This is a genomic window from Bacillus cereus group sp. BfR-BA-01430, from assembly GCF_022663115.1.
GTDB lineage: Bacteria > Bacillota > Bacilli > Bacillales > Bacillaceae_G > Bacillus_A > Bacillus_A cereus_BD.
Map to the genome: position 1 here is coordinate 1 of NZ_JAKUEW010000019.1, position 50279 is coordinate 50279.

Consider the following 50279-nt stretch of genomic DNA (forward strand, 5'->3'; position numbering starts at 1 on the left):
GGAAGTTGCTGAAGAAATAAAAAGAGTAATAAACAAAGTTGGAAAACAAAAAATCATAGAACAAATCGAAAAATCAAAGAAATACAATGCAGAACATTTACCGGAAATGCCGCCAATTGAAGATGTTGATACGGATTGGATGTCGGATGAAATCAGCGATGTAACTCATTAATTAAGACAAAATCCTTATTTGAAATCGCTATGTAAAAAGCATAATTCAAATGAACTATGCTTAGGAAATGTCCGCTATCACTGAGTCAGTTCGAAAATCATCAATGATAGATAATGAATGTTCGTTCGTTAATTCAAGATGATTAGTGAAGAAAAAGTGCATTGAGTCGAAAATGGTATCACATTTCAATTCTGTAGCTTTTTCTTCTTGATCTAGACTCATTAACCAATTTTTATGCATTTGTACGAAATGGCTAGTAGATTGTTTCATAAATACACTCCTAATATAATAATGTAACAGTTTATATTGTTTTTACGATAAATGCAATGAAAGTAAATAAAATCGTTATCTGAGAGAAAGGAGGAATGGATATGAAATACTTTGAGTTTAATAAGCATGAATATTATGCGTTAATTGCGGTAAATGGCGATGTGGATAAAGCGATTGAAATATATGTAGAAAATGTCGCTGGTGATAGTGCGGAACAAGTTAAAGAAGAAGCTGTTCCAGTAGAGTTAACGCGTGAACAAGCGTTATCAACATATTTGGTTAGTCTTGCTAGACCTACCATAGACACTCCAATAAATAAATTACACGCGGAATTTTGTGATTGTGAGGATAGCGTTTTATTAATAGATGGATCACTAGTATGACTAAAGTTGAAGTAATAGGCAGAGCTAAGTTTGAAAACTTAACCAAATAATCCTTTTGTATAAGAAAATAGTAATAACGATAGAAAGAGGGAAAATCATGGGATATGCAAATAGAGGGATGGCATTTGAGCATCTATTAAACATTACAAATCGAATGTATAAATCAGCAATGGTGGCAATAATTAATAAACGTCCTACACCTGTAAAAGTATTAAAAACAAATAAGCTAGGACAAATAACGAAAAGCTGCTGGCAAGATAAATCTACAGTAGATTATGACGGTGTATACAAAGGTAGAGCAATCTACTTTGAAGCAAAGTCTACTAAGGAAACAAGTAGATTCCCATTAGATAATATTCATAGGCACCAAATTGATTTTTTAAGGGATACGCAAGAGAGAGGGGCTATTTGCTTCTTTTTAATAGAATTCAGAACAGACCAGGTTATTTATTTTACTCCTATCGAATTGGTAGCAGAATACTATGAAGCTATGCTATATGATAATGGCCGCAAATCTATCCCACGAGAAGAATTCGAAAAAAGAGCATATGTAGTGAAACGAACAGATCGAGCACTAGTTGATTATCTGCAACAAGTAGAAAAATTAGAATGGCCAATATGTGGTTAATGGGGGAAATCGGAAAATGGATAAGAAGGAAATCCGTATAAAGATTTTAAACCTACAGGACGAGCATTGCGCAAATTGTAAACAGCATGCAAATACAAAATATTGCTTAACAGTTTGTGAGATAGGGAAACGAATTAACAAGCTAGGAACTCATATAGGTGGTACATATGCAGCGGATGCTCCAAAGAGAAGAACAAAAGAAGATTGGGATAAATTATGTGTAGTGGCTTTATCGATGAGAGAAGAAGGATTAACATATGCAGAAATTGCAAGAAAAATAGGCGTTAACAGTGGTGGGTATGTAATTGAGCAACTACAGAAAAGAAATTTAAAATAAAAAATTTCACATACCATATTATAAGGATAAACATAAAAAATGAAGTTAATAGTCCGGATTCAGAGGGCGTTGATTGTATATAGGAATGTAATCTTTCCTATTTATAATTCAGCGTCCTCTTTTTTATTTAAAAGGAGGAAATAGACCATGAAAATGAAAGAATTAATGAAAGAATACAGAGAAACATTGAAACAATTAGAGAAAGCGAAAGAGGTTGCTGCGGAAGCAGATGTAAAAGTAATTAAAGAAATGATTAGTGATATAGAATATGCCTTGGAATGGATGCGTACAGCAAAGCAACCAGGGGCGAAGAGGGGCATTGAACGTAGAGCGGCATATGAGCGTGAAAAGGCGTGTGACCCGCTATTAATGCAAAGATATTTCCGTAGTACACCGACAAAATATGAATGGGATAAAGAAGAAAAAGAAAGTGTAATTTCTGAATGGGAGCGAATCATGTTAGATGATGCGTTATCTACATTATCGGAGTCAGAGAGGGAAATGTATATCATGTTTAAAGGATATTGTTTTTCGATGGGAGAAATTTCTATAATGATGAATAAATCGAAGTCTACTGTTCAAACGGTATTACGAAGAGCAGACGAAAAAATAGGGAAACAAATTAAAGAAAGTCTCTTCTGCATGGTTGGCTGAGGCTTTTTATCTTAAAAACGCTATTTTTTGTCATACGAATGCCCACTATATATGAAAGGCTTCCGAAACTTTATCTTGTTGGTTACTGATGGAGTAAACCCAGTTGCTTCGTGGATCGACAGTTGTTTTTTTAATACTAGAAGGAAATAAGATATAACAAATCTCGTTGTTCTCTTGATTTTCTAGTATATGTGTACACTCTTTAATTCTCATTAATTTAATGGTCTAAACGGGAGAGCTTCTGCTCTTCTTTGAGCTGATACTTGCCTACCTATAAAGTGTCGGTTCAAAGAGGTGCAGAATTTCAACCTCTTTTTGATTAAAAAAAAGGACGCTTCAAGCGTCCTTTTAGGGTGTGTGTGTATTATCATTGAAACCTAATGTTTCTTTTAAAGATTCAGTGAGTAATTTTGATTGGTTGATGTTTTTATTTACAGCTTCTTTGTCTAGCCATTCTGGGATAGTTAGTGTTTTCTTTTTTAATTTAACATTATCGGTCATTCTATATGGCGGCATTCTGACATCGACTAATAAAACATATTCATTATCGTTTAAATCTGTTAAATCTGTTATATGGGTTGGCGAAGGGATAGGGTCGTTATCTTCTTCCATTATTGTTAGAAAACCACCTAATACATCTCTAGCCATTTTTAAGGCTTCTTCTTGATTTTTGCCACTTGTCATACATCCAGGTAAATCAGGGAAAGTTACAAGTACGCTATCGCTATCAAATCTAAAGATAGCAGGATATACGTAATAGTCTTTTTCATTCTTTGACATAATATCGAATCCTTTCTTGTTTTTTGGTGTATAATGTTTGTTATAGTTCATTTGAAACAAGGAGGGCTATTTCAGCCCTGCTTGTTTCAAGATTTCTTGTGTAAGTCCAACGCCTAAATCTTTACGGGGATGTGGGACTGGAATCTTCTTCCCTGTTACTGGATGTTTGAAATGATGGTGACTGCCACGTACACTATGTAATTCATATCCAGCTTTTTTTAAGCGTTTGAACATTTCTTTTGAACTATAACTTGTCATTTGTTCACCTCCTTTTCTATAAATATTATAACACGTATCACGACACGTGTAAATAGGAGATGAACAGTTTCTTTGTATTTTTTTATAAAAATGCTAAGAAACTACACAAAAGGTACTCATTCTAATAGTTGGGATGAGTACCTTTTATTTTGCAAGAAAAGGACGGTTATAAGAATGTTGAATCAAGTATTTAATATGGACTGTTTAGAAGGAATGAAAATGATTGAGGATAAATCCATTGATTTAATCCTTTGCGATTTGCCTTACGGAACTACTGCATGTAAATGGGACGAAATTATTCCATTTGGTCCATTGTGGGAACAATATGAGCGCATCATAAAAGACAACGGGGCTATTCTTTTAACAGCAAGTCAGCCATTTACAACAAAATTAATTGCATCTAACATGAAGTTATTTCGATATGAATGGATTTGGAAGAAAGGAAACCATACGACTGGTTTTCCAAATGCAAACAGAATGCCATTGAAAAATCATGAAAATGTATTAGTGTTTTATAAAAAGTTACCTAAATATTATCCGCAAGATTTAATAAAGCTAGAGAAACCAATTTATCGTAAAAGTACCTCTAGAAAGTTAAAGATTTTCGGAAAAAGAAATAACGAATCGTTGAACAAAGTACATGTGACTAAGTATACGAATTATCCTAAGTCAGTAATTGATTTTCCGAGGGATAGTAAAACATTTCATCCAACGCAAAAACCAGTTGCTCTTTTTGAATATCTTATTAAGACATACACAAAAGAAGGAGATGTTGTACTAGATAATTGTATGGGTAGCTTTACAACTGCTATAGCATGTATTAACACTAATCGTAATTACATTGGATTCGAACTTGATAAAGAGTATTGGAAAAAAGGTAATGAACGAGTAAAAGAACATATGCAGAAGTTAAAGCATCCATAACGGGTGCTTTTTTCTTTGTTATATAAAAATTACACATTAAACATACAAGTAAAGTGTTATGCGGTGACGGAATAGGTAGACGTTTACTAATCGGGCTACTATAAAAAGGCGGACCCGACCATGTTAGGTGCAAATCCTAACCCGCATATTTGAACAAAATGGAAATTTGGGTAGGAGGATGAATGATGAAGAAAGAAATGAAAGTAGAAGTAACTGAGGATTTTAGTATATATGACCACACAGGTAAGGTATTACTTCAGGAATTCCGTGAAGGTGAGCAATATGATGTTAAGTTAAATGATGATACATGGGAATTTATTTGTGGTGAAACAGTAGCAGCTGAATATGACCAATTCGGAAAATTAATTGTACATGACTGTTTTAAAGTAATTCAATGATTAAACCAATAGCAATTATCGCAGGCGCCGCCGCAATCTGGGTGGCGTCTTGGTTGTTGTTAAAGAAAGATAAGGGGTGAGGGGAATGTATTTGATAGATTTCATAATTGGATGTTGTGCAGGGGCTGTATTCGGGATTGGATTATGCGCTGTGCAAGAAAAGATGCAAGAACGAGGCATCGATAGAGCGGTACAGAAAGAAATAGAGGAACCTGATTCTTTATAAGAACAGGTTCCTAATGTCCGCTAATGCTTGTTGCGTGATTTTGTTCCATTGCTACACATACCCCGAAATGGAGCGATTGAAAGCAACGAGGAATGATGAGGAAGATTTCTAACAAAACAAACTCAACACAAACCAAATATTGTAAAACTAAAGTGAAAAAGTATATAATGTAACACATCATATATTTTGTTACATTATATTTTAGAAGATAAATGCCGTTATATCAACGTTTTTGTCTATTTGTAAAAATAACTACCATATTTTATGTAACATATTGTATAATAAAGATACATATAATGTAACATAACGTATGGAGGGGTAAGGAATGAAGTTTGTGCAACCAATTCGAGATAAGAAAAAATTGGAAGAAGTGAAAGAGGTTTTACGTCGTCAATCTTATCGTGATTTGTTTTTATTTGAAATGGGAATCAATACAGGTCTAAGAATTAGTGACTTATTGAAGTTACATGTAAAGGATGTGAAAGAACGAACTCACATTGTTATTAAAGAGCAGAAGACTGGAAAAGAGAAACGTTTCATTATCAATACAGCGTTAAGAGAAAAAATAAATGAGTATGTAAGAGGAATGAACGAAACGGATTGTTTATTCGCTTCTAAAAAGACAGGAAAGCCTATCACGAGAATTCAAGCTTATCGAATCATGAATGCTGCTGCTGAAAAAGTAGGGCTTGATGAAATTGGAACGCATACTCTTAGAAAAACATTTGGATATCATTATTACCAAAAGACAAAAGATGTAGTAATGCTACAAACAATCTTTAATCATTCTGCTCCGTCTATTACATTACGTTATATAGGAATACAGCAGGATGAAATTGATAAATCGTTAGAAGATTTCAGTTTATAAATAAGAAAAACAAAAAGTGGCGAATCTGCTGCTTTTTTATTTTGTAAAGCAATTAGCATGGGGTGAGTGATAAATGCAGATGAGATTAAAGTAAATGGATAAGGAGGCAGGTGTTATGTAATATGGCAAGACAACGCAGTCCGAATCGCGATAAAGCGTACCAGATATTTAAAGAACATAATGGTGAGATTACTAATCGTAAAATTGCTGAATTATTATCTACATCCGAACGAACTGTTAATGAAAAAACGGTAGGAGGATGGAAAACGAAAGATAAATGGATGCAACAATTGAAAGGAGTACTCCATAAAAACGAACGGAGTACTCCAAAGAAAAATACGGAGTACTCCAAAAAGAAACCAGGAGCCCCAAAAGGTAATAAGAATGCTGTAAACAATCGTGGTGGAGCTAAAAAGGGCAATAAAAATGCCGTTGGTAATTCCGGAGGTGCTGCTCCATTGCGTAATGGTAATGCTGTTACCCATGGGCTATACAGAAAATATTTACCGCAAGAAATATATGATTTAAAAAAAGAATTAGAAGAAGCAGTAAGCAACGATCCATTATCAATCTTATGGGAAAGTATAATGCTGCACCATGCTCAAATCATTCATGCTCAACGTATTATGTTTGTTAGAGATAACGAAGATATGACAAAGGAACTGCGGAAAAAGAAACTTACCGAAAGTGGTTTTGAAGAAGAGTGGGAAATCCAGTTTGCTTGGGATAAGCAGGCTAGTTTCTTAAATGCTCAATCGAAAGCAATGACAACACTTGTTGGCCTTATAGAAAAATATGATAAGTTAGCCAATACAGAAGAACAAAAATTGCGTATTGAGAAACTTAAGAAAGAAATCGCTTCGATTAAAGTTGATAGCGATACGAGCCAACACACAGAAGATTGGAAAGAATCGCTTATGCAGATAGCTGAGCGCAGACGCAAGCTAAAGGAAGCTGAACAAAATGAGTAATACAGCTTTTAGCGAATTTATGGAGATTATCGATGTTTATTGGGATGATCCAGTGGCTTTCGCAGAGGATATGCTAGGTTTTTATCCTGATGAGTGGCAAAAGAACGTACTCATGGACTTAGCGAAACACCCTAAAGTTACAGTTCGCTCAGGTCAAGGTGTCGGTAAGACGGGCCTTGAATCTGTTGTAGTGCTTTGGTTTCTATGTTGTAGACCTAATCCGAAAGTTATTTGTACTGCTCCTACGAAAGAACAGTTATTCACCGTTTTGTGGGCTGAGATAGCTAAATGGTTAGAAAGAAGCAAGGTAAAGAACCTGCTTAAATGGACTAAAACAAGAGTTTATATGATTGGTAGCGAAGAACGTTGGTTCGCTACTGCTAGAACAGCTACTAAGCCGGAGAATATGCAAGGTTTTCACGAAGACTATATGTTATTTGTATGTGATGAAGCTTCTGGTATTGCTGACCCAATCATGGAAGCTATTCTCGGTACATTATCAGGTGAAGAAAATAAATTACTTTTATGCGGCAACCCAACTCGAACAAGTGGGGTTTTTTATGATTCTCATAATAAAGACCGCGATATGTATAAAGCGCATAAGGTTTCTAGTATGGATTCGCCACGTACAAGTAAAGATAACATCGAAATGCTGAAACGAAAATATAACGAAGATAGCGATGTATATCGGGTACGTGTATTAGGTGAGTTCCCTAAAGCTGAGGCAGATGCGTTTATCCCACTGGAATACGCAGAGCAAGCAGCTGCTACAAAGTTATCAGTAGACAGAAGAGAACGCATTTTACATCTTGGCGTGGACGTTGCTCGTTTTGGTGATGATGAGACAGTTATTGCTGTTCGTATTGGAACAGTGGTCACTGAATTAAAACGATATAGTAAGCAAGGGACAACGCAAACCGCAGGGCGCGTATTAGAAGCTGCAAGGAATTATATGAAGATGTATTCTTTTATTAAAGAAGTACACATAAAAGTCGATGCTGATGGTGTTGGTGGTGGTGTAGTTGATAGATTAGATGAGGTTGTTTATGAAGAAGGGTTAGATTATATCAAGGTAATGCCAATACACAACGGTTCTTCTGCTCAAGATATTAGTTATGAAAATATGAGTACAGAGTTATGGGCGGGTGTACGAGAAATATTAGAAGAAAACTTTTCTGCTTATATGAGGGGGGAGCCTTCTAAAGTAAGTATTCCAAATGACGAAAAGCTTGTTTCACAATTAACAACTCGTAAGTACCGTATTACATCAAAAGGAAAGATTGCCCTTGAAAAGAAAGATGATATGAAGAAACGCGGACTACAATCACCTGACCGCGCAGATGCAATAGTACTGGCGTTTGCGAATGTTGAAACTGCGATCGAATCATTTGAACGTGTATTCTAGGAGGTGCGTTATGTTTGAACGATTGAAGCAATGGTTCCGCACCCTTTTTAAAAGAAAAGGAGGTGTGATTGTGACGGAGCAGTACACTGCTGAATTAAAAAAAGATAAGTGGAAACAGCTAAGTGAAATCTTAAAAGAACACGATTCAATCCTTAAACAAGTAGAACACAAACAAAAGATATACGATGGTGAATTTGAAATAAAAACAAGACAGCCGAAAAGGGAAGATGATCCGAACCATCGCATTGTTGTGAACTATTCTAAACTAATCTGCAATATGCCATCTTCTTATATGTTAGGTAAGCCGGTAAGTATAGATATTCCTGATACGATAACAGATAAGGGAGTAAGTAAGGCGATATTGGAGGAATTTAGAGAACGATTAGAGCAAGTAACAGAAGATAATGAGGACCATGCGGTAGATTTCCTCAATACTAAACGTGGATTGATTGCTGGAGGAGCGACAGTCCTTTTTTATTTTGATGAGATGGGACAAATACGTTATAAATCTTATCCATTAAATGAATGTTTTCCTATTTTTAATCATAGAGGAGACATGTTAGCTGCTATTCATCGTTATACAGATACAGTGAATGATGAAAAAGTGGAGTACATTGAAATTTATGATAGTGCAGAAGTTACTTATTTAGTAAGAAAAGACGATTCATTTGCACTAGATGGGCGGTATAGAGAAAATCCTAAGCCGCACTATATTCCAATTGTACCTGCAGCTTACTTTCAAAACGGAGAATTCGCCCAACCAAAAGGCGGAAAGATTTATTATGGTCCAAGTAATCTATCAGACGATATAATTACACAATTAGAAGAGTTATCTAGGCTTGTATCGGATAATTCAAACCGACTTGATGTGTTTTGCGACCCGTATTTAGCATTTATTGGGGCGATGCCTGATAAAGATAAAATGTTAGATATGAGAAAGAGCAGAGGTATTGGGATAAAGGGAAAACCGGGCGATAAAGTAGATGTTAAGTATTTGATTGCTGATATGCCAAATGATCCTGTTGAATGGCAAGCAAAGCAGATTATTGATTCGCTTTTCGAAACTTCTCAGCTACCAAAAATATATAGTGAAAAAGCAATCAGCGATTTATCTGGAGTTGCTATAGATCAATTATATGCGCCTCTTGATTTGCAAGTAAATGAAAAGGAAATTTACCTATCTCGTTATATTCGTAGGAAATTGATGATTATCACAATGATGTTAAATGCACAAAAACTACTCGCGAGTAAAGTTGAGAATCCAGCAGAAGTATTAAAAGAGATGATGCTACCAGGAAACGAATGGCCAAAAGATTTATATAGCTATCGTTGGATCTGGTGGGAAGTTCATCGTAACAAACCTCAAAACGTAAAAGAGTTAATTGAAATCTTAACTAAGCAAGACGGAGAATTATCTAAATTCACTCGTCTGCAACACAATCCTTTTGTAGAAAACATACAAGAAGAACAAAAACGTTTAAAACAAGAGGAAGCAGAGAAAAAAGAAGTGGATCTAAATGATATCGATGGACATCTCGCAAAGCGTGATAAGCGTATGCAGCAGAGTGAAAAGACGGATGATGAGTTATGAATCAAGAACAAATAAAGAAACTTCAAGAAATGGCAATAACTCAGCAGAAGAGACTTATTAAATTCAAAGATCAGCGTATTCGTGTACTCCTCGAAGTGTATGCTGAGTTTCTGCAAGATATACACAAGGAGTTAGCTTATCTATATACAAAAACAAGTCTTGATTCTCCTGCCGATACGTGGGATTGGGATGAAATAAGACGTGGCAAGGATTTAGAAGCGATTCTACTGCAAATGGAAGATAGCATTAATCGTATTGGCCAAAAAGCAATTGCTACTACTTCTACATCCATTCAAACTGTAGCGAAAGTGGATTATGCGTTTACTTCATATATAATAGCAGGTCAAATTGAAGGATACATTGTAGTACCACCTGTCATTCCAGAAAGAGCAATTAAAAAGCTCTTGAATAAAGATTGGGGACATGGTCATTTTTCCAAAAATCTATGGGGAAAAACAAAGGATTTCCAATACAATTTGAGGACTACGCTTATTAATTCTATGCAGCGTGGCGAAGGATTTCGTAAAACTGCTGCTAAACTTCAAAAGAAGATTGGCCAAGAAGCATATAAGAGCGAAAGGCTTGTCAGAACTGAAATTATATCAGCTAGTAATGCAGCTAAAAAGGAATACATGTATGACTTTGAAGAACGCTGTAATGAATTGAATACGAGCTTGCTCAATGGTGTAAGGGTACTCGAGACATTAGATAATCGAACGTGCCCTATTTGTCGTGCCATCGATGGTAAAGAATTCACGGTGGAAGAATCGAAGGATATTGCAGAAGTAGCTCATCCTAATTGTCGTAGAATATTTGTACCAATTATACGAGGTTTCGACAATTCTAATCGCCAACGTGCAGCTAGAAATCTTGAAACAGGTAAAACATATCGTACTGATGCAAAGACATTTGAAGAATATGCGAAAGAGCAAAATGTAAGTTCTGCTGCTGATTATAGTAAGCAGTATAGAAAAGAGAAGAAACAGGAGAGTGAAGAGTGATGAAATCATTATATAAATTACGTTTAAACTTACAATACTTTTCGGACCCGAATCCACCAGCTGATCCACCACAAGACCCGCCGCCAAACGATCCACCTAATGATCCGCCGGTGACATATACGCAAGAACAATTAGATGCACAGCTTGCTGATGCTAAAAAAGCGGCAGAAACGCAAACGAAAGCGGATTTATATAAAAAAATAGGTGTTGAGTCATTAAAAGACTTGCAGGATAAATTAAGTGCTGCGAAAACGAAAGAAGAAGCAGATGCAACATTACGTTCTAATAACGAAACACTTACGGCTGAAAACAGCAATTTAAAAACACAACTGGCATTTGTAAAAGCTGCATTTAAGCACAATCCGCACGATGCGGACCTTCTTTTTACTGCGGTTGAGCCGTTGCTACAAAAAGACCCTGACACTGGCGAAATTACGAACATGAAGGAAGCTATTGAGCAAGTGAAAACAGAAAAACCTTTTTTATTTGTGAACGAAGAGTCAAATGGATCTGGTCAAGGAGGTGGTTCACAAAGACCAGGAAGTACTGCTCCAGGGGGCGGAAATCCACCAGCTTCTCAAACAGACTATGATAAAGGCGCAGAGTTAGCCAAAAAACGTAGTCAGTCATATCAAAAATAAGGAGTGAAATAAATTGAATCTATATACACGTAAAGAAACAGTGATTGCAGGAAAAGAAATCCTACGTGACATTGTTGGGTTAAAAACAATTACTCTAACACTGGATCATACAGCATTTACACCCGGTATCATTCCTGCTGGTACGTCATTAATTATGGATAGCGAAACGAAAAAAACACGTCCGTTTGATAAAGAGAAGGATGTGGACTCTACAGAACAAGTTTCGCTGTTATTCCGTGATATCCGTATTGATACAAATGATGTACAAGCAGTTGGACTTGTAGGTGGCTATGTAAACGAATCGAAATGCCCTGAAATCACATCAGAGTTTAAAGTAAAAGCAAAAATGCTGGATATTCGATAAGGAGAGTGAAACCGAATGACAATTTTACAATTAGAGGAATTTAAAAGAGAAACTTTAATTGGCTATGTTGAAAATTTAACAGTACCATTTGAGTCAAAAACATTACCATTCTTACCACGAGATAAGGATGTATATAGCCTTTCATTCGCATATGATATCTTTAAAAAACATAACAACGTGGCAGCGAATTTATTAGAATTTGGCGCACCTGCTCCACTTCGCGATAAACAAGGTTTAGAACGAGCAGTTGCAGAGGTTGCTAAGTTAGCTCACCGTTATCGCTTTGATCAAAAAGACCAACTCACTATCATGAATACAAAGTTTGATAAGGAGCGCCAACAAGTTATTGATCGTGTATTCAACTACATCGATAACTTAAAATTAGGTGTAGAAGAGACAGAAGAATATTTCCGTACTTCTGTACTATACAAGGGTCGAATCAAATACAACTTAGATGGATTTACATTAGATTTAGCATTTGATGTCCCAAAAGCATTTTCTGCAGCGATTAAGTGGAGTGATGTTGAAAAATCTAATCCAATCAAGGATTTAGTAGACTGGATTGAAAAGTTTAAAAAAGCAAATGCCGGTCGTCGTCCATTGGCGATTCATATGTCTAATGCTGCTTATCTTGATATCTTACAATCTAAATCTACTATTTCTAACATTAAAGGTGTAGCTGGCGGCATGGTAACACCTGATGAGTTAGCGACATATTTAAAACGTTGGAACATCCCGCCAATCACAACGAATGATTTAGAAATTACGTTTGAAGATGGTAAAACAGAACGGTATTTGCCAGAACGACGTGTAGTATTCCTTGGGATTGAGGGCAAGCAAACATTAGGATCTACTGTACAAGGTCCGACAGTAGAGAAAAATGGTCAACCTGGTATCTATACTCGTACTTGGAATGAAGAAAATACATTAAATGAATTTGTAGAAATCGGTAAAGCTGCATTCCCTGAGCTTTCATATCCATCCGGTGTAATGCAAATTGATGTATAAGGAGCAACTAATATGAAAGCTCTTATTACAGCTGAAGAAGCGGTTGCCCTTTTTAGCGAACTGAATAAAGTCGATAATCTGGAAGCTGCTTTACTAAGAGCTTCTATTTTTGTGCGCTCAAAAGTAAAGGAATTAAGCGAGCAAGTCCCTGATGATATCAAACTTGCTGTCTGCTACCTTGTAAAAGATGAACATGTGCCACAATTGAAGAGTATCGAGCGTTCTACTTATAAAGAAACATATGCCGATAAGAATAAATCGTATCGTGAACTTGCTATGGAAATATTAGAAGATTATATGCCGCAAGAAAGCGATTCGGGGGTGTTCTTCTTTTGAGTAGACTAGAAGAATTATTGTTTCATAGAATGAAAATATTTCGTTTTGTAGACGATGAAAAAGAGTTTGATAGCAAACAAGAAGAAAAAGAAATTGGAACAGATATCCCTTGTGCATTAGAAAAGAAGAATCTCAGTAAGATTAACGAGCTAATAGGCAGGGTAGAAGTGGAGGGGACGCACCTTCTGCTCACCCTTTATCCTGGTATTGTAGCAGGCGATGTAATTGAAGTGTATGAGCCTAAAAGCGGGTACAACATAGGCAAATTTATTGCGTCTAAACCGGAACCTATTCCAGATCGGCAAGGTGTTCATCATTTCGAAATTGATTTGAAGGATGTAACAAAAATATGAGTGGCAGCTTTGAAGGTGGCTTTGTATTAGAAGGATTCGACGAGTGGATGCTGCACATGAAAAATGTGATTAACAGACAATTACCTAGACTATTAGAGGTCTGGTGTGAGGCATTAGCGTTAGAACTAATGACCAGAGTTGCTGAAAAAACTCCTGTTGATACAGAAGCGCTACGTAATTCATTTCTTAGTGCTGGAGCGGGTATCGATGAAAATGGATCTGTTTACTTGAAAACAAAAATGGGTAACGGTGTAGAAATCATCGTCGGGTCTAATTTAGAGTATGCAGAATACGTTGAAGCAGGTCATAGAACACGGAATAGCGGAATGAGTCGCGAAGCCGCTAAAAAGGCAGGTAAATGGGTTGAAGGTGCTCATATGCTTGAAGATTCATGGCATGAATTTGAGCCTGAATCATTACGATGGCTTGAGGATAGAGTAGGAGAGATTATGAATGAAATTGGGTTCATCTGATCTTAAAAGTGTATTGCATTTCATTCAAACGACTACCGGTATAAAAGGATATACAACAAGAAGGAGGCAGGAAACGCGCCCTCCTTTTTTCTATCTCAAAACACCGGTTGGCAAACCGAATAAGGATTCGGCAGGTTTCTTTAAATATCGTCCGCTGATACATGGAACGTTATTTCTTGATAAGGATAGCCAGATGGAAACTGTTGCTTTAAAGTTCCAAACAAAAATACAAGAAGCGCTGCTTCATTGTTGTTTCGATATTCCTCTTGTAGATGACGATTATAATTTGACATCCGGAAGATTGGAAGATATTGAGTTTGAAATGCAACAAGCTGAGATTGATGTGTGGATATTCACTGTAAAAGGTGAAAGATTTGTGAGTTTGGATGAGGTAATTGAACCGATTCGCAAGATACACAACAGCATTAATGCGAGGTAGGTGATAGAGATGGTTAAAAGTGAGACTTCTCCTAAAAAAGAAACTGCAAAAGTGCCAGAACCGGTACTTTATCCAGTTTCAGAAATTATTGAACAATCAGAGCAATTATTTCATGTTCCTGATTATATCACAGCTGCTGCTTTACGTGATTTAAATGAAGTAGATGTAAAAACAGCTGAAAAGAAAGTGCGAGCATTATTAAAAAAAGAGGTGAAGTAAATTGGCAAAACCGTTTAAAGAAGGAAGAAATGAAATTGAATCTGGTTTTTATGCTTTTACAGAATTGGTTGTACAAGGTGCAATCAACAAAAATGCGCGCGGTGTGCTTATGATGCCGATTAAGGCAGATTGGGGACCAGAGAATATTGTTGTTGAATTGAATTCAAAGGAAGAAGCAAAAGCGACTTTTGTTGGACAAAATGCTGATTTACTCGAATTAGCGTTCGCAGCTCCCTTAAAACAATTGAAAGTGGTACGTCTTGCTACAGATGAAGCAAAGAGAGCGGCGTTGTCATTGGAAAGTATCAAAATTGAAGCTGTACACACTGGGGCAAGAGGAAATAATTTTAAAGTTACTATTCGCCCTAAGTTGGGTGATGATACTGCGAAGCATTTCATTCTAACAGAAAATAACATTGAGTTAGAGCGTATCACATTCATGACAGTTGATGAACTTATTGCTAAGTCAAAAGACAGTTTATATGTATCGATTAGTAAAGTTGATGGTGTGGATGGTGAGAAAGCTGTCGAAAATATCAATAGCATTCCTCTTACAGGCGGATCCAGCGGTGAAGCTGTAAAAGTAGAAGATTATGTTGAATTCTTCGGATTAGCGAAGGAAGAAGAATTCAATGCAGTTGTTCTTGACGGTATAAAAGATAAAGCTGTAAAGGCAATGCTATCACAATTCGTCCAAACAAGCCGCGCGAGTGGCAAACTTATCACTGGATACACAGGCGGTGAGGATGCGAGGGATATCGACTACTATGCGATTACAAATAATATTCAAAAAGCTGGTAACAATGATCGTGAATATTCAGCAGAAGAAGTAGCGGTATATGCAGCTGCTGCATTAATTTCATGCCCGCTGAATGAGAGTATGACTCAAAAGGAAACACCATTCACATGGGTTGAAAAACTTGGTGTGGAAGAAACAAAACGCCGTTTAGCAGAAGGAAACTTACTTTTCTTCCAAGAGGGCAAGACAGTACGTTTCAATACGGCAGTTAATACAATGACAACGATGAAAAATCTTGATGAAGCAGTAGGGATTTCTAGGGAAGCGGATGAAAAGGCTGCTATTCGTACACTTCAAAAAGTAAAAGTGGTTGCTGCGATTGATTACATCACAGTTGCAGAAGAAAAAATCTTTTCTAAGTATATGTCAAAAGCGAATACGCAAGCGCGTCGTTTAGCTTCTGCACAAGCAATTAAAGATGAGTTGCTAGAAAAACTTGCAGAATCCGAAGTTATTGAGACAGGAACATATAACTGCTATGAAGATCCGCGCCATACAGAAGATACTGGCAAAACAGTTTATAAAGATGAGGCGTATTTCGTCACTGAATATGTTGTCATCGATGCAATTGAAAAAGTATACAACAAAAACAAAGTAGCTTAATAAAGGAGGGTATTTATGTCATCGTTTGATAATAGTTTACCTACATTAAATACACGCAGCACTGTACGTGGTAAATACGGCGGTGTTATTGATCCGACAGGCAGACAAATTCTTGAAGTAACAGAATTTGAAGCGAAAATCAAGTTTGATAAAAAGAAAATTGAACGGGCGAATGCCTTCATGGAAGGTAACCGCATTATGGGTGCCAGCGGTTCAGGTAAGATGAAAGTTTATTTAACAGCAGAAACATGGCAGTTAACGAAGGATATTTTAAATGACCCTGATAAATTGCTTACGCTAATTGGTGAAATTCATGATCCAGATGAATACGTAGGAGCAGCTAACTCGAAAGTGGCCATCAAAAATGTTTCGTTCGACGAAGTTACTCTTGCTGGTTTCAAAACAAAAGATGTAATTGAACGAGACTTTCCATTTACGTTTGATAGTTTTGAATTTCTATAAAAACATCACTAGAGAGGGATATCCCCTCTCTTTTCTATTAAAACTATAATTTAAACCCGGAGGCTATATAAAATGACTAATTTAACAAAAGAAAACAACAAACCAAAATTTGCAAGTTTAGAAGATTTATTTGCGGTAAATGTTGACGACCGCGTTCGTGGAGAAGTACAAATTCAAGCTGTTAATGGACATATGTTATCTATTCCGTTCAAATCTATTACAGCAGATGAAGAGCAAAACATTCGAAAAGCTGCTACAAAACGGATTAAATTACCTAATAATCAATTCCAAGAGGTTCAAGATGAAAGTAAATACAACGCTTTATTGATTGCTACTGCAACAGATGAAACGCGTACAAATATTAAATGGGATAGTCCGGAATTAGCACAAAAAATTGGTGTGCCGGTACCAAGTCCATGGTTAATTATTCCTAAAATGCTATCTTTAGGCGGTATTGTCACTGCAACTCAGTTCATTATTGAATTATCTGGTCTTGGAAATAATTCGTTCGAAGAGGATATTGAAGCCGTAAAAAACTAATTTGCACCGACCCGTTAGCTTCTTGGGCCCATAGGCTGTTCCAACAACACCATATAGATCCTGAAGAGTTTTTTCTTATGCCTTATAGGAAGAAACTCTTTTTTATTGCTTCTTGTTTGGTTCAAGACGAACGAGATAAAGAAGCGGAAGAAAAAGCAGCCGCCGAGGCCCAAGATTGATGACGAAGGCGGTGGAATATGAGTAGTAAACAAGTAACAGGTAAAATCAGTTTAATGGATGCGATGTCTGCTCCATTACAGCGGATTACACAAACAATGGAGCGGACATCACAAGCTGCAAGAAGATTGGATTCTTCTTTAAGACTTAGAAATACAGGTTCTGCTGCGTTACAACAAACAGCACAAAGAACTACACAATTAACACAGAATTCACAACAATTAAATAACACTCTGCAACAAACAAGTCAGCGATTGAACCAAACAAGCCAAGCTATGCAGCATACTGGACAAAGTGCAAATACTGCTAGCAACGGAATGAACCAACTTCAACAGCGGTTTGGTGGTGTTAGTGAGCGGAATGCTCAAATGCTAAACGGTTTGGAACGAGCGCAAGGATCGTTGCTAACTACTGGAGCCGCTGCTACTGCTGCGGGCGGCGCTGTCATTGCTGGATTAGGGGCAAGCGTCAAAACTGCTGCTAATTTCGAAGAAGCAATGTCTAAAGTAGCAGCTGTATCCGGCGCTTCTAAAGGAGAATTAGGACAGCTATCCGAACAGGCGAAACAATTAGGTGCATCTACTAAATATTCTGCTTCCGAAGCAGCGGAAGGGATGCAGTATTTAGCGATGGCTGGTTTTAAAACCAAAGATATTATGTCGGCTATGCCTGGTATGTTGGACTTAGCTGCTGCAGGTGCACTAGATTTAGGCTCAGCTGCGGACATTTCATCAAATATTATGAGTGGCTTCGGCCTATCTGCTGATAAAGCTGGACATACAGCTGATGTGTTAGCATACGCTTCATCAAATGCAAATACAAACGTTAGTCAGATGGGCGAAGCAATGAAATATGCAGCAGGTACAGCTCATACGGTTGGTTTTAGTATGGAGGAAACTTCCGCCGCTATCATGGCGATGGGTAATAGTGGTTTACAAGGTTCTGTTGCAGGTCAAGCATTCGCCACTTCACTTGGTCGTCTGGCGAAACCTACAAAAGAAATGAAGAAAACGATGGATCAATTAAATCTATCTTTCTTCGATGCTCAAGGTAAGATCAAGCCTTTACCTTCTATCGTAAAAGAGTTAGAAGATAAAACAGGTAAAATGACTGCACAGCAAAAGTCGGCTACATTAACAACTTTATTTGGTGCAGAAGCATACAAAAACTGGGCTGCGCTATTATCTGAAGGTAGTGGAAAACTAGAGAAAAATACAAAAGCATTACAAGAAGCTGATGGTGCCGCTTCTAAAATGGCAAAAACCATGACAGAGAACCTAAATGGGCAACTTACTGCATTAAAGTCCGGTCTTGAAGGCGCAGCTATTGCTTTAGGTAATGCTCTTCTACCCGCTATTAAATGGGTTGTATCTGGTCTACAAGGGGCGGTTAGCTGGTTTAATAGTTTGAGTGACGGAACAAAAACAACAATTGCTGTAATCGCTGCAATCATCGGCACATTTGTAGCTTTAGGCGGAATTCTAGGGATTGTATTAGCTATTATTCCTAGCATGGTATCTGGATTTACTTTATTGGCTGGGGCTATGGGTTTAACAGCCGGTGCATTCGCGGGAATAATCGGAACAGCATTAGCTGTAATTGGTGTTGTAGCTGCAATCGGCGTAGCAATAGTAGTTCTTTACAACAAATGTACAACATTCCGGAATATTGCTAACAGCGCCATAAACGGAGTGAAATCGGCATTTGATTCTTTAATGTCAAAAATGAATCAAGTGAAAAATTTTATAGTTACCACATGGTCGGGAATTAAGGCAATCTTCAATGATGATGGTAAAGGTGTCTCAATCCTAAGTAGTCTAGGGTTTAGTCCTAATACTATAAAAACAATTACAAGTATATCGACAAATATTAAACTGGCCATCTCAAGTATTAAAGCACTTGTTTCTGGAAATGACACAGAAGCAGGCGGGTTCTTAAAAACGCTTGGATTCTCAGAGGGAGCAATTAGTGTCATCTTTGGTGTAAAGAGTGCGATTTCATCCGTTATCAATACAGCAAAAGGATTTACTGCTTTATTTAGTGGAAATGAAGGGAAAGCAACATCACTATTAAGTAGTGCCGGATTAGATCCATCAACAATTAGACAATCAATTGCGGTCATTAATAATGTGAAAAACGCAATCAAAGGTTTATTCATGATTATCAAGAATGGCGATAAAAAAGGCGCATCATTCTTAAAAATGGCTGGATTGTCTGATGATATGGTTGGACAAATTACAAGTACAGTATCAGCTGTTAAACAAGCTTTTTCAGGGTTAGTATCAATAGTTAAATCGGTTGCTAAACAAATAGCATCTGCTTTTAAAGGTAGCGGCCCTGGTATTATGTCGGCTGTTTCTACGATAGTAAAATCTGTTATAACGCTTTTTAAAACGATGCAACCCGTCCTTTCTGTAGTTTTTATGGTGATAAAAGTTATTGTAATCGGAACGCTCCAGAATATCGCTGGGTTTATACAGGGTATTGTCGGGGTGATCTTGGCAATTATAAAAATCTTTGCTTCATTGTTCACTGGAAACTGGAAAGGATTATGGGAAGGGGTAAAATCGTTATTTAAAAATGCCCTTATGGCGATTTGGAATGGCGTGCAATTGTTATTCATTGGACGTTTACTTGGTGTGTTCAAAGCAGGATTTACTGCTATTAAGGCTATTTTCACTGGTGGATGGTCTGCCATTAAAACTGGATTTATGACGGGACTTACTGCAATCTGGAATGGCGCCAAATCTATATTCACCAAATCTACTAGTGCAATCGGTAAAACCTTAACGTCTGGTTTTAAAGCTGCTTTTAATGGCGTTGTTAACATTGTAAAAGGATCCATTAATTTAATCCAAAATGTAATAAATTTCGGTTTTTCATTTATCCGTAATATTATTACGACCACGTTAAATCTTATTTTAAATATTTTTAAAATGAGTTGGAATGGAATTAAAAATGTAGTAACTTCTGCAATTAATGCGGTCAAAACTGCAATTCAAACAGGGTTAGAGGCAGCTGGAAATATAGTTAAAAATATTTGGACTACGGTCAAAGAATTCACGACCACTACATGGAATAATGTCCGTACAGGGGTAAGTGAAGCTGTAAGCGGAATGAGAACTAAGGTGCAAGAAATCTTAGGAAATATAAAAGATTTCTTCAAAAAAACGTGGGACGATATCTTGAATGCTGTAAAATCTTTACCTGCTAAATTTTTAGAAATAGGTAAAAATATGATGGAAGGTCTTTGGAATGGTATAAAGTCTGCGGCGACTGGATTAGGAGATAAAGTTTCGAATTTAATAGATAGCGTTGTTCCTGGTCCGGTTAGAAAATTACTTTCCATAAACTCACCATCTAAGCTTTTCCACCAATATGGTGTATGGACAATGCAAGGTTTAGAAGGTGGAATTGAAGCACGTAAAGATTATACTCGCGATAAAGCTGTAAGTATAGCAAAAGATGTAAGCATTCCGTTTGCTCCTGCTTCACCAAGTAAACCGGCTATTGGTTCTTCAAAAGGTGGAAGCACAGTACAAACAAATCATATTAAGAACGAATTTAACATCAATATTTCAGGTGGTTCGGCTAAAGAAATGCACGAAAATGAAGATACATTTAAAGAATTAGCTGATAAGCTTGTGAATTATCTGGCTGATAAATTAGATGATGCAGCGAATGGAAAAACAAAAATTAATTTAGGGGTGATGGAATCGTGATTTTCCTTTTAACAAAAACGGCCAAATTTACCTTTCCATTCACTCCGAAAGGTACTGGTCCAAAAGGCGGAGACACTAAAATAGAAGAACTGAACACATTAGGACAAGGTGTTATTCCTTTTTCTGATGGCAAAGAGCTGGAGGAGGTTTCATTTACCTCCTTCTTTTCTTTTAAAAAAGTTTCGGGAGAAGAAGCGCGACATGATCCTTTTTCAGCAGTCTCGTTTCTTTCTAGTCTGAGAGATTCACAAGAAGTAGTGCTGCTTAATCTACCAGATCTGAATTATAAGAGAGAAATGAAAGTGAAGAAATTCGAATACTGGCAAGATTCACCTGGTTACATCGAATTTAATATAACTTTTAAAGAACATAGAGAAATTAAGCTGGGGTACATGGATAAATCCGGTACTATCAGGCGACCTCCGTCTAATAATCTCAATAAGTATGCTTTGCAGACTGGAAGAGTAAATGGAACTCATATGCTCGCTGTTAGAGAAGGCCCATCTCCAAATAATCGAGTAATTGGAACGATAAAACAAGGGCAGGTCGTGACATTTTCTAAGAATACGAGAACTCAAGCTGGATGGCTTTATATTCAATATGGTAGTTTACATGGTTATGTTGCTGCTCAATTCATTTTATAGGAGGGGATTATTGTGTTAGAGGTCATTATAGGAAATATGGTAGTAACTGATGCAGTAGTTCCTCCTATCAAATTGGATGATGATTATCAAAATGGCCCGGTAAAAGTAGAACTGACGCTTATATATAAACCAGAATTCGATGAAATTGATGGAAAACCATTAAAAATTATAGTGAATGGCAATGTTTGGTTTGTCGGGGTAGTACGAGGGTATAAGAATCCGAAAGGTCGAAACGTTGATGTAACTGCGTATGACCATCTGTTTAATTTAGTTAAATCCGATGATGAATTCTTATTTCAAAATCGTACCGCTAGCCAAATGATACGATCTATTTTGAATAGATATAGCTATCCAATTAAGGAACTAGTAGAAATTAATACGATATTCCCCCTTATGTATTTAGATAAGAACAATGCTCAGAGTGTGTTCGAAATGTTAATCATAATCTTATACGAAAGTAAAAAAAGAACCGGCAAAAAATATTGGATACGGTTCGAACCTGAAGGGTTACGCATATTTGAGTGGAAGCCAGCAAGGTTCATCCCTGTTTTAGGATCCGGATTAACAAATAGCGAAAAGACTGTTTCCGTAGAAGAAGTAAAGAATAAAATTACTGTTGTAAATAGGGAGAAGAATATTATTGCAGTTAAATCTGATGGTAATTCTATAAAAAAATACGGTCCTCTATCTACAGTTGAAGAATTTAGTGGTGATACCGAAGCAGCAGCGATAAGTTATGCGGAAAGTATATTAGGAACAAGAACCTTACCGGATGTATCGCGACAAATCGAACATGTTCATAGTATAGAAGAACCGCGGATATGGTCTGGAGATTATATATATTTAGAAGATCCTACAAAAACAATACTTGGTGGATATTACGTAAAGAAGGCAGCGTATCAAATTTATCGAAATTATGTTGTGTTCAGTGCCGATGTGGCTCATACTGCTGCTTTACCGAGCAAAGAATATGTTCCACCGCAAGAAAATAACGAAGGGTAGGTGAAGAGATGGAAAAGAGAGGGATAGAACGGATTTTAAATCATATACAAAGCGCAGGAAACAGCGAGGACATGAACTTTTTTCTTGGAAAAATCATTACAAGTGAACCGAATGTAACGATACAAATACATGGTTCCACAAAGGCTTTACCTAGCACGTTCTTTATTATGCCTAATGTAAAATTTTCAAAAAATGAGACGGTGCTAATACAACGTATATCTAGTGCAGGCCCTACAGATCGGCAATTTGTCGTAAAACCATTACACGAATCTGTAACTCTATGTCGCTATACTGGTTCTGAATACGTAGCAATTGCAGATAAAACAGTGCGATATCCTGCTTCACAAACGTTTTGTCCCTGGAATATTGCTGTAGGAACGAATGTCATGTTACTCCCTAATCGATTCCCTTCAACGAACTCTTTGTGGGTGGTGATTAATACTTATGCGATATAATGTGTTGCCGAAAATCGAGTGGGAAATTCCTACTGAACAATCATTTGAAAATGAAGAGGTGCAAGGATACTTGACACCTCTTTTTGATTTCAAAAAAGGTGAATTTATCACTGACGCTAGCGGTTCAATTGTTGTGGATGATGGTCAAAAAGGGATGGCTAATCTAATCGAGAAAATCCATCACGCCCATAGAGGTGCCTACCGCGTTTATACAGATGAATATGGTTCTGATGTACGTAACGTATTGATAGATAGCGGAATAAACGAAGCAGGACGGATTTCGCTAGTCAAAGAAGCAATACGGGATTCTCTTATTTACGACGATAGGATTATAGATGTCAGTGAAATAGAAATCACAAAAGACGCAAAAGACGCTTATATAGCTTCCTATATAGTTTATACCATTTACGGAAATGTCAATGTAAGAAGGGAAGTGAAAGCATGACATTACCAACGAAGTATCCCGCATGGTGGAATGAGACCGAACAAGATGTTTTACAAAGCATGCTCAATCAAGTCGATAAAAAATGGGATAAGCGACAAGGTGGCTTTATCTATGATGTGTTGAAGCCGCAAGCGATTGCTAGGGCCGAGCAACGTGCAGCCTTTAAAAAATGGTACTACACTCGGTTTGCTAAATATGCAACTGATGAAGATTTAGATGAAGTTGTTGAAAATAATACACCGTTACAACGTTATGCTGCTAAAAAAGCAAAAGGAAAGGTTACCGTTTGGGGGAATGAGGGCACGAAGCTTCCTAAAGGATCTGTATACGTTTCGATTCGTTATGACTTAGATAATAAAATCGTTGAATACAAACAGCTAGAAGAAGCGGTCATTGGGCCGAGCGGAAATGTAACAGTAATGATCGAATCCGTTCTTTCCGGAAAAATTGGTAATACTGCAGAAAATACGATTCAACTCATTGAACCAGTTTTCGGTGTGGCCAATGTTACCAATCCAGAAAAAATCGCAGGTGGAGAAGAAAAGGAATCTGATGAAGATTTGCGATCTCGTTATTTCGCTTGGCGCCGAGAAACGTCGAATTCCGGGAATATAGGTGATTATATACGTTGGTCTTTAAGTGTGCCTAATGTCGGCGGTGTGCTTGTTTTTCCTGTTTCTAAAGGTAAAGGTACTGTACAACTATTAATATGCGATACAAGCTTTCTACCTGCTTCTAAAGAACTTGTTCAAAAAACAAAAGAATATATAGCACCTATCGATGAGATGGGAGACGGTCAAGCGCCTATTGGAGCGACTGTTTACGTGGAATCAGCTAAACCTGTGACTATTAATCTCGATGTGTATGTATCTTCTGTAAAAGAGGCAGAACAATTGAAACAGCAACTCATCTTAGGTGTGAATAGCTATTTAAAAGAAATGAACAGGCTGTATTGGCGCGAAAATGCTCGTAGACAATCCATTTTGAAAGAACCTTATCAAGTTAGTTATTTAAAAATTGGATCCGTTGCAGTGGACGTATTGAAGTTAATACGAGTCAATAAATTGTTGATGAATAATGAACAAAAAGACGTGATTTTACAGTCTGGACAAATAGCCGTTCTTGGAGATGTGAAGTTCTATGAAGGAACGTGATGTTTTAGTAGAAACGTTTCTCGCTGATTCAATGAAAGAATATCGTGACTCTGAGATATTTCGAAATCTTATGCAAATCAGTGCAGACGGTGTTGTCAATGAAGAAATAGAATTTGAGGATGTACGGGCACAATTTGATATCGAAACAGCTACGTGGTCCATTTTTGATTGGGAAGAGGAGTATGGGATTACATCTGATAGTAATAAACCTTTAGATCAGCGCAGAAGCGTCATAAAAAGTAAAATGCGTAGCACCGGAGCTACGCGATTGCGATTGATTAAAAAAGTAGCTGAGTCGTTCCAATATGGCGAAGTAGAGGTAAAACAGGACATTCCTAATTACACAATTATCATTACATTTGTAGGCAAGTTTGGAATTCCGCCGAACATTGACGATATAAAACTAGCTTTACGAGAAATTATTCCTGCTCATTTAGATGTTAAATATATCTTTACTTATCTAACGTGGGATGAATTAGACAGTTACAATCTAATCCAATATCAGTTAGATGAACTGAATCTAACGTGGGATGAATTAGAAACATATAGAAAGGTGTGAGTATATGCCTGAATTTACAGAACGATTAAAGTTACCATTGCCGCTCGGCAATGAATATGTAAAAAGAGAAATGTCTAATAATATTTTCAAAGAAATTGATAAAAAAGTAGCTACTTTAGAAGATATCAAAGAAACCTTAGAGTCAGCTATAAAACATGCCGATATAGGTGATGAAGCAGTTAATAAATCTCTAGAAGATGCTGTAACTTCTCTTATAAAAGAAATCGATAAAAAGGTCGATAAATCTGGAGACACAATGACTGATGATTTAGTGATTCAAAAATCATTACCCGCATTAATTTTGAAAACTCTCAATGGAAAAGGTGAAGTGAAACTCTTCTATAATGCTAATGATACAAACGATCATGGCTTACAACTTATTACTCCTACAGGCGATTTATTACTAAGAAAACAAGGTGAAGCAGGGATAAAAACTGTAGCAACTACTGATGTTGCTCAGATGAAAAAAATTACAAATGATAACGGTTCACAAACGATTTCTGTTAGTAATAGTTCTCAAAATATTCTTGATGAAATTTTAGCTAAGGGTGCGGGTTTAAATACAATCTATTGCAACGGTGGAGTACAAGGACAAACTCCTGCGAATGTAAGTTGGCGAGGTATCTCATTTCTTAATCAATCTGACATAGGGTTTGTAATGGCTAAAGACTATAACGGTAACTTTTGGACTAATTATATTAATGGCAAGCATGGATGGGTCGGTTGGGTTCGACATGCATCCATTGATGATGTAAATAAAACCCAAGTAAAAAAGATAACTCAAGATGATGGTGGTCCTACTATCTCCATTAGTGACACCTCTAAAAATATTCTTGATGAAATTTTAGCTAGAGGAAAAGGAATGAATACGATTTATTGTAATGGCGGAGTACAAGGGCAAACTCCTAATAACAAATCATGGCGAGGTATCTCATTTTTAAACTCTACTGGATATGGATTTGTAATGGCAAAGGATTATCAAAATAAATTTTTTACAAATTATCTTGATAATGGAAGTTGGCTAGGTTGGACAGAACATCCTAATTCTGAACAAGTAACAGTTGAAATTAACAAACGAACAGAGGATGGAGTCCCTTCTAGAAGTGGTAAAGATGAGAATGGCATTTACACCGTGTATGAGGAAGCGCAGGAGGACGGTAAATTACGAAAAAAATCAGTCCTTTCTAATCCTGACGCAGATGGAAATTATCTCGTTCGTACCGTAACTTACTACAAAAATGGTATAGCATACAAAACAAAAGTATTTGATCTTAAATATGATGATGACGGGGATTTTGTAAAGGCGGTGCCAAGATGAGTTTTTTAGAAGAACACGGAATGGGTGGAACGTATCTTGGATTACGACGTGCGGTAAAGGTATATGTACAAGCTACAGAGCCGACAGTGAAAGAAAAAGGTACCGTATGGATTAAATCATCTGTTCCCGCCAAGAAAATTGTTTTTAGAGAATATGGACTGGAGCCTCCCAAAATAGAGGGTACTGTATGGATCAGCTTATACGATATTGACATTAGATTCATGCTTGAGCGTGCTTTAAAAGTATTTTCTAATAAAAAAGAGATTAATATAGAGTATTCACGAGAAAATCTTATTAATAGCATGGGTGCTAATAAGATAAACGTGTTGAAGAATAAATTTATGCAAGTATATTCCTTACTTGGTACATCTAGAATTTACAGAAGCGGCAAGTGGGAATGGCTTGTAGGTCAATATTGGAATGGTACGAAATGGGAAACATTCAGCAACTTGGAAATCAATTTATTCTTTGGAAACCGTGAAAAAGTGGTAAAAAAACTTGCTCCTGATACAAGCAAGGAAATTTGGGCTGTGAGCAATCACATTGGAACTGTCCATGACATTGCAGTAGATAAAGATGGGTATGTGTATAGCGCTTCAGGGGCGAAATATGCTGGAGAATTAAAAAAAATATCTCCAAGTGGTCAAGAAGTGTGGACATTTAAAGAAAACGCAGTGCTATACAGAGTGGTAGTAGACAAAGATGGCTATATATATACGAAATCTTCAACGGGTCGAATTATAAAAATATCACCAGACGGAAAAGAAGTGTGGCGTATTTCACAATCGCAAATTCTTGATTTAGCGTGCGATGGAAAAGGAAATATATATGTAAACTTCTATGCGACCGTAAAAAAAATATCACCAGACGGAAAAGAAGTGTGGGATTATCACTCAGAAGTCTTTTCAAACTCATATTTTGCAGTAGATAATGAAGGATATGTATATGTATTCATGAATGCGATGCATATAGGGAGCAGTGCTAAGTCTCAATTTAAAAAGATTTCACCAACTGGCAAAGAAGTCGCAACTGCTACTATGGATGTTTTTGAGCTGCGTCATACAACAATTGATCAATACAAGAACATATACGCTTATAAATATAACGGTTCTTCAGGTCCGAATGCTGTTGTTAAACTTTCACAAGACATGAAAGAAATTTGGAGGGTTCCTGAAGAAGTTAGTGATCTTACTGTAGATAAAGTCGGTAATATATATGCAGCATGTACAGACTCTATAAAAAAAATATCACCAGACGGAAAAATACTATGGTCATATCCTATTGCAAACAACTCAGTAACAGCAATCATTACAGAGCAAAGCCCGTATGGAGCGTTTCCGTTCTTGTGGGAGTAGAAAAGGAGAGTGAAGAATATGAAAGCATTTATTGTTGATTATAACGGGTTAGTAACGAGTAGACATAATATGCCGTTTGATGAAAATTTTGGATTTGCGAAAGATGCAGCAGACGCTATTTCGCAAGGATGGACACTGTATAGCGGTGAAATTCCAGAAGATAAAGTGAACGGAAATCAAATTGGCCGTGTACATTATGATAAACTTAAAAATCGTTTCTATTATGAGTGGGAAACACTCGAAGGCAATGAAACCACTAGTGATTCCGATACAGGAATTAAAGATTTAAAGAATCAATTAGAACTCATACAACAAGCGCTCGACGAATTGATTATTAGTAGTTCTAATGAAGAGAAAATAAAAGAGTTAAGTGAAAAACAAGATTTAATGCAAAAAGCATTAGATGAGCTTATTATCACTAATATTCCTGAAGAAACAATGAATGAAGGAGGTGCTCAATAATGGCTGAGTACATGGCACAAAGAGTGATTGATAAGGTTTTTACGTATACATTTATCGTTACCAAGATGAAGGCGTATAAAGAAAGAATCGATACGTATTTAATTGACAACGGAAGAGAAGATTTAATTACTAGCGTGCAATGAGCAGGCTTTTTTTATTTTGCGAAAAGGAGTCGAAAAATGACAATTGAAATTGGTGTATTAGTCGCGGTACTATCACTTGCGATTAGCTACTTAGCGTACTCATTAAACAAAAATAAATCTATAAAATCCGATGGGCAGCAAAGCGCGGAAATGAAGGCTGAATTAGGCTACATCAGGAAAGGAGTTGATGATATTCGAATCGATTTAAAAGCAAACGAGAAGCAAATGGCCGCTTTGGGAGAACGAGTAACAAGGGTTGAGGAAAGCGCCAAACAAGCACATCACAGACTTAATAATTTGGAAAAGGAGGTGAATTAACTATGAATCAATCAAAAGAAAATATCAAAAAACGATTCCGCAACTGGAAGACGTTAATAGCTATTGCATCTTTAATAGGATTTTTATTTGTAAAAGCAGGAGTTCCGGAAGCAAAAAGCTTTCTTGATGAGTTTATGCCCTATCTATTTGCGGTTGGTATTTCTCTAGGGATTTGGACTGATCACGAAGATATGAATGATAAGGAATTATAAATGCCACAGAATAAAATCTCCCTAACTATTGATATAAGTATATAATTTATATATATAACATCGGGATATAACAACATTTTTTTCATTAGTTAAAGGAGTGTTTGAGAATGGATGAGATTTGGAGAGATATCCTAGGATATGAAGATTTATATCAAATTTCTAACTTAGGAAATGTACGTAGTTTGGATAGAAAGAAGAGAAATGGAAAAGATGGCAAAGGTTTTTATATATTAAAGGGTAGAGTTTTAACATTAGTCAACAGTAAGAAAGGATATAAATGCGTAACCTTATACAAAGATGGAAAACAGAAAGTTAAAGAAGTTCACCGGTTAATTGCAGAAGCCTTTATCCCTAATGAAGAGAATAAACCGCAAGTGAACCATATTAATGGTGACAAAACTGATAATTCATTAAATAATTTGGAATGGGTGACCGTTTCAGAAAATATACAACATGCATTTGATAATGGTTTGGTAAATATAAAAAATATTAGTGGGGAAAAGAACAGTCAGTCTAAGTTAAAATGGGATGATGTGAAATATATTAGGAGAGTGTTTATAAAACGAGATAGGGTATACGGAGCGACAGCTCTTGCAAGAAAATACGGTGTTTCTCGCCAAAATATATTGAATATTGTAAACGGTAAAAAGTGGACTAGTCTTTCGGACGAAGAAAATACAAATTGAAAAATGATAAAAAACAGCCTCCCGTTGGCTGTTTTTTTGTTTTCAAAAAGGAGACGATAAATAATGGGACACATTATAGATATTTCAAAATGGAATGGTAATATTAATTGGCCTGTAGCAAAACAACACATTGATTTTATCATAGCTCGTGTACAAGACGGCTCAAATTATGTTGATCCTTTATACAAAGGATATGTAGAAGCAATGAAACAACATGGTATCCCTTTTGGTAACTATGCATTCTGTCGTTTTGTTTCTGAAAATGATGCGCGTATAGAAGCTCGTGATTTCTGGAATCGCGGTGACAAAAGTGCGACAGTCTGGGTGGCTGATGTAGAAGTGAAAACAATGAATGACATGCGAGCAGGCGCACAATCCTTTATTGATGAATTACGTCGATTAGGTGCAAAGAAAATAGGTCTGTATGTCGGTCATCATATGTACAAGCCGTTCGGCATGGATAGAGTAAAAGCAGATTTCGTATGGATCCCTCGTTATGGCGGAAACAAACCTGCGTATGAGTGCGATATATGGCAGTACACAGAGACAGGGCATGTGCCTGGTATTGGTAAATGTGATTTAAATAAATTAATCGGAAACAAACCATTGTCTTGGTTTACAAATCAAACTGTCGGAAAACAAGAAGGAGTGGGGATTAAAGTGGATAAATTTAATAAAGTCGTATCGTATGAATTTGGTACAGCATTAGTGCCGGAAATGTTAGGGATGATGGATGCTCTTGGTTATGAATCTCGTATCATCTCTTATGGAGATAAACAAGGGTTAGTTAGATTTGAAACAGCATACCGCCAAGGGAATGAACTAGATCGAGCGACAGCATGGCTAGATGCTAAAGGCATTGATTACGTCTATACACAAGAATAGTTCGATTAACAAAATAAAAGCCGGTTCTTATGAGCCGGCTTTTTATCTTTGATTTATTTTACGTCAGTTTATTTTTCTAATGCGCCTTTTAAAAATGTAAGTTCTGTCTTTAAGAAATCCATTTCTCGTTCTTGAGCGTTTTTATAACCTTTGTATAACCCCTCTTCGAAAGTTCCGTCATCTTCTAATGAATTCAACTTTTCATTATGTAATTTTCGCATCTTCGTTAAGTGATTCATACGTTTTTCCATATCCACAATTACTTTTTCTATATACTGACGTTCTATATTCATTTTCCATCCCCCTACCCCTTTTTAGGAAACCATATTTCCATTGCACTTTCGCTAATAATCCACTCTTTACGTTTACCACCTGGCTTAACGAAATATTTAACATGTCCCATATCAATCATTTCTTCAACAGTTACCGCACCTTTAATTTTGTTTTGTAAGTAATTTTTTAATGTTGTATCGGATTTCCCCCAACGAAAAGCCGCTTCGCTAGGGGACATATATTTATTGATTTCTTTCATGATACCACCTGTTAAAATGTAATTGTATGATTAGTTGATTCGTCTTCTTCTTCGTCATATTCGAAGTCGTATTCAAAACTAATTGTTTCAGTGTTACCACTTTTCGTTTCGTGAGATCCTAATTCGTAAGAACAATTTGGCCCGCCTTTTTCCATTGCTGTTTCGATGACCTCTTTCATAACTTCTTCGAAGTCTACAGTATCAGCAACATTATCACGAATGAAAATATATAATTCTTTCAAGTTAACGAAAGTGTGATCGTTATAAGTGAAGTTCACGTTGTTTTGTAAAGCTAGTTTAAGATGTTTCTCAACCATTGGATTTGCACTTAATAAGATAGTCATAATTATCCCCTCCATTTTTCATTAAGCTACACAGCAGCTTTTAGGTGCCCAAGTTGTAATACCACCAAATTTAGCGTTATGTACACGTAACTTATAAGCTTTTGCTGTTTCTTCTAAAACTTCAATCCAGTCATTTGTTTCAATTACATAAGCTTCATCCCTTGAAAAGTTCTTACGAACAAACCAAGATTTGATTTCTATGATCTCATTAGTTGTTTTTTCAACACGTTGAGCTTTTTTATTTCCGTTCAACGCTGCGTTTTTTAATTGTTTAGCGAAAGCCCATTCAGCTTTTAAGCACTCTGCGAAGTATTCTGATTTTTTACCTCCGTGTAAGAATGCCGCATTAGCAGCTGCTACCCAAGCATTTTGCATAATCTCCGCAACGTTGAACTTTTTCATCTTTCATTTCCCCTTTCATGATTTGTCGTATCAACCTTATATTTACATTATAGTCTTATAAGACTATAATTACAAGAGGGAAATGGAACTTTTTTATCTTTTTCGTTCGACAAACTTTCGACAAATAAAAAGACCGAATCTTATGAGCCGGCTTTTTCTAATACATTCGCAATGATGTTGCCTAATTCTTCATTATATTGTTCTTCTGTTAACTCTTCTTCATCAAAATACAGCTCGTATGTTTCCATTACTTTTTTCATGAATGGTTGTGCATCTATTTCTAAAATAGTTTTCGTGCAATTTGCCATATCTTCATAACTAGACCCTTCACCAGGCAACTCGTCACCTTCAAAAATAGTGAGCTGCATATCTTTATAATCTTCAATTCTAAACATAGCAAGTTCCATCCAGTAGCTTCTTAGTTGTTCAATTGCAAGACCATCGTGATTGGATTCTAATTGATAGCAGCTAATGCCAGATTCCCATCCACTTTTATTCTCTATACAATCACATTCACCATCACACCAACAATCATCCCCAATGCCACGCCGCATACTTCGATGTTGCGTTCCTCTCCACTCACCTTTTACATCTAAACGAATAAATGTAGCCATTTCATCAACCCCTTATTTCCATTCTTGTGATTCTTTATATTCATAGAACCATTGTGAAAATGAAAGGTACCTACCATTCTCCATCCCTTGAGTAAGTCCTTCGTGATACAAATCTTTCACTTGATTAAGATCGATTTGATGTTTATTCATCCATCCTTCTACGATATCGTATAAGTCGCTATTTTCAAGTTCTTCATCAACATGAAGGTTAACCCAATCCCAATCATCTAGCACTTTGATGAAAGTAAGTTCTTTCTTGTATACTCGCTTTGCTTCACGAGCTGTAATAAGCCATGTTGCGCCGCTTTTACAAATCTCTGACTTTCTGAATCTACCACGCGCTAAATCACGTCTAACGCTTCCAGGAGGGAGCTCATAGAGCTCCTCCATTTCTTTTGCTGTCATTACTTGTTTCAATATCATGTTTACTCAACCCTCTTTCGTTTATTTTTAAATTTCAAATCCGTGTTTTTTTAGAAACTCAATTTCAGCTTTTTCGTTAAATGTACGTTTTGCTCTTGAAGCTGCACCGCAAAGACGAATTAAGATTTTTTTAAACGTTTGGTCTCCGTTTTGAATCATGTTTTTTGTCATGTTTTCAAATATTTCAGCAAGTGTAGATTCTTCGTTGTCGCTGTAAGATAATGCTTGAAAGTTACTGATCCATTCGCTTGCATTTTCTTGATTTTCAATACTTGCAAAAAATGGAGAAAAGTCTAATCCTTTTTTATTATGTTTTTCGATTTCAGCTTTTACAGCATCAATGCTTTTGAAGTAAACTTCACGAATATCATTAGCCCATTTCACTTGTTTTTCTGTTCCTTTTAATTCAACCACTTCATTTCCCCCTTTAACTTGAGCCCAAGCCATTTTTAACGCTATAGCGAAGTACTCCTTCACTTTACCACCAAATTTTTTAACTCCTTGTTTCGCAATCTCCCAAGCCTTCGCCATAACGTTGTTTCTCATTTTTATTTCCTCCTTTTTGATATGAATTAGTATCATTTGTTAATTTTATTTTACGATATGAATTCGTATCAGTCAATACTTTTTTATATTTTTTTGCAAAGAAAAAAACACGCTCCGAAGAGAGTGTTTCAAAATGAATTATAGTCTATATTCTGCAGCTTCTATGTCATTATTATCACTTAATTTAATAGTAGTTGGCTCTATCCAAACGCGCTTACCGCTCTTATATTGTCTCCAATGGCCTCTTCGAGTCCAAGAATTTGTATGACGCATATATCGCTTACGTTTTGCTGTTATTTTCATTTGTTCTAAAGCTTCTGAAGACAATTTATACTCAACTCGTTTGATCTTCCGACTTATTGATTTTTTCTTTTTGTTTTTATTCGTTTTATTTTTACTTACACGAATTGTGTTTTCTTTTAATGTAACAATCTTTTGTTCTCTGTAATTTGTCATGAGATAAAAAATACGCGCTAAAGCATCTATAGCAAGATTAACAAAATTATATATTTCTTTTAGCATGAGTTGCTTTTCTTGAAAAGATAAATTCTGAAATGATACGTCCATCATTATTGTGTCTACAATATTAATTTTGCCGTTGCTATCAATTTCAGCTTTTGCAATTCTCTTTTTACCGAATTCTTCAGTAAATATTTCAACAACCATAACATTTCGTTCTTTATCCTGCCAAAATGGAAAAAATACATCTACCTTATCATTGAACCATTTTTCGATAATCAATACCCCTTGTTCGAGAGGGATATGAAGATCTACTTCTGCAATTTCTTTCATGTAAGTATTCATAAACTCTATGTTTTTAGCATTTAAAATAATCCGATCAAACTTCGCATACTTATCCGGTAACATTGTTTTCAATCCTTTCGAAAGTTGGGCAGACCCTTTTTTATGATTATTTTTTGTTAGGCCGGCCTAACAAAAAATACGCTAAATTATGCAGGATATAGGGACTTAGATTTGTACACTGAAGTTGGGGTGAAAACTGCATGGTTATTCTTTCTTAAAATCCGCATGACACAAGAGATTATATAGAACTCAAAAATGTTAGGCCGGACTACTATTTACATCCTAACAACCTCACATCGTGATTTACCCTATATTATGGGTTAAATCTCTACAATTTTTGCATTTGGATTGCGCATAGGGAACTGTATCAATTTTAATGTTTTTTCAGCTTCTTCATACGTTTCAAATTCCAACTCTTTTTCTTCTTTTCCTGGTTCACAATCCGTTAAAGTGAATCCTTCACCACGTATTACAAATGGCATTTCTCATTCTCCTCCTTGTTATCTCTTAAAATATAATCAACTGCCTCCAATAATGTTAAACACTTAAAACTCGCTTGTGTCGGTTTATTTTCATTTGTAACAAGTACTGTCTTTGTACCAGCAGCGATACCAGCTGCCACATCAACTTCACGATCCCCGACCGTATAACTGTCTGTTAAAGATAAATTATGTTTTTTTGCTAGGGCCAATAGCATTCCAGGTTCTGGTTTTCTACATTTACATCCATCTTTAGGTTTATGTGCACAAACCATAATTTCATCTATAATTGCTGATTCATTTAACTTTAAAATCTCACATTGTAATTTATTATGTATATTCTCAAGTTGCTCATGACTCATATATCCAAGTCCAATACCACCTTGGTTTGTTACCGTAAATACTTTGAATCCACTGTGTTTTAATTTCGCAATAGATTCTGCAACTCCAGGTAATAAATATAAATCATCTGGCGTATTTACGAATTTCACCCGATCGGTTAATACCTCATTTAAGATTCCATCGCGGTCTAAGAATACTGCTTTATTCATTAATAATGTTCTCTCCCCTTATATAATAGTATATCCATAATAAAAAAGAGCCATCCTCATAGAAGATGGCCCAGTATACCCGAAATTTATTATATCATATCTTCATTTAGGGCCATATTAAATTAGAAACAACATATGTAGCAGCAGGAAGAAAAAACATAAGAAAGATTGTTCCGTAGTACCAAATACGGTCACTTTTACATTCATCAATTCCAAACCACTTATTTAATCGATTATAGTGATTTCTAAAAAAATACCGAAATGTTCCGAACAATTCCTTTTTACTACGTTTTTGTGGTAGAATAGGTTCACTAGTTGTTAATTTGATAAGGGTATTTGACATTGTTCAATCATCCTTTCAGATTTTCATAGTGTAGAGAAAGCTCTTTCGTTGCCGGCAAGCTGGGAAGAGCTTTCTCTTTTTTTATTCATTTGTAATTATTCTTTTTCGAAATTACCGCCCCTACTTAATTTAGGACGCTTCCTTTCAATTTTTTTAGGTTCCACTTTTTCTTCTTTCACTGGAGGAATAATAATAGAACCACTCGTATGCATATAATGTCTAATAGCAGTACGAACCATTTCGGCTTTTCTATTACGTGGTAAAGATTCTAGCCACTCTTTAATGTCTTTATCTAATACATCGTCATAAGACAGAAGGTATGTCTTATTCGCCATCTTCTTCGCCTACCTCAAATTTACCGTATCTGTAGAAGCCTTCTACATTCGCAGTTTGACTTTCTTCTAACTTAGTTACTTTACCAATCCATTCTTCCAATAATTCATGAAAAGTATTCGCGCCGCCGCCAGAGACAAGCACTTCGTCAAAACGGTCGAATGTTTTCCATGCATTGTTCACTCCGTTTACAATAAAATCGTAAACTTCTTTAATTGAAGCTGTTTTCTCTTCATTAAAGTCGATTGGATCCATACGTTTAGAAGCTTGGTATTCCCCGCCTTCGAACACTTTTTCCAACTTATAATCATTAATAGCAGCACTTGTTTCTTTTTTTATTTTAGAAACGATTGGTTCATATACATCGTGCATTCCTTTTGGAACTGAAGTAGATTCTTTTTCACGACGCAGCATAGAGATTACATCTAAATCTGTTGTACCTGTACCGATATCAATAATACCAACCGTCATATCTTCATAGGAATCATCAGCAACAAAACCATCTTCATCTAGATAGCGACTCATAACAGTTCCTACTGGTTGAGCCAGAACGATTACATCAACTACATTAATAGTTACCTTTTTACCATTTACTTCGACCTCATGAGTTCCTTGATACACTTCTTTAATTTCCTCAACTGCTCTTGTGCCAATTTCTTGGCTTGGAACACCAGTTACAACAAGAACTTCATCATAGCTTTTTACATTTGTTTTCGCTGCCATCTCAGCTAGTGCAATTTTAGATAATGTTATATATTGATTAGTTTTATAACGGTTTTGTTGGGCGTATGTGTTCAATGTATTATTTACTTTAATGATGTCATCGCCCCATACATACTCAGCGCCATCAACTTTATAAGTTTTAAGCTTCATTTTGCCCCCAGATAATGCTTCGCCAACATTAGAAGCAAATGAATAGATTGCCGGAAGTGTCTTCTTAAACACATCTGTACGCATTTTAACGGCACCATTACCGTGATCAATCGCAAATACTTTTGTCATTTTATCGTCTCCTTAAAAATATTAATTCTTACATATCAGTTATGTAACACTTATATAATCCTAACTTAATTTTATATCAAACAAAGAAAAACATCAACAATTTATTAATGATTATATAACAGTTATATTGTTGTTGATAAAAAAGATGGAGGTTCTACCAAAACCTCCACCATGGCTTTTTCTTCGTTGCCGCAGTTTCCAATAATACACGTTTGTCCTCCTGCATCTCACGTATAGCACTCATAAGTTGCTGATCTCTTATTTCTAATCTCTCATCAATATAACGTTGTTGCTCATCCATTTTCTTGGCCATTTGCTTTAACATTTCATTCTGTTGCTGAATCATTCCCTTCAACTCGTCATATCGCTCGTCATACTGCTCTTTTTCCGTTATAACATTCGTATCAACATCTGATATACCTTTTCCTTTAACCCATGTCATTATTGCGTTACAAGCCTGTTTTAACGTCATATCAGGATGTGATTTAATTTCGATTAACTTCCTCAGTGTTATAACATCGTTATCTAGGAATCCACGATGTCCGTGCTCATTCTTATGAAAGTGGTATCCATGTTCCTCGAGCATGATACAGTACTTTCTCAAAGTGGACTCCTGGATCTTGAGTATCGTCGCTACGTCTTTGCTTACATATATAGATTGAGAGTTGTCTATTTTCTCTGTCATGGTACCATCACCTCGTGTTATAACATTCGTTATAGTAGAGGGAAAAACCTTGTCTTCGTCGAAATATTACAATATCCCTAAGAGTTGTCGTTTAATTTTGTAATTAAAATTTAGTACGTGAAATTTTTTAAAAGGAGGATTCATTCGATATGATTCAGTATAAAAATTGGCCAGAAGTTCCTGATACGCTTGCTACGAAAACTACCCTTGCTAGGGAAGGGCTAAAACCAGGCACTGATCCAGTTGCAACTGTATATCAACGTTCAACCAGGTCTCATATAAAATTATACGAACGTGCTGCAGCTGTACCAAAACGGCAGTTAAGTGATAAACAGAAGCAAGCTCTTGGATTAGCTAGAAAAAAAGCTTTGGAGAATCGAACTTGTAAAAAATGTGATGAGATCGTCCGGCGTAAGTCTGATTTAGTAAATGGTTTATGTCCCTGGTGTATACAAGAAGCCGCTGCTATAGAACATCACGAAGATATGAAATCTATATTCTTGCATATTGAAAAAAATAAGGAAAACTATATTATTTTAGATACAGAGACAACTGGGCTTGGCCTGGGTGATGAAGTTATTGAAATAGCAGCAATAGATTTATATGGAAATACGTTATTAGATACATTTGTAAAACCTACATTTCCAATACCTGCAGAAAGTACAAGCATACATGGTATTACCGATGATATGGTGAAAGACGCTCCATCTTGGGAAGAAACGTACATGAAGTTATTAACTATCTCTCAAGGTAAAACCATATTAATTTACAATGCTGCGTTCGATATTCCTAAAATCGCTTATACTTGTGAAGCCCATCACGTTCCAGCTAAACAATTAAAATCAGAATGTATGATGGAATTATATGCAGAGTATATACAATCTGAACGATGGGTATCTTTAAGCTCAGCATCCGGTACAATTACTAATCATCGTGCAATAGATGACTGCAAATCTGTATTAATAATTTTAGAAGATATTTGGAAAGAAGGTGGTGAACTACCTAGAGAAAAAGGCGTTATTCAATAGTAAAACGATACTTTAGTGTTTTGATTCATTTTGGAACACACAGTATTATAAAAGTGATCTAGGGCATGTTGTTCACTCTTATATCTCCTTCTTGAATCGCCTCCATAGTAGATGGGGCGATTATTTTATTGCTGAAAATTAATCGAAAAGAAAATCCAAAACCAATATAAATATACTCCTACTGCAAATAGAGAGAATATCTGTTTTATAAAGTTGTTATTGCAGTACTTACTAACTAGCAACGCAAACGGAGTCAGTATGATTAGTGGTGTAAATATTAATATAGCAAGCTTTAGTGCCATATTATTCATGGATTGAGTAATGAATTCATTATTAAACGACATTTAGTATGACCTCTCTAAGTTGTATAGTGTTCTGTAATTTTGCTATTGAAGGTATAGTAAGCCTTTTTTGCCTAACTGCTTCACAATTTCATCATGAAATAGAACATCTTCATGAACTGTAAAAGTAATTCGTTTCCCTCTGTTTTGTCTTGCATCCGCATTTTCTATACATTGCTGTATAAACTCCATATCTTGTTTTTGCCGAATTCTATAACATTGCATAAGATCTTCTGATTTACAATGATTCACTTTCATAAAATGTTCCGCCAAATCTATTAGCTGCTCCTGATTTAAAACTTGTAAAGCGCGCTTAAAATGATGAATGTTGTGACATTTAACACAAACTAATTCTAATTTTCTTAAATGGCAGACCAAATTATCAAAATCATATTCCTCCACTTCATGTACATGGATAGTATATCTAGCGTTTTCTGGTGCTCCTTTGTATCCGCAAATAGAACAAGTATAGTCATATGTTTCTAACAAATACTTTCGTATCTTGTTGAGCCATAGATGCTTAGATATATTATTTCGTACAGTTTTACCATGAAAGAGAGGATGTTTCCAATCGGGTAACAATTTGAAATTAGAATAATTCGTGTTTATCCACATGTGGATAACTCACTCCTTATTGTTATGTGCGGGCAGTAAGACTCCCCCTTTAAAGTTTAGTGAGATTTAATCTTTTTTCTCTGATGTAAAAATGTAAAAATTTCACTAAGTGCATCCCAACCAAACCCCATATCTAAATATGTACTAGCAACATGATAATTTTCTAATGTAATAGCTGTAACATCTACAGTCATATTCATATTTTTCGCAACGTTTAATACATGTTTTTTAAATTCTTCAAGTTTGGATTCATTCATTCGATCTAAACTTGTTTTTTCCTCTTGGTCTCGTTTTTCCATCCATTCTGGAAGTTTTTCTTTACGTGCAGGTACATTTCCTTCCGTAGATTCGTTAACTTGTCCTTTAATTTCTGTTTTTAATGACTTCTCTAATAAACCTCTAAAGCTTGATTGCACTTTAGATTTCAGTACACGAGAAATCACTGCATTCAAAGCAACTTCTTTAATTTCAGATTTGTAAATATCAAATAACTCTACAATGATGTTTAACTTTTTATCTGTCAATCTATCTATATTTTTACCGATTACAATTTTAGTAGTATCGTATAAATTTGTGTTTTCTACTTTCTTAAAGATAGATAGATATTTAGATTCTATTTGAAAAGACTTAAGTCTAGAATTAGATAGATTAAATTCTATTTTACTTTCATTTTGCAAGTTACCGTGACTTTCATTTTGCAAGTTACCGTGACTTTCATTTTGCAAGTTACCGTTTTTTCTCTTTTTATCTGCGTATTTTTTTGCTTTTACAGCATTTTCTTCTTTCTTTTGTTCGCGAAGTTTTTTAATTTCCTGTACATATTGCCATTTTTCTTGAAGATCTTCTTCAGCAGGTTCTAATGGATATAGACGATTTGATTTATCTTTGATTTTTACTTCTAATAGCAATCCAAATTTATGTAGTTCTTTTTTTATACGAATTAAAGTAGACTCCGAAACATTTAGTAAATAGCAGAGTTCTGTATTATCAGCGACACAATAAATATATCCATCTTCATCACGATAGGATTTAGTGCCTTGAATTGATTCTCCATTCGCTTCTGCTTCGGCAATAGCTTCTTCAGCAGTTATAGTAATATATTCAAAGTAAGGAACTTTACTACGAAGGAATGAATATAAAATTTTAGCATTTGAAGACATTTTGCGATAATTATCATCAAACATTAGGAATTGATGTAGTTTGATATACGCGTCTACTGTAGCTTTTTTTCCAGAAATTTTGTTTCCTTGTTTGTTTTCAGACATAATAAAAATCCTCCATTTTCCACCCCGCCCAAAAATGGGTATAGGAAATTAGAGGATTGTTGTTCACATTTTTTTTAGTTTATGCTATCATAAAGGTAGCAATTAAATATGTGAAAACAAACCTCGATCTCCATTTTCCAATTTTCATCGGTTAGCAGGAGCGGCCAAACTCTACGAACCTTTGAAAATTTTCATCGGGGTTTTTTAATTGTTTAAATTTATATAAAACATTTACATTTGCAATTTATATATCTACTCTTCCAATGATAGCAGAAGTTTGTGGAAAAAAGAAGAGAAAATACGAAGACCGACAATAAATGTCGGTCTTTTTCTGTGGATAAACATACTTATCCACAGCGCGGTATTATATTTGGTATCGCTACAATAGAGATTTAGTTTATTCCAATGATATTACTTCTAATAGAATGGTGGGATAGACTATATATAACTGTATATTGTGAGGGTGATTGGTTATTAGCTTCTTTCCATTTTTGATGGGAGGAGGTGATAACCATGGGATTCATTGTAGAATTTTTGAATAAAGACAATGAAAAATCCACCCTCGACTGTCGACTTGATTACCAGGTAATTTTCTTAGCACTTGTTACTTTAGCACCTTGAACAATGATGTTATCTGGTCCAGTGCCTACACCAATTTGTAGATCATAGTTATCAAAGATTTCTCCATAGTAATATTTTTCTGGTGGCTTTCCTCCAGAAAACGCTCCTAAATTACGCACAAAGTTATCTCCGATTTCTTTAGCGGCTTCTTTGTTGACTGCTGCTCCAACAATAACAGCCATAACAATCGTTTTACCGTTTACTTCTATATGAGCATCATGAACCAAAGGATTTTGTTTTACTTGCTCTAGTGCCATTTTCTTACCTTCTTCATTAAATTCCACCGTTATGGTTTCTTTTGTTTTTTCTTTAGCTACAGCTTTCGTCTTCTCTTTCTCTTGAGCTTGTTTAATCAACTCTTCACGTTCTTTTTCTTGTTGTTTCTGTTCCTCTTTTTCCTGCTGTTTTTGCTCTGCTGCCGATGTAGTTTGTATAGTTTCATTAGCTTTCTGTTGGCTATTATCATTTTTGCCAGAGAACATATTAACAATCGTACCAAGTATGAGTAAATAACCTAAACAAGCTACAACCATTTTCCACTTTTTCCCCGAACGGAATCCTAGTATCTTTTGATACCATTTCCGTTCTAACTTTATTATTTCTAGCGTTGTATTAGAACGTATTAATGACTCAATATCTTTCCCTTTATCAGTGGGTACGAATGTAAATGATTCATTAGTCCCTTTAAATTCAAAAACAGATTTCAATGCAAAGTGATCTACAGATACACTTGCATATGAATCGAATTTGTGTGTACCGATACTAACCGCTTCTTTTAAAGTCTTATCGTATGTAAACAATTCAACGTGCTCTTTGGTAACGGCAGCATATCCTACAGTCATTTTAGGTAAGTTAGCAGAGACAATAAGAGGAGTTTCACTGTATTTATTTTTATACTGAGCTGCTATGGATTTCTTAGCGATTTCAGATTCGCTAGGTTTTTTCTCTTTTTGTTTATCACTCATTCTAGAATTCCCCTTTCAAACGTAAAATTTCTCATTCAATAGTAACAAACATAATATCTGTATATTGTCATATTTTGTCGAAAAATAAAACAAAAAAAGGCAGCTGATAGGCTACCTTGATAAAACTGTAAAATTATGTACATTTTACCGCTAGAATCAGAATATTTTTCCATGTAAAATAAAGCCAAGAAAAAGAACGAAGGATTTTAAAAAAACTACATCCTTATATCTTTATCTAAGAATTTTGCGTAAGGAAGTAACTTTTTACAAAAATCTTCTCGTTGTTCATCATTCATGGAAGCGATTATCTGTTGGATTTCAATTAGTGTATTTTCAATAATTTTTGTGTTAGGTTTTATATTTCTGTTTAAAAGAATATCAACAGGTACGTTAAAGTAGGAGGCGATACGATCTAAAGTTTCTAAATCTGGTTCAAAACCATTCTCGTAGTTCTTAATTTGACCGCGGCTTAAATTAAGCTTATTTCCTAATTCTTCTTGAGTTAACCCGTATGAATTTCGCATCTTTTTCAACATTTTGCTAAATTCTCTCATACTGAGAATTATAAATCGAATAGTATGTTTATACTATGAATGTCCATAAAATAGACATTTTATATAATAAGTATATAAAATAATCAAACTAAACTAGAACAAACGTTCCGTTTTGTGGTATAATATGGGCATAAAAAAGAAAGTTGCGCTAGCAACCTTCTTATAATTCCAAGAATGCATCAAGAATTTTTATAAGTTTATTTCTTTTTTCTTGATCTAGTTTATTGTATTTCTGTAATAAATAATTAATTTGTTTTTCTTTATCTTCATCATCGATATAAGTGTTAATTTTACCAGTTAAATAATCTGCACTTACATCGAATATATGCGCTAATTGTTCTAAAACCTCATAAGAGGGTTTAGCTGCGCCATTTTCATATTTGGAAATAAGAGATTTGGATAAAGTTAATTTGTCTGCGAGATCTTGCTGTGTCATTTTTTTCACTTTCCTCAATTCTCTTAACCTGTTTCCGAATATGTTTTCCATTTTTTTCACCCCCTACATTCAACATCTTAACATATAGTTGAATTTAATTCAACTATATGTTGAAAAGATAAAATGTAGAATGCGATTGAAAAATGTTGAATTAAATTCAACATAATGGTATTATGTATTCGTGAGTGAGGTGATTGAATGACAATTTCTTATAATCCTCGAATAATTAAAGAAAAAAGAGAACGTAAAGGTTTATCACAAGAAAGACTGGCTAAATTAGTAGGTTATGAGGATAGATCATCTATTAATAAAATAGAAAAAGGCAATGTTAACATTCCAGATTTCCGTTTAAAGAGGATATGTTCCGTTTTACATATTGATTACGCGGAATTATTGAAATGATTTTTCAAAACAATATGTTGAATTTAATTCAACAAACAGGAGGTCTAACATGAGTCGTGATATTACTACTTTGTTGAATGAAGTTGAAAGAGGTGGCATTCAATTGGAACATTTAGCATTTTTGTTCGAACAAGTCCATGAAACTCAAGAGAATGAAAATTAATCACTAATATATCACTCAGCACAATGATGTGTTGAGTGATCAAAGGAGGTTTCATAGTGAATTCGTTACAATCCATTCAGGAACCAATTAGTCATTTAGTATTTATGGATGGCGATGTAGTTGTAACAGATAGTCTTACTGTGGCAGAAGTGTTTGATAAAGAACATGCAAAAGTTATTCGTTCTATCGAAGAATTGCAATGCAGCAAGGAATTTGCTGAAGCCAATTTTGGCGTGAGTGCATACAGGGATCGAAGCGGAAAACGAAATAAGAAATATCTTCTTAAACGAGATGGTCTGATGTTTCTGGTGATGGGATATACAGGTGAAAAGGCAGCTAAATTTAAGGAGATGTTCATAAATGAATTTAATCGGATGGAAGAGTATATAAAACAGAAACAGACGGCTCTTCCGACTTCTAGAGAACAATTAGTAGCCACTTTAAAATTAGCTCTTACTCATGAAGAGGATCTGAGTCAGATTAAGACAGAAGTACAAGAAATTAAAAATGATCTTAATCAACGTATGACAGTGGATTATAGCCAACAAACCGCAATTAGAAATGCTGTTAATCGTCGCGTTTATAAGGTTTGGGATGAAGGGATTGTGAATAAAAATATTCATGATACAAGAAGAAAGGTATTTTCAGCAATTTGGAAAGATGTATATGCAAGGTTTGCTGTAAATAGCTATCACAATGTACGCCAGAAGGACTTCGAGGAAGTAATAGATTACATAAAAGTTTGGCGTCCAAGATTAGTATAGGGAGGTTGTACAAATGTCAATTGATTTAAATACATTTGCCGAAGGAGCTCTTGCAGAAAGATTTGACACAGAGTTCCAACGGGTTTTAGAGAACATAGCAGATCCAAACACGGATCCAACTAAAAAAAGAAAAATCACGTTAACTTTAACGCTTTCTGGTACTAAAAAACGCGAAGTGTTGGATTGTATCGTCCAAGCGAAATCCACTTTAGCTCCAGCTGAAGAAGTAGGCACTAAGATTTTAATGGGCCAAGATGCTACAGGTGAAATCGTTGGGCAAGAATTATCTTCTGGTATTAAAGGGCAAATGTTCATTGATAGGGATGGAGATATTGCTAATGATATTGGTGAAAAAGTAGTTTCAGAAGAAACGCAAACGCAAAATAAGCCAACAACAATGGAACCGGCTATTGTGGATTTTCGTAAACAACAAACTAACTAATAAATAGTAAAGGAGCCGTAAAAATGATTAAACAAGCAATGGAATACTTACTAGAAACAGCAGGAGTAAAGGTTGAAAGAATTAATAATCGACCATATTCTACTCAACCGTTATATCCAGTAAAGGAGCCTACAGCATCTGAAATTACTGTTAACAGCTTGTCTGGATTAGTAGATTATATCAAGTCGGAATTCGACGGTGATCATCCGTTAATGATCCATGTTGAAAATCCTAAAAATATCTCTTGTTTCACAAAAGTTAATGATGATTATAACCGTAATGTTTTTATCAGAGCCGAGGCTTTTGTTCCCCACTTTGCATTCGAGAGATTTCATGATGCAGAGAGCTTTAATATTAGTTTGCAATCTGCATTTGTTAAAAATGATGATCGTGATGTAATGCTGAAAGTTGTCGGGAATATTCGTGAAGAAGCAGTGAATCAAATTGGTGATGATGGAGTTTCACAATCTGTGGTTGCTCAAACGGGTGTTGCAACAAGAGCCAATGTAGCAGTTCCGAATCCTGTCATGCTACAACCATTCCGCACGTTTGTTGAAGTAGAACAACCAGAGAGCCCTTTTGTTTTCCGCATGCAAAATGGACCGAAATGTGCGTTGTTTGAAGCGGATGGTGGAGCGTGGAAATTGCTAGCGATTGAAAACATTAAAAACTACTTAACTGAAAAACTAGCAGATGAAATCGCTAATAAGAAAGTATTTATTATTGCGTAACAGCAATTCATATATCTTTCAGCTGCATCCTTATCGATGTAGCTGAAATTGAGGTGAAATGAATGGGATTAGCTGATAGAGTGCTTCCAGAACATATACAGAGAGCTGAGAAGTTAGAAAACAAACTGCGTGAGTACATGACAAATCGTAAAATCTTGCTGCGTCAATGCGATAGAGCTATGAACGATGGCGAAATCACAGCTGCAAGAGAATTAAAGGCATTATGTAATCAACAAGCTGAAGAAGCAGCTGCGGTTGAAAAAGAACTAATTGAATTGTACAAGCAAAAACAGAAACAAAATCAATATCGTAGAAATAAAGAACGGAACGATGTGCTTGGCGTAGCGGATCATCTTGCGGCAATAGGTGGGAATCTGGAAGTAGTTAAACAAATACGTAAAAATGCATAAAAAAAGACCCATCGTGAAGACGGGTACCCAATAAGGATTTTCGAAATAAATTTACATTTGCAAGTATATCACAATATATGCACAAGCGGCCATTAAAAAGTGCATATATAAAAATATAAAGATTGATAAATTTTAACCTTAAAAAATAAAGTGGTAGGGAGTTGAAAGTAATGAATCATTCTTGGCTTGATAGTGGTGATTGGTGTGATATTTGCGGGAATACCATTCCTGCTGCTGATGTGAAAAATATGTATATCGACGGGTGTGAGAAAACGCTTTGTAAAAGCTGTCGCGGCGAAATAGAAAGTAAATTAAAAGTAATTGATACATTAGTGCTTAAAGATATGCTAATGCTGATTACAAAAAAGTACGGGCAGCATAAAGTACGACAGTTTAATTTGGTTAAAGCAGAACAATATGTAAAAGAAAATAACATTTCTTTGGAGATTGAAAAGCGTGGTGGTAAATTCAATCAAGAAAAATTAGGTGTGTTTGTAAAACTGTCTAATGATGAAATTTTGTCAATTCTGCAATTCTTACAAAGAAAGATTGGTGGGCACTTGTGGATGAATGCAGTAACAGGGGCTTTGTTAGATAAAAAGCTTGTATATACATTGCAATTAAAAGAAGGTGATCAACGTGACAGAGCAACTGACGATTTTTTCGGAGAATTTGTTTATTGATCCACCCGTTATAACAAATATAAAAGATACAAAAGTTGTGATGCGCGGAGAACCCTTTGATATCAAACAAGCTAACATAAAACATCGTCCTGGACATCCGGACTTTGTAGACGTCCTGGTGATTGTTCCTTGCGATGTATGGAGCGCGGACGAGCTGCCGCGCTCGGTAAGACAGGATAATCACTTTGATATGTATATCGATTATGTAACAGCTATATGGCGTTATAACAGAGCGCACAATAGTAATTTTGATTGGGAAGCAGCAGAAGAACTTTGCAGGAAAGCAAGAGAATCCCAGGAACCACAACAGATAAGAATTTTCTTAGATAGTACGGAATTTAAACCACAATTTGTAATTGAGTATGTATAAAATGGAGGAATTCGAAATGAAAATAGCAGTAGCAGCCATTCCAGTACCGGTATTTATTAAAACGCCTTTTGAATTAGGTGATTGGGTAGCGTTTGAGTGCGAAGATTATACAACATTTGCGAGAGTTAAGTGCTTAGATATAGATTCAAAAACAGGGAGAATTAAGGTATATGGCGTTTGGGGAAATACAAACGTAATGAACGCAGGAGATAAAGGCTGGCAATATGCTGATCAATGTCGGTTAGCAACAGAAGACGAGCAATATTGGGAAGAACGCCGCAGAGTCTTCGCTTCCAAAAATAGAAGAAATAATGAATTCCATTCTGGTGATTATGTTAGTGATGATGTAAATGCTTCAGTAGTATTACATCAAGATAAAGAGACAGGGAAGGTTGCTATTATGATTATCAATTCTGGTAAACGATATGAAGTGGACCCGGATGAGCTAGAAATATTATTTTTCAACGAAGATAGAGCGGGTTAAATTGATATGAATCTGGATACGTTAATTATTTTTGTAATATTGGGAATTTTGTCCGCTATAGCAATTAGAGTATTCGATAAGATTCGAAAATGAAATGTGATGCAGGTGAAATAAGTAATTGCGGAAACAAAAGTTAATCGATCTGTTAATAGATTTGGAGTGTTATAGAACGAAAGACCGCCAATTATGGGAATTGGACGAGATAGAATTGGCGGTCTTACTGATTGTGACAATAATGAACAGGAGGAAATGCGATGAAAAGTCTGTATAAATTCCGTGTTTATACAATTTTTCCACAATGGCGTTGTGAGCATATTGTAGAAAAAGAAAATGAAACAATGGCTAAATATCACTACTATAATCAAATGAAAAAGCTAGGTTATATAGATATGCCTTTCGAAATATTTAAAGGATTTATCGTTTGTGAATACAAGGATGTTGTTGATATTAGTACGCTTTTTGGTAAGGAGGAGCCATTTCAAAAAATGTGCCGTTACAGAAAAATCCATTTTGCTAAACGAGGGATGCGCGTTGAGGTACAAGGAAAAATGGGAACGATTGTTGGGAATTGTAAAAACGATTTATTTATTGTACTAGATGGAAATCCTCATAAGTTTAGATTTCATCCGCACTGGGAGATCGTTTATTTTGATGAACAAGGCAACATTATTAAAGACTTTCGTAAAGGGGTATATGCACAATGAGACATGTATCAAAATTGCACGTTATCACTAAAGAAGAGATGGAACAAACTTTTGATATTACGGAACTGATTGAAATGCAAAAAGAACTAGACAAGCGTATCGCTTATACAGGTACTGACAAATTAGATATGTTATTCCGTGCATTAGTAGTAGAGATTAGTGAAGCATGGAATGAAACAAGAGCATTCAAAATGTGGAGTGTAGAATTCGGAACACCAAAGCAAGGTCTTCTTGAAGAATTGATAGATGGGTTTCACTTCCTTATGAATATTGTTATTGAGTTAGACCGGTATACATTGAAACGTAGAATTGTGCCGCACTTTTGTTATCAACACATTATGAAAAATAATGTATCGAATGTCAATTTATTGTTCGAATGGTACATACAAGATACATTGGCTGCTAAAAAATCCTGGTGTTATTACAAAAATCTTAATGTAGCAATGACCCGTTTGAGCAGAGCGTTCGGCATTTTCTTCCGTCTTTGCTACTTATATGGATATAAATACGAAGATATTGTGCGTGCTTATAAAGAGAAAAACAAAGAAAACTTTGTGCGTCAAGCGAGTGGGTATTGAGATGTATCTATTTGTAGTTACATATGAGATCCCGCCAATGATAGGTGAGCTAAATGTAGATATCAATGCAAAAGATGAACATGAAGCATTATATCTTGTTAGAAACTTTTTGCCGCGTGCTGCAGTAGTACACGGTGCTCAACCAAAGAAAGTTTAACTGAGAGCAGAAAGTGGTGGATGTGACAATGAGTGATACGAAGTGGATTGTGCTAGTTTGGGTGATTACTATTGCGGCATGGTGGTTCGAATGAAGAAAGAAGATTTCGCGGTCGTAGCGATAGCGTGGTTTCTTATCACGCTCGCTATGTATCTTTTGAAATTTGTATTAGGAGTGGATCTATGATGATTAAATTACACGAAATTACAGAAGTAGAGAAGAAACAAACTTTCGATATTACGGAACTATTCGAAATGCAGAAGGAACTAGACAAGCGCATTGGATATAAGGGGAACGATAAGGCAGATATGCTATTTCGAGCGTTATTAGTTGAAATCGGGGAAGCGTGGAATGAAACGCGGGCATTTAAGATGTGGAGTACGGGGTTTGGGATTCCGAAAAGCGGACTCTTAGAAGAGTTAATCGATGGATTCCATTTTCTAATGAATATTGTGATTGAGTTAGATAAGTGTACATGGAGACACAAACTAATTCCATCATTCTATATCCAATCTATCATGAAGAAGAATACAAAGGATGTAAATATGCTGTTCGAATGGTATATGCAAGATGTGTTGACTGCAAAAAGGGCATGGTGCCAATACAGAGATTTAACTACAACGATGGGACATTTAAGAAGAGCGTTCGGTATTTTCTTCCGTCTTTGCTACTTGTATGGATTTACCTATGAGGACATTGTGCATTCATACAAAGAAAAGAATGCGGAGAATTTTGAGAGACAAGATAACGGATATTAATACAATTTGAATTTTGTATAAAACGAGGTGGATAGGGTGAATAAAAGAGACAGAATTACAAAGTTATCCGCAAATGCTCAAGTAGCTAAATCGTTAAGTGAATGCCAGCA

Annotated in this window: 73 protein-coding genes; 51 read left to right on the plus strand and 22 right to left on the minus strand. The window is 35.8% G+C overall.

Annotation, left to right across the window (positions count from 1 at the left end; all coding sequences use genetic code 11):
- Positions 1–232 precede the first annotated feature (232 nt).
- Entirely contained in the window at positions 233–442 is a 210-nt protein-coding gene (locus tag MR058_RS20345; RefSeq protein WP_048723913.1) for a hypothetical protein, read from the minus strand.
- Positions 443–543: 101 nt separating this feature from the next.
- On the opposite strand from MR058_RS20345, the gene MR058_RS20350 reads away from it, so the two are divergent.
- The 4 genes from MR058_RS20350 to MR058_RS20365 all read left to right on the plus strand — a co-directional run bounded on the left by MR058_RS20350 (position 544) and on the right by MR058_RS20365 (position 2444).
- Entirely contained in the window at positions 544–825 is a 282-nt protein-coding gene (locus tag MR058_RS20350) for a hypothetical protein (RefSeq protein WP_242145563.1), read from the plus strand.
- A gap of 97 nt (positions 826–922) precedes the next feature.
- Positions 923–1453, plus strand: a complete 531-nt coding sequence (locus MR058_RS20355; RefSeq protein ID WP_087099640.1) for a Holliday junction resolvase RecU — start codon at positions 923–925, stop codon at positions 1451–1453.
- Between the two features lie 16 nt (positions 1454–1469).
- Positions 1470–1790, plus strand: coding sequence for a zinc-finger domain-containing protein (locus MR058_RS20360; protein ID WP_087099638.1), 321 nt, complete (start codon positions 1470–1472; stop codon positions 1788–1790).
- 153 nt (positions 1791–1943) lie between these two features.
- Positions 1944–2444, plus strand: a complete 501-nt coding sequence (locus MR058_RS20365) for a sigma factor-like helix-turn-helix DNA-binding protein (protein WP_087099703.1) — start codon at positions 1944–1946, stop codon at positions 2442–2444.
- 348 nt (positions 2445–2792) lie between these two features.
- Here MR058_RS20365 and MR058_RS20370 read toward each other — a convergent pair whose 3' ends face one another.
- Together MR058_RS20370 and MR058_RS20375 are read right to left on the minus strand one after the other, a co-directional pair.
- Positions 2793–3224: a type II toxin-antitoxin system HicB family antitoxin gene (locus MR058_RS20370; protein ID WP_087099636.1), complete on the minus strand. Its 432-nt coding sequence runs from the start codon at positions 3222–3224 to the stop codon at positions 2793–2795.
- Positions 3225–3290: 66 nt separating this feature from the next.
- Positions 3291–3482, minus strand: coding sequence for a type II toxin-antitoxin system HicA family toxin (locus tag MR058_RS20375; RefSeq protein ID WP_087099634.1), 192 nt, complete (start codon positions 3480–3482; stop codon positions 3291–3293).
- Positions 3483–3656: 174 nt separating this feature from the next.
- Here MR058_RS20375 and MR058_RS20380 point away from each other — a divergent pair, with 174 nt between their 5' ends.
- From MR058_RS20380 to MR058_RS20545, 34 genes are all read left to right on the plus strand, one after another.
- Positions 3657–4406: a DNA-methyltransferase gene (locus MR058_RS20380; protein WP_242145564.1), complete on the plus strand. Its 750-nt coding sequence runs from the start codon at positions 3657–3659 to the stop codon at positions 4404–4406.
- Between the two features lie 185 nt (positions 4407–4591).
- Complete coding sequence (locus MR058_RS20385) at positions 4592–4804, plus strand: hypothetical protein (protein ID WP_242145565.1); 213 nt, start codon at positions 4592–4594, stop codon at positions 4802–4804.
- 85 nt (positions 4805–4889) lie between these two features.
- Positions 4890–5030, plus strand: coding sequence for a hypothetical protein (locus MR058_RS20390; RefSeq protein ID WP_242145566.1), 141 nt, complete (start codon positions 4890–4892; stop codon positions 5028–5030).
- 325 nt (positions 5031–5355) lie between these two features.
- Positions 5356–5898: a site-specific integrase gene (locus tag MR058_RS20395; RefSeq protein ID WP_242145567.1), complete on the plus strand. Its 543-nt coding sequence runs from the start codon at positions 5356–5358 to the stop codon at positions 5896–5898.
- Positions 5899–6020: 122 nt separating this feature from the next.
- Positions 6021–6869 carry a phage terminase small subunit gene (gene terS, locus MR058_RS20400; protein ID WP_242145568.1) on the plus strand — a complete coding sequence of 283 codons (849 nt, stop codon included), beginning with the start codon at positions 6021–6023 and terminating at the stop codon, positions 6867–6869.
- Positions 6862–8274, plus strand: coding sequence for a DEAD/DEAH box helicase family protein (locus tag MR058_RS20405; protein WP_242145569.1), 1413 nt, complete (start codon positions 6862–6864; stop codon positions 8272–8274). The genes terS and MR058_RS20405 overlap by 8 nt, the downstream gene beginning before the upstream one ends.
- Before the next feature lie 10 nt (positions 8275–8284).
- Positions 8285–9865 (plus strand): phage portal protein, encoded by a 1581-nt coding sequence (locus tag MR058_RS20410; protein ID WP_242145570.1) that lies wholly within the window; start codon positions 8285–8287, stop codon positions 9863–9865.
- Complete coding sequence (locus tag MR058_RS20415; RefSeq protein ID WP_242145571.1) at positions 9862–10866, plus strand: minor capsid protein; 1005 nt, start codon at positions 9862–9864, stop codon at positions 10864–10866. Before MR058_RS20410 ends, MR058_RS20415 begins: the two co-directional genes overlap by 4 nt.
- Entirely contained in the window at positions 10866–11507 is a 642-nt protein-coding gene (locus MR058_RS20420; RefSeq protein ID WP_472927016.1) for a phage scaffolding protein, read from the plus strand. The genes MR058_RS20415 and MR058_RS20420 overlap by 1 nt, the downstream gene beginning before the upstream one ends.
- Before the next feature lie 13 nt (positions 11508–11520).
- Positions 11521–11871: a hypothetical protein gene (locus MR058_RS20425; protein ID WP_242145573.1), complete on the plus strand. Its 351-nt coding sequence runs from the start codon at positions 11521–11523 to the stop codon at positions 11869–11871.
- A 15-nt stretch (positions 11872–11886) separates the two neighbouring features.
- A complete protein-coding gene (locus MR058_RS20430) occupies positions 11887–12879 on the plus strand; it encodes a major capsid protein (protein ID WP_242145574.1) in 993 nt (330 codons plus the stop codon).
- A 12-nt stretch (positions 12880–12891) separates the two neighbouring features.
- Positions 12892–13215 carry a hypothetical protein gene (locus MR058_RS20435; RefSeq protein WP_242145575.1) on the plus strand — a complete coding sequence of 108 codons (324 nt, stop codon included), beginning with the start codon at positions 12892–12894 and terminating at the stop codon, positions 13213–13215.
- Positions 13212–13568: a hypothetical protein gene (locus tag MR058_RS20440; protein WP_242145576.1), complete on the plus strand. Its 357-nt coding sequence runs from the start codon at positions 13212–13214 to the stop codon at positions 13566–13568. The genes MR058_RS20435 and MR058_RS20440 overlap by 4 nt, the downstream gene beginning before the upstream one ends.
- Positions 13565–14041 (plus strand): HK97 gp10 family phage protein, encoded by a 477-nt coding sequence (locus MR058_RS20445; RefSeq protein WP_242145577.1) that lies wholly within the window; start codon positions 13565–13567, stop codon positions 14039–14041. The genes MR058_RS20440 and MR058_RS20445 overlap by 4 nt, the downstream gene beginning before the upstream one ends.
- A complete protein-coding gene (locus tag MR058_RS20450; RefSeq protein ID WP_242145578.1) occupies positions 14022–14480 on the plus strand; it encodes a hypothetical protein in 459 nt (152 codons plus the stop codon). Before MR058_RS20445 ends, MR058_RS20450 begins: the two co-directional genes overlap by 20 nt.
- 9 nt (positions 14481–14489) lie before the next feature.
- Complete coding sequence (locus MR058_RS20455) at positions 14490–14699, plus strand: YqzN/YkzM domain-containing protein (RefSeq protein WP_242145579.1); 210 nt, start codon at positions 14490–14492, stop codon at positions 14697–14699.
- Between the two features lies 1 nt (position 14700).
- Complete coding sequence (locus tag MR058_RS20460; RefSeq protein WP_242145580.1) at positions 14701–16101, plus strand: phage tail sheath N-terminal beta-sandwich domain-containing protein; 1401 nt, start codon at positions 14701–14703, stop codon at positions 16099–16101.
- Positions 16102–16116: 15 nt separating this feature from the next.
- Positions 16117–16563 (plus strand): phage tail tube protein, encoded by a 447-nt coding sequence (locus MR058_RS20465; protein ID WP_242145581.1) that lies wholly within the window; start codon positions 16117–16119, stop codon positions 16561–16563.
- Positions 16564–16635: 72 nt separating this feature from the next.
- Positions 16636–17103: a phage tail assembly chaperone gene (locus tag MR058_RS20470; RefSeq protein WP_242145582.1), complete on the plus strand. Its 468-nt coding sequence runs from the start codon at positions 16636–16638 to the stop codon at positions 17101–17103.
- Between the two features lie 197 nt (positions 17104–17300).
- A complete protein-coding gene (locus tag MR058_RS20475) occupies positions 17301–21002 on the plus strand; it encodes a phage tail tape measure protein (RefSeq protein ID WP_242145583.1) in 3702 nt (1233 codons plus the stop codon).
- Positions 20999–21646 carry an SH3 domain-containing protein gene (locus MR058_RS23480; protein WP_242145584.1) on the plus strand — a complete coding sequence of 216 codons (648 nt, stop codon included), beginning with the start codon at positions 20999–21001 and terminating at the stop codon, positions 21644–21646. The genes MR058_RS20475 and MR058_RS23480 overlap by 4 nt, the downstream gene beginning before the upstream one ends.
- Before the next feature lie 12 nt (positions 21647–21658).
- Positions 21659–22648: an XkdQ/YqbQ family protein gene (locus MR058_RS20485; protein WP_242145585.1), complete on the plus strand. Its 990-nt coding sequence runs from the start codon at positions 21659–21661 to the stop codon at positions 22646–22648.
- A gap of 8 nt (positions 22649–22656) precedes the next feature.
- Complete coding sequence (locus tag MR058_RS20490; RefSeq protein WP_242145586.1) at positions 22657–23103, plus strand: hypothetical protein; 447 nt, start codon at positions 22657–22659, stop codon at positions 23101–23103.
- Position 23104: 1 nt separating this feature from the next.
- Complete coding sequence (locus tag MR058_RS20495; protein WP_242145587.1) at positions 23105–23548, plus strand: DUF2634 domain-containing protein; 444 nt, start codon at positions 23105–23107, stop codon at positions 23546–23548.
- Positions 23545–24702, plus strand: a complete 1158-nt coding sequence (locus MR058_RS20500) for a baseplate J/gp47 family protein (RefSeq protein WP_242145588.1) — start codon at positions 23545–23547, stop codon at positions 24700–24702. Before MR058_RS20495 ends, MR058_RS20500 begins: the two co-directional genes overlap by 4 nt.
- The gene (locus tag MR058_RS20505; protein WP_242145589.1) at positions 24689–25261 is read left to right on the plus strand and encodes a putative phage tail protein; all 573 of its coding nucleotides are present in this window, start codon (positions 24689–24691) and stop codon (positions 25259–25261) included. Before MR058_RS20500 ends, MR058_RS20505 begins: the two co-directional genes overlap by 14 nt.
- A 4-nt stretch (positions 25262–25265) precedes the next feature.
- Positions 25266–26579, plus strand: coding sequence for a hypothetical protein (locus tag MR058_RS20510; protein ID WP_242145590.1), 1314 nt, complete (start codon positions 25266–25268; stop codon positions 26577–26579).
- Positions 26576–27934, plus strand: coding sequence for an outer membrane protein assembly factor BamB family protein (locus MR058_RS20515; protein ID WP_242145591.1), 1359 nt, complete (start codon positions 26576–26578; stop codon positions 27932–27934). Before MR058_RS20510 ends, MR058_RS20515 begins: the two co-directional genes overlap by 4 nt.
- 18 nt (positions 27935–27952) lie before the next feature.
- The gene (locus MR058_RS20520; RefSeq protein ID WP_242145592.1) at positions 27953–28396 is read left to right on the plus strand and encodes a hypothetical protein; all 444 of its coding nucleotides are present in this window, start codon (positions 27953–27955) and stop codon (positions 28394–28396) included.
- Positions 28396–28539, plus strand: coding sequence for a hypothetical protein (locus tag MR058_RS20525; RefSeq protein WP_242145593.1), 144 nt, complete (start codon positions 28396–28398; stop codon positions 28537–28539). Before MR058_RS20520 ends, MR058_RS20525 begins: the two co-directional genes overlap by 1 nt.
- A 36-nt stretch (positions 28540–28575) precedes the next feature.
- Positions 28576–28857 (plus strand): hypothetical protein, encoded by a 282-nt coding sequence (locus tag MR058_RS20530; RefSeq protein ID WP_242145594.1) that lies wholly within the window; start codon positions 28576–28578, stop codon positions 28855–28857.
- Positions 28858–28859: 2 nt separating this feature from the next.
- Entirely contained in the window at positions 28860–29069 is a 210-nt protein-coding gene (locus tag MR058_RS20535) for a hypothetical protein (RefSeq protein ID WP_242145595.1), read from the plus strand.
- 107 nt (positions 29070–29176) lie between these two features.
- Positions 29177–29755, plus strand: a complete 579-nt coding sequence (locus MR058_RS20540) for an NUMOD4 motif-containing HNH endonuclease (protein ID WP_074540313.1) — start codon at positions 29177–29179, stop codon at positions 29753–29755.
- A 63-nt stretch (positions 29756–29818) separates the two neighbouring features.
- On the plus strand, positions 29819–30640 hold the full coding sequence (locus MR058_RS20545; RefSeq protein WP_242145596.1) for a GH25 family lysozyme: 822 nt from the start codon (positions 29819–29821) through the stop codon (positions 30638–30640).
- A gap of 68 nt (positions 30641–30708) precedes the next feature.
- Here the strand turns inward: MR058_RS20545 and MR058_RS20550 are convergent, their stop codons facing one another.
- The 14 genes from MR058_RS20550 to MR058_RS20615 all read right to left on the minus strand — a co-directional run bounded on the left by MR058_RS20550 (position 30709) and on the right by MR058_RS20615 (position 37698).
- A complete protein-coding gene (locus tag MR058_RS20550) occupies positions 30709–30933 on the minus strand; it encodes a hypothetical protein (RefSeq protein ID WP_242145597.1) in 225 nt (74 codons plus the stop codon).
- Between the two features lie 11 nt (positions 30934–30944).
- Positions 30945–31172, minus strand: coding sequence for a helix-turn-helix domain-containing protein (locus MR058_RS20555; RefSeq protein WP_242145598.1), 228 nt, complete (start codon positions 31170–31172; stop codon positions 30945–30947).
- 11 nt (positions 31173–31183) lie between these two features.
- On the minus strand, positions 31184–31516 hold the full coding sequence (locus MR058_RS20560; RefSeq protein WP_242145599.1) for a hypothetical protein: 333 nt from the start codon (positions 31514–31516) through the stop codon (positions 31184–31186).
- A gap of 21 nt (positions 31517–31537) precedes the next feature.
- The gene (locus tag MR058_RS20565) at positions 31538–31918 is read right to left on the minus strand and encodes a hypothetical protein (RefSeq protein WP_242145600.1); all 381 of its coding nucleotides are present in this window, start codon (positions 31916–31918) and stop codon (positions 31538–31540) included.
- 140 nt (positions 31919–32058) lie between these two features.
- On the minus strand, positions 32059–32532 hold the full coding sequence (locus MR058_RS20570) for a hypothetical protein (RefSeq protein ID WP_242145601.1): 474 nt from the start codon (positions 32530–32532) through the stop codon (positions 32059–32061).
- 12 nt (positions 32533–32544) lie between these two features.
- Positions 32545–32955 (minus strand): helix-turn-helix domain-containing protein, encoded by a 411-nt coding sequence (locus MR058_RS20575; RefSeq protein WP_242145602.1) that lies wholly within the window; start codon positions 32953–32955, stop codon positions 32545–32547.
- Between the two features lie 27 nt (positions 32956–32982).
- Positions 32983–33501 carry a hypothetical protein gene (locus MR058_RS20580; RefSeq protein ID WP_242145603.1) on the minus strand — a complete coding sequence of 173 codons (519 nt, stop codon included), beginning with the start codon at positions 33499–33501 and terminating at the stop codon, positions 32983–32985.
- 138 nt (positions 33502–33639) lie between these two features.
- Positions 33640–34368 carry an AcrVA2 family anti-CRISPR protein gene (locus MR058_RS20585; protein ID WP_242159584.1) on the minus strand — a complete coding sequence of 243 codons (729 nt, stop codon included), beginning with the start codon at positions 34366–34368 and terminating at the stop codon, positions 33640–33642.
- Positions 34369–34625: 257 nt separating this feature from the next.
- Positions 34626–34787, minus strand: a complete 162-nt coding sequence (locus MR058_RS20590; RefSeq protein ID WP_242145605.1) for a hypothetical protein — start codon at positions 34785–34787, stop codon at positions 34626–34628.
- A complete protein-coding gene (locus MR058_RS20595) occupies positions 34775–35335 on the minus strand; it encodes a D-glycero-alpha-D-manno-heptose-1,7-bisphosphate 7-phosphatase (protein WP_242145606.1) in 561 nt (186 codons plus the stop codon). Before MR058_RS20595 ends, MR058_RS20590 begins: the two co-directional genes overlap by 13 nt.
- A gap of 106 nt (positions 35336–35441) precedes the next feature.
- On the minus strand, positions 35442–35678 hold the full coding sequence (locus MR058_RS20600; RefSeq protein ID WP_242145607.1) for a hypothetical protein: 237 nt from the start codon (positions 35676–35678) through the stop codon (positions 35442–35444).
- 95 nt (positions 35679–35773) lie between these two features.
- A complete protein-coding gene (locus tag MR058_RS20605) occupies positions 35774–36013 on the minus strand; it encodes a hypothetical protein (RefSeq protein WP_242145608.1) in 240 nt (79 codons plus the stop codon).
- Positions 36003–37013, minus strand: coding sequence for a ParM/StbA family protein (locus MR058_RS20610; RefSeq protein ID WP_242145609.1), 1011 nt, complete (start codon positions 37011–37013; stop codon positions 36003–36005). The genes MR058_RS20605 and MR058_RS20610 overlap by 11 nt, the downstream gene beginning before the upstream one ends.
- Before the next feature lie 154 nt (positions 37014–37167).
- Entirely contained in the window at positions 37168–37698 is a 531-nt protein-coding gene (locus MR058_RS20615; protein ID WP_242145610.1) for a DUF3967 domain-containing protein, read from the minus strand.
- A gap of 149 nt (positions 37699–37847) precedes the next feature.
- Here MR058_RS20615 and MR058_RS20620 point away from each other — a divergent pair, with 149 nt between their 5' ends.
- Entirely contained in the window at positions 37848–38726 is an 879-nt protein-coding gene (locus tag MR058_RS20620) for a 3'-5' exonuclease (RefSeq protein WP_242145611.1), read from the plus strand.
- Between the two features lie 386 nt (positions 38727–39112).
- Here MR058_RS20620 and MR058_RS20625 read toward each other — a convergent pair whose 3' ends face one another.
- The 5 genes from MR058_RS20625 to MR058_RS20645 all read right to left on the minus strand — a co-directional run bounded on the left by MR058_RS20625 (position 39113) and on the right by MR058_RS20645 (position 43574).
- Positions 39113–39556 carry a hypothetical protein gene (locus MR058_RS20625; protein WP_242145612.1) on the minus strand — a complete coding sequence of 148 codons (444 nt, stop codon included), beginning with the start codon at positions 39554–39556 and terminating at the stop codon, positions 39113–39115.
- Positions 39557–39738: 182 nt separating this feature from the next.
- On the minus strand, positions 39739–40947 hold the full coding sequence (locus tag MR058_RS20630) for a replication initiator protein A (RefSeq protein WP_242145613.1): 1209 nt from the start codon (positions 40945–40947) through the stop codon (positions 39739–39741).
- Positions 40948–41525: 578 nt separating this feature from the next.
- Positions 41526–42533, minus strand: coding sequence for a hypothetical protein (locus MR058_RS20635; protein WP_242145614.1), 1008 nt, complete (start codon positions 42531–42533; stop codon positions 41526–41528).
- A gap of 215 nt (positions 42534–42748) precedes the next feature.
- A complete protein-coding gene (locus MR058_RS20640) occupies positions 42749–43087 on the minus strand; it encodes a helix-turn-helix domain-containing protein (RefSeq protein WP_242145615.1) in 339 nt (112 codons plus the stop codon).
- Between the two features lie 160 nt (positions 43088–43247).
- Entirely contained in the window at positions 43248–43574 is a 327-nt protein-coding gene (locus tag MR058_RS20645) for a helix-turn-helix domain-containing protein (RefSeq protein WP_242145616.1), read from the minus strand.
- Between the two features lie 147 nt (positions 43575–43721).
- Here MR058_RS20645 and MR058_RS20650 point away from each other — a divergent pair, with 147 nt between their 5' ends.
- From MR058_RS20650 to MR058_RS20705, 12 genes are all read left to right on the plus strand, one after another.
- A complete protein-coding gene (locus MR058_RS20650; RefSeq protein WP_242145617.1) occupies positions 43722–43925 on the plus strand; it encodes a helix-turn-helix domain-containing protein in 204 nt (67 codons plus the stop codon).
- Positions 43926–44144: 219 nt separating this feature from the next.
- A complete protein-coding gene (locus tag MR058_RS20655; RefSeq protein WP_242145618.1) occupies positions 44145–44852 on the plus strand; it encodes a Rha family transcriptional regulator in 708 nt (235 codons plus the stop codon).
- A gap of 13 nt (positions 44853–44865) precedes the next feature.
- Positions 44866–45294, plus strand: a complete 429-nt coding sequence (locus MR058_RS20660; RefSeq protein ID WP_242145619.1) for a replication terminator protein — start codon at positions 44866–44868, stop codon at positions 45292–45294.
- 23 nt (positions 45295–45317) lie between these two features.
- Positions 45318–46025 carry a hypothetical protein gene (locus MR058_RS20665; protein WP_242145620.1) on the plus strand — a complete coding sequence of 236 codons (708 nt, stop codon included), beginning with the start codon at positions 45318–45320 and terminating at the stop codon, positions 46023–46025.
- Between the two features lie 62 nt (positions 46026–46087).
- Entirely contained in the window at positions 46088–46435 is a 348-nt protein-coding gene (locus tag MR058_RS20670; RefSeq protein WP_242145621.1) for a hypothetical protein, read from the plus strand.
- Between the two features lie 170 nt (positions 46436–46605).
- Complete coding sequence (locus MR058_RS20675; RefSeq protein WP_242145622.1) at positions 46606–47118, plus strand: hypothetical protein; 513 nt, start codon at positions 46606–46608, stop codon at positions 47116–47118.
- Complete coding sequence (locus tag MR058_RS20680) at positions 47075–47488, plus strand: cell division protein SepF (RefSeq protein ID WP_242145623.1); 414 nt, start codon at positions 47075–47077, stop codon at positions 47486–47488. The genes MR058_RS20675 and MR058_RS20680 overlap by 44 nt, the downstream gene beginning before the upstream one ends.
- Before the next feature lie 16 nt (positions 47489–47504).
- Complete coding sequence (locus tag MR058_RS20685; protein WP_242145624.1) at positions 47505–47972, plus strand: hypothetical protein; 468 nt, start codon at positions 47505–47507, stop codon at positions 47970–47972.
- 254 nt (positions 47973–48226) lie between these two features.
- Entirely contained in the window at positions 48227–48676 is a 450-nt protein-coding gene (locus tag MR058_RS20690) for a hypothetical protein (RefSeq protein WP_087099659.1), read from the plus strand.
- Entirely contained in the window at positions 48673–49254 is a 582-nt protein-coding gene (locus tag MR058_RS20695; protein ID WP_087099657.1) for a dUTP diphosphatase, read from the plus strand. Before MR058_RS20690 ends, MR058_RS20695 begins: the two co-directional genes overlap by 4 nt.
- 1 nt (position 49255) lies before the next feature.
- Positions 49256–49411 (plus strand): hypothetical protein, encoded by a 156-nt coding sequence (locus MR058_RS20700; protein WP_176371966.1) that lies wholly within the window; start codon positions 49256–49258, stop codon positions 49409–49411.
- A 185-nt stretch (positions 49412–49596) separates the two neighbouring features.
- Positions 49597–50169: a dUTP diphosphatase gene (locus MR058_RS20705; RefSeq protein ID WP_048723936.1), complete on the plus strand. Its 573-nt coding sequence runs from the start codon at positions 49597–49599 to the stop codon at positions 50167–50169.
- The last annotated feature ends 110 nt before the right edge of the window (positions 50170–50279 follow it).

What these genes read in the sequence shown, in the direction of transcription:
- MR058_RS20345 (WP_048723913.1), bottom strand. Translation starts at nt 442, where the DNA reads ATGAAACAATCTACTAGCCATTTCGTACAAATGCATAAAAATTGGTTA.
- MR058_RS20350 (WP_242145563.1), top strand. Translation starts at nt 544, where the DNA reads ATGAAATACTTTGAGTTTAATAAGCATGAATATTATGCGTTAATTGCG.
- MR058_RS20355 (WP_087099640.1), top strand. Translation starts at nt 923, where the DNA reads ATGGGATATGCAAATAGAGGGATGGCATTTGAGCATCTATTAAACATT.
- MR058_RS20360 (WP_087099638.1), top strand. Translation starts at nt 1,470, where the DNA reads ATGGATAAGAAGGAAATCCGTATAAAGATTTTAAACCTACAGGACGAG.
- MR058_RS20365 (WP_087099703.1), top strand. Translation starts at nt 1,944, where the DNA reads ATGAAAGAATTAATGAAAGAATACAGAGAAACATTGAAACAATTAGAG.
- MR058_RS20370 (WP_087099636.1), bottom strand. Translation starts at nt 3,224, where the DNA reads ATGTCAAAGAATGAAAAAGACTATTACGTATATCCTGCTATCTTTAGA.
- MR058_RS20375 (WP_087099634.1), bottom strand. Translation starts at nt 3,482, where the DNA reads ATGACAAGTTATAGTTCAAAAGAAATGTTCAAACGCTTAAAAAAAGCT.
- MR058_RS20380 (WP_242145564.1), top strand. Translation starts at nt 3,657, where the DNA reads ATGTTGAATCAAGTATTTAATATGGACTGTTTAGAAGGAATGAAAATG.
- MR058_RS20385 (WP_242145565.1), top strand. Translation starts at nt 4,592, where the DNA reads ATGAAGAAAGAAATGAAAGTAGAAGTAACTGAGGATTTTAGTATATAT.
- MR058_RS20390 (WP_242145566.1), top strand. Translation starts at nt 4,890, where the DNA reads ATGTATTTGATAGATTTCATAATTGGATGTTGTGCAGGGGCTGTATTC.
- MR058_RS20395 (WP_242145567.1), top strand. Translation starts at nt 5,356, where the DNA reads ATGAAGTTTGTGCAACCAATTCGAGATAAGAAAAAATTGGAAGAAGTG.
- terS (WP_242145568.1), top strand. Translation starts at nt 6,021, where the DNA reads ATGGCAAGACAACGCAGTCCGAATCGCGATAAAGCGTACCAGATATTT.
- MR058_RS20405 (WP_242145569.1), top strand. Translation starts at nt 6,862, where the DNA reads ATGAGTAATACAGCTTTTAGCGAATTTATGGAGATTATCGATGTTTAT.
- MR058_RS20410 (WP_242145570.1), top strand. Translation starts at nt 8,285, where the DNA reads ATGTTTGAACGATTGAAGCAATGGTTCCGCACCCTTTTTAAAAGAAAA.
- MR058_RS20415 (WP_242145571.1), top strand. Translation starts at nt 9,862, where the DNA reads ATGAATCAAGAACAAATAAAGAAACTTCAAGAAATGGCAATAACTCAG.
- MR058_RS20420 (WP_472927016.1), top strand. Translation starts at nt 10,866, where the DNA reads ATGAAATCATTATATAAATTACGTTTAAACTTACAATACTTTTCGGAC.
- MR058_RS20430 (WP_242145574.1), top strand. Translation starts at nt 11,887, where the DNA reads ATGACAATTTTACAATTAGAGGAATTTAAAAGAGAAACTTTAATTGGC.
- MR058_RS20435 (WP_242145575.1), top strand. Translation starts at nt 12,892, where the DNA reads ATGAAAGCTCTTATTACAGCTGAAGAAGCGGTTGCCCTTTTTAGCGAA.
- MR058_RS20445 (WP_242145577.1), top strand. Translation starts at nt 13,565, where the DNA reads ATGAGTGGCAGCTTTGAAGGTGGCTTTGTATTAGAAGGATTCGACGAG.
- MR058_RS20450 (WP_242145578.1), top strand. Translation starts at nt 14,022, where the DNA reads ATGAAATTGGGTTCATCTGATCTTAAAAGTGTATTGCATTTCATTCAA.
- MR058_RS20455 (WP_242145579.1), top strand. Translation starts at nt 14,490, where the DNA reads ATGGTTAAAAGTGAGACTTCTCCTAAAAAAGAAACTGCAAAAGTGCCA.
- MR058_RS20465 (WP_242145581.1), top strand. Translation starts at nt 16,117, where the DNA reads ATGTCATCGTTTGATAATAGTTTACCTACATTAAATACACGCAGCACT.
- MR058_RS20470 (WP_242145582.1), top strand. Translation starts at nt 16,636, where the DNA reads ATGACTAATTTAACAAAAGAAAACAACAAACCAAAATTTGCAAGTTTA.
- MR058_RS20475 (WP_242145583.1), top strand. Translation starts at nt 17,301, where the DNA reads ATGAGTAGTAAACAAGTAACAGGTAAAATCAGTTTAATGGATGCGATG.
- MR058_RS20490 (WP_242145586.1), top strand. Translation starts at nt 22,657, where the DNA reads ATGGAAAAGAGAGGGATAGAACGGATTTTAAATCATATACAAAGCGCA.
- MR058_RS20500 (WP_242145588.1), top strand. Translation starts at nt 23,545, where the DNA reads ATGACATTACCAACGAAGTATCCCGCATGGTGGAATGAGACCGAACAA.
- MR058_RS20505 (WP_242145589.1), top strand. Translation starts at nt 24,689, where the DNA reads ATGAAGGAACGTGATGTTTTAGTAGAAACGTTTCTCGCTGATTCAATG.
- MR058_RS20510 (WP_242145590.1), top strand. Translation starts at nt 25,266, where the DNA reads ATGCCTGAATTTACAGAACGATTAAAGTTACCATTGCCGCTCGGCAAT.
- MR058_RS20515 (WP_242145591.1), top strand. Translation starts at nt 26,576, where the DNA reads ATGAGTTTTTTAGAAGAACACGGAATGGGTGGAACGTATCTTGGATTA.
- MR058_RS20520 (WP_242145592.1), top strand. Translation starts at nt 27,953, where the DNA reads ATGAAAGCATTTATTGTTGATTATAACGGGTTAGTAACGAGTAGACAT.
- MR058_RS20525 (WP_242145593.1), top strand. Translation starts at nt 28,396, where the DNA reads ATGGCTGAGTACATGGCACAAAGAGTGATTGATAAGGTTTTTACGTAT.
- MR058_RS20530 (WP_242145594.1), top strand. Translation starts at nt 28,576, where the DNA reads ATGACAATTGAAATTGGTGTATTAGTCGCGGTACTATCACTTGCGATT.
- MR058_RS20535 (WP_242145595.1), top strand. Translation starts at nt 28,860, where the DNA reads ATGAATCAATCAAAAGAAAATATCAAAAAACGATTCCGCAACTGGAAG.
- MR058_RS20540 (WP_074540313.1), top strand. Translation starts at nt 29,177, where the DNA reads ATGGATGAGATTTGGAGAGATATCCTAGGATATGAAGATTTATATCAA.
- MR058_RS20545 (WP_242145596.1), top strand. Translation starts at nt 29,819, where the DNA reads ATGGGACACATTATAGATATTTCAAAATGGAATGGTAATATTAATTGG.
- MR058_RS20550 (WP_242145597.1), bottom strand. Translation starts at nt 30,933, where the DNA reads ATGAATATAGAACGTCAGTATATAGAAAAAGTAATTGTGGATATGGAA.
- MR058_RS20555 (WP_242145598.1), bottom strand. Translation starts at nt 31,172, where the DNA reads ATGAAAGAAATCAATAAATATATGTCCCCTAGCGAAGCGGCTTTTCGT.
- MR058_RS20560 (WP_242145599.1), bottom strand. Translation starts at nt 31,516, where the DNA reads ATGACTATCTTATTAAGTGCAAATCCAATGGTTGAGAAACATCTTAAA.
- MR058_RS20565 (WP_242145600.1), bottom strand. Translation starts at nt 31,918, where the DNA reads ATGAAAAAGTTCAACGTTGCGGAGATTATGCAAAATGCTTGGGTAGCA.
- MR058_RS20570 (WP_242145601.1), bottom strand. Translation starts at nt 32,532, where the DNA reads ATGGCTACATTTATTCGTTTAGATGTAAAAGGTGAGTGGAGAGGAACG.
- MR058_RS20575 (WP_242145602.1), bottom strand. Translation starts at nt 32,955, where the DNA reads ATGATATTGAAACAAGTAATGACAGCAAAAGAAATGGAGGAGCTCTAT.
- MR058_RS20580 (WP_242145603.1), bottom strand. Translation starts at nt 33,501, where the DNA reads ATGAGAAACAACGTTATGGCGAAGGCTTGGGAGATTGCGAAACAAGGA.
- MR058_RS20585 (WP_242159584.1), bottom strand. Translation starts at nt 34,368, where the DNA reads ATGTTACCGGATAAGTATGCGAAGTTTGATCGGATTATTTTAAATGCT.
- MR058_RS20590 (WP_242145605.1), bottom strand. Translation starts at nt 34,787, where the DNA reads ATGCCATTTGTAATACGTGGTGAAGGATTCACTTTAACGGATTGTGAA.
- MR058_RS20595 (WP_242145606.1), bottom strand. Translation starts at nt 35,335, where the DNA reads ATGAATAAAGCAGTATTCTTAGACCGCGATGGAATCTTAAATGAGGTA.
- MR058_RS20600 (WP_242145607.1), bottom strand. Translation starts at nt 35,678, where the DNA reads ATGTCAAATACCCTTATCAAATTAACAACTAGTGAACCTATTCTACCA.
- MR058_RS20605 (WP_242145608.1), bottom strand. Translation starts at nt 36,013, where the DNA reads ATGGCGAATAAGACATACCTTCTGTCTTATGACGATGTATTAGATAAA.
- MR058_RS20610 (WP_242145609.1), bottom strand. Translation starts at nt 37,013, where the DNA reads ATGACAAAAGTATTTGCGATTGATCACGGTAATGGTGCCGTTAAAATG.
- MR058_RS20615 (WP_242145610.1), bottom strand. Translation starts at nt 37,698, where the DNA reads ATGACAGAGAAAATAGACAACTCTCAATCTATATATGTAAGCAAAGAC.
- MR058_RS20620 (WP_242145611.1), top strand. Translation starts at nt 37,848, where the DNA reads ATGATTCAGTATAAAAATTGGCCAGAAGTTCCTGATACGCTTGCTACG.
- MR058_RS20630 (WP_242145613.1), bottom strand. Translation starts at nt 40,947, where the DNA reads ATGTCTGAAAACAAACAAGGAAACAAAATTTCTGGAAAAAAAGCTACA.
- MR058_RS20635 (WP_242145614.1), bottom strand. Translation starts at nt 42,533, where the DNA reads ATGAGTGATAAACAAAAAGAGAAAAAACCTAGCGAATCTGAAATCGCT.
- MR058_RS20640 (WP_242145615.1), bottom strand. Translation starts at nt 43,087, where the DNA reads ATGAGAGAATTTAGCAAAATGTTGAAAAAGATGCGAAATTCATACGGG.
- MR058_RS20645 (WP_242145616.1), bottom strand. Translation starts at nt 43,574, where the DNA reads ATGGAAAACATATTCGGAAACAGGTTAAGAGAATTGAGGAAAGTGAAA.
- MR058_RS20650 (WP_242145617.1), top strand. Translation starts at nt 43,722, where the DNA reads ATGACAATTTCTTATAATCCTCGAATAATTAAAGAAAAAAGAGAACGT.
- MR058_RS20660 (WP_242145619.1), top strand. Translation starts at nt 44,866, where the DNA reads ATGTCAATTGATTTAAATACATTTGCCGAAGGAGCTCTTGCAGAAAGA.
- MR058_RS20665 (WP_242145620.1), top strand. Translation starts at nt 45,318, where the DNA reads ATGATTAAACAAGCAATGGAATACTTACTAGAAACAGCAGGAGTAAAG.
- MR058_RS20670 (WP_242145621.1), top strand. Translation starts at nt 46,088, where the DNA reads ATGGGATTAGCTGATAGAGTGCTTCCAGAACATATACAGAGAGCTGAG.
- MR058_RS20675 (WP_242145622.1), top strand. Translation starts at nt 46,606, where the DNA reads ATGAATCATTCTTGGCTTGATAGTGGTGATTGGTGTGATATTTGCGGG.
- MR058_RS20685 (WP_242145624.1), top strand. Translation starts at nt 47,505, where the DNA reads ATGAAAATAGCAGTAGCAGCCATTCCAGTACCGGTATTTATTAAAACG.
- MR058_RS20690 (WP_087099659.1), top strand. Translation starts at nt 48,227, where the DNA reads ATGAAAAGTCTGTATAAATTCCGTGTTTATACAATTTTTCCACAATGG.
- MR058_RS20695 (WP_087099657.1), top strand. Translation starts at nt 48,673, where the DNA reads ATGAGACATGTATCAAAATTGCACGTTATCACTAAAGAAGAGATGGAA.
- MR058_RS20700 (WP_176371966.1), top strand. Translation starts at nt 49,256, where the DNA reads ATGTATCTATTTGTAGTTACATATGAGATCCCGCCAATGATAGGTGAG.
- MR058_RS20705 (WP_048723936.1), top strand. Translation starts at nt 49,597, where the DNA reads ATGATTAAATTACACGAAATTACAGAAGTAGAGAAGAAACAAACTTTC.